Annotated in this window: 41 protein-coding genes and 3 tRNA genes (1 of these 44 only partly in view); 33 read left to right on the top strand and 11 right to left on the bottom strand. The window is 46.0% G+C overall.

Annotation, left to right across the window (positions count from 1 at the left end; genetic code table 11):
• On the bottom strand, positions 1-407 hold a 407-nt coding region (locus HA050_RS12155; RefSeq protein ID WP_205836416.1), incomplete at its 3' end, for an MJ0042-type zinc finger domain-containing protein.
• Between the two features lie 5 nt (positions 408-412).
• Positions 413-1,300 carry a 50S ribosomal protein L11 methyltransferase gene (gene prmA, locus HA050_RS12150; protein ID WP_166826385.1) on the bottom strand — a complete coding sequence of 296 codons (888 nt, stop codon included), beginning with the start codon at positions 1,298-1,300 and terminating at the stop codon, positions 413-415.
• Positions 1,301-1,580: 280 nt separating this feature from the next.
• Between prmA and HA050_RS12145 the strand changes: the two genes are divergently transcribed.
• From HA050_RS12145 to HA050_RS22480, 9 genes are all read left to right on the top strand, one after another.
• Entirely contained in the window at positions 1,581-2,033 is a 453-nt protein-coding gene (locus HA050_RS12145) for a bacteriohemerythrin (protein WP_166826383.1), read from the top strand.
• Positions 2,034-2,306: 273 nt separating this feature from the next.
• A complete protein-coding gene (gene yajC / locus HA050_RS12140; RefSeq protein ID WP_099399838.1) occupies positions 2,307-2,633 on the top strand; it encodes a preprotein translocase subunit YajC in 327 nt (108 codons plus the stop codon).
• A gap of 66 nt (positions 2,634-2,699) precedes the next feature.
• Complete coding sequence (gene secD, locus HA050_RS12135) at positions 2,700-4,511, top strand: protein translocase subunit SecD (RefSeq protein WP_166826380.1); 1,812 nt, start codon at positions 2,700-2,702, stop codon at positions 4,509-4,511.
• A 15-nt stretch (positions 4,512-4,526) separates the two neighbouring features.
• Positions 4,527-5,462 carry a protein translocase subunit SecF gene (gene secF, locus HA050_RS12130; RefSeq protein ID WP_166826432.1) on the top strand — a complete coding sequence of 312 codons (936 nt, stop codon included), beginning with the start codon at positions 4,527-4,529 and terminating at the stop codon, positions 5,460-5,462.
• A 161-nt stretch (positions 5,463-5,623) separates the two neighbouring features.
• Positions 5,624-6,265, top strand: coding sequence for a DedA family protein (locus HA050_RS12125; RefSeq protein ID WP_099399830.1), 642 nt, complete (start codon positions 5,624-5,626; stop codon positions 6,263-6,265).
• Between the two features lie 152 nt (positions 6,266-6,417).
• Entirely contained in the window at positions 6,418-7,314 is an 897-nt protein-coding gene (gene bioC / locus HA050_RS12120; RefSeq protein ID WP_166826378.1) for a malonyl-ACP O-methyltransferase BioC, read from the top strand.
• 8 nt (positions 7,315-7,322) lie between these two features.
• A complete protein-coding gene (bioD, locus tag HA050_RS12115; protein WP_240929046.1) occupies positions 7,323-8,021 on the top strand; it encodes a dethiobiotin synthase in 699 nt (232 codons plus the stop codon).
• A 13-nt stretch (positions 8,022-8,034) separates the two neighbouring features.
• A complete protein-coding gene (locus tag HA050_RS12110; RefSeq protein ID WP_166826372.1) occupies positions 8,035-8,604 on the top strand; it encodes an SCO family protein in 570 nt (189 codons plus the stop codon).
• 20 nt (positions 8,605-8,624) lie between these two features.
• A complete protein-coding gene (locus tag HA050_RS22480; RefSeq protein ID WP_166826369.1) occupies positions 8,625-9,380 on the top strand; it encodes a flagellar brake protein in 756 nt (251 codons plus the stop codon).
• Positions 9,381-9,428: 48 nt separating this feature from the next.
• On the opposite strand, the gene HA050_RS12100 is transcribed toward HA050_RS22480, so the two are convergent.
• Positions 9,429-10,319, bottom strand: a complete 891-nt coding sequence (locus HA050_RS12100) for an NAD-dependent epimerase/dehydratase family protein (RefSeq protein WP_166826366.1) — start codon at positions 10,317-10,319, stop codon at positions 9,429-9,431.
• Positions 10,320-10,330: 11 nt separating this feature from the next.
• Between HA050_RS12100 and HA050_RS12095 the strand changes: the two genes are divergently transcribed.
• The 11 genes from HA050_RS12095 to HA050_RS12045 all read left to right on the top strand — a co-directional run bounded on the left by HA050_RS12095 (position 10,331) and on the right by HA050_RS12045 (position 18,852).
• A complete protein-coding gene (locus tag HA050_RS12095; RefSeq protein WP_166826363.1) occupies positions 10,331-11,353 on the top strand; it encodes a CDP-6-deoxy-delta-3,4-glucoseen reductase in 1,023 nt (340 codons plus the stop codon).
• 52 nt (positions 11,354-11,405) lie between these two features.
• Positions 11,406-11,481 (top strand) — tRNA-Thr (locus HA050_RS12090).
• A gap of 60 nt (positions 11,482-11,541) precedes the next feature.
• Positions 11,542-11,617 (top strand) — tRNA-Thr (locus HA050_RS12085).
• Between the two features lie 48 nt (positions 11,618-11,665).
• Positions 11,666-11,741: transfer RNA gene (locus tag HA050_RS12080), tRNA-Thr, on the top strand.
• A gap of 436 nt (positions 11,742-12,177) precedes the next feature.
• Positions 12,178-13,299 carry a hypothetical protein gene (locus HA050_RS12075; RefSeq protein ID WP_166826360.1) on the top strand — a complete coding sequence of 374 codons (1,122 nt, stop codon included), beginning with the start codon at positions 12,178-12,180 and terminating at the stop codon, positions 13,297-13,299.
• A 12-nt stretch (positions 13,300-13,311) separates the two neighbouring features.
• Positions 13,312-13,611, top strand: coding sequence for a hypothetical protein (locus HA050_RS12070; RefSeq protein ID WP_166826357.1), 300 nt, complete (start codon positions 13,312-13,314; stop codon positions 13,609-13,611).
• Entirely contained in the window at positions 13,604-14,170 is a 567-nt protein-coding gene (locus HA050_RS12065; protein ID WP_166826354.1) for a FlhC family transcriptional regulator, read from the top strand. Before HA050_RS12070 ends, HA050_RS12065 begins: the two co-directional genes overlap by 8 nt.
• A 125-nt stretch (positions 14,171-14,295) precedes the next feature.
• Positions 14,296-15,885 carry a TraI domain-containing protein gene (locus HA050_RS12060; RefSeq protein WP_166826352.1) on the top strand — a complete coding sequence of 530 codons (1,590 nt, stop codon included), beginning with the start codon at positions 14,296-14,298 and terminating at the stop codon, positions 15,883-15,885.
• Positions 15,872-17,707, top strand: coding sequence for a conjugative transfer system coupling protein TraD (gene traD / locus HA050_RS12055; protein ID WP_166826349.1), 1,836 nt, complete (start codon positions 15,872-15,874; stop codon positions 17,705-17,707). The genes HA050_RS12060 and traD overlap by 14 nt, the downstream gene beginning before the upstream one ends.
• Before the next feature lie 12 nt (positions 17,708-17,719).
• The gene (locus HA050_RS12050; RefSeq protein WP_115226378.1) at positions 17,720-18,226 is read left to right on the top strand and encodes a hypothetical protein; all 507 of its coding nucleotides are present in this window, start codon (positions 17,720-17,722) and stop codon (positions 18,224-18,226) included.
• Entirely contained in the window at positions 18,214-18,852 is a 639-nt protein-coding gene (locus HA050_RS12045; RefSeq protein ID WP_166826346.1) for an IncC plasmid conjugative DNA transfer DtrJ family protein, read from the top strand. The genes HA050_RS12050 and HA050_RS12045 overlap by 13 nt, the downstream gene beginning before the upstream one ends.
• Before the next feature lie 32 nt (positions 18,853-18,884).
• Here HA050_RS12045 and HA050_RS12040 read toward each other — a convergent pair whose 3' ends face one another.
• Positions 18,885-19,907 (bottom strand): hypothetical protein, encoded by a 1,023-nt coding sequence (locus tag HA050_RS12040; protein WP_166826343.1) that lies wholly within the window; start codon positions 19,905-19,907, stop codon positions 18,885-18,887.
• Positions 19,908-20,388: 481 nt separating this feature from the next.
• On the opposite strand from HA050_RS12040, the gene HA050_RS12035 reads away from it, so the two are divergent.
• The 6 genes from HA050_RS12035 to HA050_RS12010 all read left to right on the top strand — a co-directional run bounded on the left by HA050_RS12035 (position 20,389) and on the right by HA050_RS12010 (position 29,990).
• Entirely contained in the window at positions 20,389-23,340 is a 2,952-nt protein-coding gene (locus HA050_RS12035) for a type VI secretion system Vgr family protein (protein WP_166826341.1), read from the top strand.
• Positions 23,337-24,998: a hypothetical protein gene (locus HA050_RS12030; protein ID WP_166826338.1), complete on the top strand. Its 1,662-nt coding sequence runs from the start codon at positions 23,337-23,339 to the stop codon at positions 24,996-24,998. The genes HA050_RS12035 and HA050_RS12030 overlap by 4 nt, the downstream gene beginning before the upstream one ends.
• Positions 24,998-26,044: a PoNe immunity protein domain-containing protein gene (locus HA050_RS12025; RefSeq protein ID WP_166826336.1), complete on the top strand. Its 1,047-nt coding sequence runs from the start codon at positions 24,998-25,000 to the stop codon at positions 26,042-26,044. The genes HA050_RS12030 and HA050_RS12025 overlap by 1 nt, the downstream gene beginning before the upstream one ends.
• Before the next feature lie 898 nt (positions 26,045-26,942).
• Positions 26,943-27,902 (top strand): zinc-ribbon domain-containing protein, encoded by a 960-nt coding sequence (locus HA050_RS12020; RefSeq protein ID WP_166826334.1) that lies wholly within the window; start codon positions 26,943-26,945, stop codon positions 27,900-27,902.
• Positions 27,903-28,321: 419 nt separating this feature from the next.
• Complete coding sequence (locus HA050_RS12015; protein WP_166826331.1) at positions 28,322-29,296, top strand: ribonuclease H family protein; 975 nt, start codon at positions 28,322-28,324, stop codon at positions 29,294-29,296.
• A gap of 22 nt (positions 29,297-29,318) precedes the next feature.
• Positions 29,319-29,990, top strand: a complete 672-nt coding sequence (locus HA050_RS12010; RefSeq protein ID WP_166826328.1) for a hypothetical protein — start codon at positions 29,319-29,321, stop codon at positions 29,988-29,990.
• A 142-nt stretch (positions 29,991-30,132) separates the two neighbouring features.
• Here HA050_RS12010 and HA050_RS12005 read toward each other — a convergent pair whose 3' ends face one another.
• The 3 genes from HA050_RS12005 to HA050_RS11995 all read right to left on the bottom strand — a co-directional run bounded on the left by HA050_RS12005 (position 30,133) and on the right by HA050_RS11995 (position 32,773).
• A complete protein-coding gene (locus HA050_RS12005; protein WP_166826325.1) occupies positions 30,133-30,693 on the bottom strand; it encodes a hypothetical protein in 561 nt (186 codons plus the stop codon).
• Positions 30,694-31,072: 379 nt separating this feature from the next.
• Positions 31,073-31,861, bottom strand: coding sequence for a hypothetical protein (locus HA050_RS12000; protein WP_166826322.1), 789 nt, complete (start codon positions 31,859-31,861; stop codon positions 31,073-31,075).
• A 6-nt stretch (positions 31,862-31,867) separates the two neighbouring features.
• A complete protein-coding gene (locus tag HA050_RS11995) occupies positions 31,868-32,773 on the bottom strand; it encodes a WYL domain-containing transcriptional regulator (protein WP_240929045.1) in 906 nt (301 codons plus the stop codon).
• Positions 32,774-32,859: 86 nt separating this feature from the next.
• Between HA050_RS11995 and mblB the strand changes: the two genes are divergently transcribed.
• From mblB to stbB, 7 genes are all read left to right on the top strand, one after another.
• Positions 32,860-34,053, top strand: coding sequence for an anti-phage 6A-MBL system MBL-fold protein (gene mblB / locus HA050_RS11990; RefSeq protein WP_166826316.1), 1,194 nt, complete (start codon positions 32,860-32,862; stop codon positions 34,051-34,053).
• Complete coding sequence (gene cap2-3 / locus HA050_RS11985) at positions 34,050-36,305, top strand: anti-phage 6A-MBL system cap2_3 protein (RefSeq protein WP_166826314.1); 2,256 nt, start codon at positions 34,050-34,052, stop codon at positions 36,303-36,305. The genes mblB and cap2-3 overlap by 4 nt, the downstream gene beginning before the upstream one ends.
• 123 nt (positions 36,306-36,428) lie before the next feature.
• Entirely contained in the window at positions 36,429-36,689 is a 261-nt protein-coding gene (locus tag HA050_RS22120) for a ComEC/Rec2 family competence protein (RefSeq protein WP_240929044.1), read from the top strand.
• A 10-nt stretch (positions 36,690-36,699) separates the two neighbouring features.
• Positions 36,700-36,948 carry a hypothetical protein gene (locus tag HA050_RS22115; RefSeq protein ID WP_240929043.1) on the top strand — a complete coding sequence of 83 codons (249 nt, stop codon included), beginning with the start codon at positions 36,700-36,702 and terminating at the stop codon, positions 36,946-36,948.
• Positions 36,949-37,690: 742 nt separating this feature from the next.
• A complete protein-coding gene (locus tag HA050_RS11975; protein ID WP_166826312.1) occupies positions 37,691-38,263 on the top strand; it encodes a hypothetical protein in 573 nt (190 codons plus the stop codon).
• A 917-nt stretch (positions 38,264-39,180) separates the two neighbouring features.
• Entirely contained in the window at positions 39,181-39,636 is a 456-nt protein-coding gene (locus tag HA050_RS11970; RefSeq protein WP_166826309.1) for a hypothetical protein, read from the top strand.
• Between the two features lie 11 nt (positions 39,637-39,647).
• The gene (gene stbB / locus HA050_RS11965) at positions 39,648-40,367 is read left to right on the top strand and encodes a StbB family protein (RefSeq protein WP_166826307.1); all 720 of its coding nucleotides are present in this window, start codon (positions 39,648-39,650) and stop codon (positions 40,365-40,367) included.
• Between the two features lie 160 nt (positions 40,368-40,527).
• Here stbB and HA050_RS11960 read toward each other — a convergent pair whose 3' ends face one another.
• The 4 genes from HA050_RS11960 to HA050_RS11945 all read right to left on the bottom strand — a co-directional run.
• Positions 40,528-40,719, bottom strand: a complete 192-nt coding sequence (locus HA050_RS11960; RefSeq protein ID WP_132038689.1) for a hypothetical protein — start codon at positions 40,717-40,719, stop codon at positions 40,528-40,530.
• Between the two features lie 226 nt (positions 40,720-40,945).
• On the bottom strand, positions 40,946-42,007 hold the full coding sequence (locus HA050_RS11955) for a DUF7146 domain-containing protein (protein WP_166826305.1): 1,062 nt from the start codon (positions 42,005-42,007) through the stop codon (positions 40,946-40,948).
• Positions 42,008-42,365: 358 nt separating this feature from the next.
• A complete protein-coding gene (locus tag HA050_RS11950; protein ID WP_166826302.1) occupies positions 42,366-42,539 on the bottom strand; it encodes a hypothetical protein in 174 nt (57 codons plus the stop codon).
• A gap of 89 nt (positions 42,540-42,628) precedes the next feature.
• On the bottom strand, positions 42,629-42,753 hold the 3' portion of the coding sequence (locus tag HA050_RS11945; RefSeq protein ID WP_166826297.1) for a hypothetical protein. 166 nt of this gene lie beyond the right edge of the window; only the last 125 of its 291 coding nucleotides appear in the window; its start codon lies off the right edge, out of view; it ends in the stop codon at positions 42,629-42,631.

Genomic DNA, 42,753 nt, shown 5'->3' with positions numbered 1-42,753 from the left:
TGAGGCTGAGGCTGAGGCTGAGGCTGAGGCTGAGGCTGAGGCTGAGGCTGAGGCTGAGGCTGAGGCTGAGGCTGAGGCTGAGGCTGAGGCTGAGGCTGAGGCTGAGGCTGAGGCTGAGGCTGAGGCTGAGGCTCAAGGCTGAGCTGAGGCTTGTCCTGGGCAGTTTTAGGGCCGGCCGGCGTGACGGGAGCCTCAGGCGCTGGCTTAGCAGGAGCGGCAACAGGCGCGGGCGTTGTTGTCGTTTCTGTGGCTAAAGTGGCAGATTCTGTGTCGCTTTCCAGGCACTCAGTGGCATTAAAAACAAAGGCGCAGCGCCCACAGCGAACCTTGCCGCGGTGGGCTTGCAGCTGCGCTTCCGTTACACGAAAAGCGGTTTGGCAGTTTGGGCAACGGGTAATATCGTTCATGCGGTTTATTTGCGAATACCTGATAAGCAGACCCAGCCGTCTTCGGTTTGCGGCGCGTTCATGGCAAACCATTGGCTGTAAATAGCGATCACATCGTCTGCCTGCTCGGCCAGAATGCCGGACAAAGCAATGCGACCATTGATTTTTACTTTAGCAGCCAGCATTGGCGCTAAGGCTTTGAGCGGATTAGTCAGAATATTGGCAATCACCACATCGTAGGTGTCTGCGGGCTCTGCATCCGGCAGGTAAAATGCGACTTCAACTGCATTTTGTTCCGCGTTTTGCCGGGATGCGGTCATGGCTTGCGGGTCAATATCCACACCGGCAGCCGAGGCAGCACCGAGCTTAATCCCTGCAATCGCTAAAATCCCCGATCCACAGCCGTAATCGAGCAATTTCTCTCCGCCAGCCAGATTGCTGTCCAGCCATTTCAGGCAAAGACGAGTCGTTGGGTGGCTGCCCGTACCAAAAGCCAGGCCCGGGTCAAGCTGAATGCTGATCGCACCTGCATCAGGGCATTCATGCCAGGTTGGGGTGATCCAGAGGCGGTCAGAAATAGGGATGGGGTTAAATTGCGATTGGGTCAGCCGCACCCAGTCTTGTTCTTCCACACGCACCACGTCGTAAGGCGGGATGGCCAGTTTCAGCGTATTACTGGCTGCGGTGACAATCAGGCTGGTGTCGATATCTTCATCAAAAAGTGCGAGGACCACGCTGTTTTCCCACATCTGATCGACGGGCTCGCCTGGCTCACCAAAGATGGGTTTTTCTGCATCTGTGCCCGCAGCTGCATCTTCAACACTCACGGACAAAGCGCCCAGATCAAAAAGTGCGTCGGAAAAGCGTTCTGCTTGGGATGATTCAGTGGTGATGCGTAGTTCTTGCCAGGGCATTTTTTCTTACCTAATAGGAGTTCTCTGCCGTATTGTCGCATTCCAGCCTTCTTTTGAGAACGCTTTTGCGGTTTCTGGTGATTTTATCGTTATTTATTTTGCCTGATCAGCCGGTATTTATCCTGGGGATGTCAGTATGTTCTAGCTTGAAACTTAAAAAAATCCGTGTGCAATCTTGTTCAGGCTTTCCCTGGGCTTATGCAAAAATTGATATGGCTCAATATTTGGATGGCATTTTGTCTGCAAGATTCTTCTTAAATAAAATAGGGAGAAACACGAAATGTCCGTCTTTTTTGAATGGAATGATGAGCTGTCAGTAGGCATTCAGGAAATTGATGAGCAGCATAAAGTGCTGATTGATTTGCTGAATGAATTGCATGATGCGATTCGTCTGCATCATGGCAGTGAGGCATCAGGGCATATTCTGGGCCGGCTGGCAGATTACACGCGGACTCATTTTACTGTGGAAGAAAGCCTGATGCGTATTTTGGGGTATCCCGATTACGATGCACATAAGCAACATCATGAAGATTTAATAAAACAAATGAATGACTTGCAAGCACGTTTACTGGGTGGAGAGGCCATCACTTTTGAGCTGATGCATTTCCTCAGAAACTGGCTGACTCATCACATTATTGAAGGCGACAAGCGCTATACCGAGCATTTTTTATCCCGGGGTGCTCAGGCGAGCTGGCATAAAAAAAGTTGGCTGGAGCGCTTCTGGGCAAAGTAAAAAATCGTGGCCTGGCCTGAGCAATGGCAAGGATAAATAGCGCCAGAATCGAGTCAGAACGAGCCCTGGCTCAGGGGGCTTGCGGCGCGATCCTCGCTGGTGATTAAAGTTCCGTATTTTTTTTTCAAAAAAGCTATGCCGCCCCGGGCAGGGAGCAAAGCCAGGCGCATTTAAGTTGCTTTGATGACTCAAGGCAAAAAAGCCGGGTAGATTTTGTGTGGTTCAGCGGCTAGAATGGGCCGCTTTGCTTTATTGACACGGAACCGACCCGATATGTTCATTGCACCCGCGTTTGCTCAAGGTGCCGCACCGGCGCCAGGAATGGACTTTATGTCTTTTCTTCCCATGATCGTGATTTTTGTTTTGTTCTATTTTATGTTGATTCGTCCACAACAAAAACGCGCTAAAGAACAACAAGCCATGCTGGCTGCTCTGGCTAAAGGTGATGAAGTCGTAACCAGCGGTGGTATGGTTGGCCGCATCACCAAGGTGAATGAGCAGTATGTCACTCTTGAATTAGCCGATGGCGTAGAAATCCTGTTCCAACGTTCTGCTGTTGCGGCTCGTTTGGAAAAAGGCACTATTAAAAATAACAAGTAAAGCCAATCAGGCGGCCGTGGTTGTTACAACAACCCCGCCGCCTTTTGTGCATTTCTGGGTCCTGCCATGAATCGCTACCCGATTTGGAAATACCTATTAATTATTCTGACCGTTGCTCTGGCTGCGCTCTATACCCTGCCTAATCTGTTTGGTGAAAGCCCTGCAGTACAAATTGCCAGCGTTCGCGCGACAGTGAAGGTGGATGCTGCGCTACAGCAAAACGCTGAAGCTATTTTAAAGAGTGGCGGTGTCAAAATTGAAGATGCGCTTCTTGATGTCAATTCAGTGAAGTTTCGTTTTAAAGACACTGATGTTCAGCTTAAGGCCAAAGATCTTTTACAAACCAAGCTGGGCGACGATTACAGCGTGGCTTTAAATCTGTTATCAGATACCCCGTCCTGGCTGACCCGCATCGGTGCTAAGCCGATGTCGCTGGGGCTGGATTTGCGCGGTGGTGTGCACTTCTTGCTTGAAGTGGATATGAAGGCAGCCGTAGATAAGGCGCTGGAAAAAACCGCAGGCGATGTGCGTCGTGAATTAAAAGAAAAGAAAATTCGCTATGGCCGGATTGTTGCAACCCGCGACAGCGTTGAAGTTCAGCTGCGTGATGAGGAAACCACACAGGCCGCTGCTAAAGCATTGCGTCAGGTTCTGCAACAGCGCCAGATTGATATTCGCGATAACAAAATTGTGATTTCTTATTCTGTTGCTGCATTGCAGCAGCTGAAAAACGATGCTGTGAAGCAAAACATTACCACCTTGCATAATCGTGTGAACGAGCTGGGTGTGGCTGAGCCGGTGATTCAGCAGCAGGGCGAAGGCCGTATCGTGGTGCAATTGCCTGGCGTGCAGGATACTTCAAAGGCAAAAGATATTCTGGGCCGTACTGCCACGCTGGAAGTGCGCATGGTGGAAGACGATCAGGCTAAAATGTCCGAAGCCCTGAATGGTAATGTGCCTGCTGGCTTTGAGCTGTTGAGCGAGCGCGGTAATGATGGTCAGAATCGTCCTATCCTGCTGAAGAAAGAAGTTGAGCTGACTGGCGATAATATCAATGACGCACAAGCGGGCTTTGATGATCAAAACTCAGCAGCGGTTCACATCAACCTTGATTCTACTGGTGCAGCCATCTTTAAAACGCTGACTAAAGAAAGCATTGGTAAGCGTATGGCCATGGTGCTGGTTGAAAAAGGCAAGGGCGAAGTGGTGACAGCTCCTGTGATCCGTTCTGAAATTGGCGGTGGCCGTGTTCAGATCTCCGGTTCGATGGGGGTTGCAGAAGCTAACGATACTGCGCTGCTGTTACGCGCTGGCTCGTTGGCAGCGCCTATGAATATTGTTGAAGAACGCACCATTGGGCCAAGCCTGGGTAAAGACAATATCAGCAAGGGTTTCCACTCAACGCTTTATGGTTTCCTTGCGATTGCCGTGTTTATGATGGTTTATTACCGCGTATTTGGTGTGGTATCGGCTATTTCTCTGGCGGGCAATTTATTATTCCTGCTGGCGATGTTGTCTTTGCTGGGCGTGACCTTAACGCTGCCGGGTATTGCGGCGATTGCTCTTACCCTGGGTATGGCGATTGACTCGAATGTGTTGATTAATGAGCGGATTCGTGAAGAGCTGCGCCTCGGGATGACGCCTCAGGCCGCCATTAGCAATGGTTACGAACATGCTTTTGCTACGATTTTAGATTCCAACGTCACAACCCTGATTGCGGGTCTGGCCCTGCTGATTTTTGGCTCGGGTGCGGTACGTGGTTTTGCGTGGGTGCATTGCATAGGGATCTTAACGTCGATGTACAGCGCGGTGTTTGTTTCTCGCGGCATCATTAACCTCATTTATGGCGGCCGTCGTGTTTCGACGCTGGCTGTGTAAGGGTGCATCGCAATGATTGAATTTTTTCATGTAAAGCGTGATATTCCGTTTATGAGCTACGGTAAGCTTACAACGGCTATTTCGCTGGCAACCTTTGTTTTGGCGGTAGCGTTTCTGGTAATGAAAGGCCTGAATCTGGGCGTAGAATTTACCGGCGGTACAGTAATGGAGCTGCGCTACGCACAATCGGTAGACTTAAATCAGATTCGCGAAAAAGTGGACGGATTAAAGTATGGCGAAGCGCAGGTTCAGTCTTTGGGTACCACGCGCGATGTGATGGTGCGTCTGCCAAATATCAAAACTAAAACCAGTGCACAGTTGTCAAATGAAGTGCTGAATTTGCTTAAAACAGATCGCGCTGATGTTGAGCTGCGTAAAGTTGAGTTTATCGGTCCTTCTGTAGGCAGCGAGCTGGTTTCTCATGGTGCAACGGCGATTTTGCTGGTTTGCCTTGGCATTATTGCTTACCTGGCTATTCGTTTTGAATGGCGGTTTGCGGTGTCCGCCGTGATCGCGAATATGCACGATGTGATCATTATTTTAGGTTGCTTTGCACTCTTTCAGTGGGAGTTCACCTTAACCGTGCTGGCAGGTATTCTGGCTGTACTGGGTTATTCAGTGAATGAATCTGTGGTGGTGTTTGACCGGATTCGTGAAAACTTCCGCAAGCCTAATCTGCGCGGTAAAACAGTGCCGGAAGTGATTGATAACGCGATTACCGCGACGATCAGCCGTACGATCATTACCCACGGCTCTACCGAATGCATGGTTTTATCCATGCTGATCTTTGGTGGTGCTGCGCTGCATGGTTTTGCAATGGCGCTGACCATTGGTATTGTGTTTGGTATCTATTCATCGGTTCTGGTGGCATCGCCTCTCTTGCTGATGTTGGGGGTCACACGCGAAAACATGGTGAAACCTGTCAGAATTAAAGAAGAAGCGGTGGTTTAAGGTTTTTTCCAGCGCTTAACCCTACGCCGACGAGTATTTCGTCGGCGTTTTTATGTTAAGCCAGCCATAGCAAAATAATCCCCCGCCCGGGTAAATAGCCCCGGCATGCCATTCGGTGATGATTCATATCCCGGGTGTTTTTGCCTCTAAGGAGAGCAGGTATGGAATTCAATCCAGTTGATGTTTTTTTGCATTTAGATGTCTATCTGGCCCAGATTATTGCCCAATATGGCAGCTGGGTTTATGCACTATTATTTGCCGTCATTTTTGTAGAAACCGGTGTGGTGGTGATGCCTTTTCTGCCGGGTGATTCGCTCTTGTTTGTTGCAGGGATGCTGGCCGGTGGCGGGCATATGAATCTGTATGTGCTGATGGGTTTATTATTTACTGCGGCGGTATTAGGGGATGCAGTGAATTACACCATCGGCCGTTATTTTGGGCATAAACTGTTTGCCAATAAAGATTCTAAAATATTTCGCCAGGATTACTTGCAAAAGACCCATGCGTTTTATGAAAAGCATGGCGGTAAAACGATTATCCTCGCGCGTTTTGTGCCGATTGTTCGCACCTTTGCACCCTTCGTGGCCGGTATGGCTGAAATGAGTTATCACCGCTTTTTAATGTTCAATTTTATTGGCGCAGCGGTTTGGGTGGTTTCCCTGCTTTACGCCGGTTATTTCCTGGGCGGTATTCCGTTTATTGCCAAAAATATCGGCTCTATTGCCATTGCCTTGGTTTTAATTCCGGCCATGCCGGTGGTGATTGAATTTTTTAAAATGAAATTTGCTAAAAAAGAAGCATAAGCAGGCCGGATACAGGTGTTTTACACGCCTGTTTCGCTGCTGATGCAGATCAGATTGCAAGCATGTGCTGTTTTGCATCCTGGTTTTAGCCGGATGGCTCTGATGTGATCCGGTGTTATTTGATATCGCTGTAAACGTGTTACAAGGCCTCAATGAGCAAATCCTTTCATACCGAAAAAGCGGCCATGCGGGCCGCTTTTGATAAAGCAGCAACAAGCTATGATGCGGCCGCTGTTTTGCAGCGCGAAGTAGCAGATCGTATGTTTGAACGTTTGGATTACATCAAGGTTAATCCCCTAACTGTATTAGATGCAGGTTGCGGTACGGGCTATTGTGCGCCGCAATTGCAAACCCTTTATAAAGACGCCCGGCTGATAGAGCTGGATTTAGCGCCAGGTATGTTGCAGGTGGCCAGAGCCAAAGAGGGCGGTGGCTTTAAAAAGCTCTGGGCCAGCTTGCGTGGCCAGGGCGCGGCCTATTTGTGTGCCGATATTGAATCGCTGCCGCTGGCAGATGAATCGGTCGATGTGATTTGGTCCAGCCTGACCTTGCAATGGTGTAATGAGCCGGATGCTGCATTTGCAGAATTCACCCGTGTTTTAAAGCCCGGTGGCTTGCTGATGTTTTCCACCCTTGGCCCGGATACGCTTAAAGAGCTGCGTGCATCTTTTGCTGCGGTGGATGATAAAGAGCATGTGAACCGTTTTATCGATATGCATGATCTGGGTGATGCTTTGGTCAAAAATGGCCTGAGCACGCCGGTGATGGATATGGAATACCTCACCATGACTTACGATAGCGCCAAGGCCATCATGCAGGATTTAAAAGATATTGGCGCGCACAATGTGGCAGAAGGGCGCTCAAGGGGCATGTTGGGCAAAGCAGCCTGGCAAAAAATTGTGGCTGAATACGAGACATTCAGGCGTGATGGCTTGCTGCCGTGTACCTACGAAGTGGTTTACGGCCACGCATGGAAGCCGCTTACCCAGCCTGCCAGAAAGAATGCCGATGGCAGCCAGATTATTGAATTCAGGCCACGGCCAGCATGAGCGGGCAAATGTATTTTGTAACCGGCACCGACACCGACGTTGGTAAAACCATTGCCACAGCCCAGCTTTTGCGCGCTTTTGTGGCGGGCGGCCAATCGGCGGTGGGCATGAAGCCGGTGGCGGCAGGCTGCGAGTGGCGTAGTGGTCAGCTTTGGAATAGCGATGTGGCAGCACACGCCGCAGCATCGAATATCTCAGCCCCCGCTCATCTGGCCTGCCCCTATTTATTTGAGGCCCCTGTTTCGCCCCATTTGGCGGCCAAAGATGCAGGTCAGGCTTTAGATTTGGATTTGATGGTAAGCGCCGCAAATGCGCTGCAGGCGCTGGCGGATGTGGTGCTGGTGGAAGGCGCGGGCGGCTGGTTTGCACCTTTGTCAGAAGACGCATCCATGGCCGATTTAGCGACACGTTTACAAGCACCGGTGATTTTGGTGGTCGGCATGCGTTTGGGATGTTTAAATCACGCCATGCTGAGTGCTAAAGCCATTTTAGCAGCAGGTTTGCCATTAGCAGGGTGGATTGCTAATCAGCCTGATTCAGTAATGCCGCGCTATGCCGAGAATGTGCAATATCTGCAAACGCATTTGCCTGCCCCTTTGCTGGCTGAAATCGCTTATAGCCCGCTGGCCCAGGATCAGGCTTTACCTGCTCAATCAATAGCGGCAATTGCTTGTAGAGCGGGTGCAAAGCGCACTATAAATAACTGAAAGGATCATGCTGATGTTTAAGGCTCTGTGGTGTGTTTTATGTCTGGTTTTTTTGACTTCTTGTTCCAAGCCTCAGTTTCAGGGCAGTGATATTAGTGGCAGTAATTTAGGCGGCGAGTTTACTTTAAGTGATCATTCAGGTAAAACGCGCTCTTTAGCCGATTTTAAAGATAAAATCGTTGTGGTGTTTTTTGGATATACTCATTGCCCTGATGTTTGCCCGACCACAATGATTGAATTAAAAAATGCGATGCAGCAATTGGGTAAAAAAGCAGATCAGGTTCAGGTTTTGTTTGTTTCTGTTGATCCGGAGAGAGACACAAAAGAAGTATTAAGTCAGTATGTACCCGCTTTTGATTCAAGGTTTTTAGGTTTATACGGCACGCCGGCGCAATTATCAGAGATCGCTGGCCGTTATAAAATCATTTATCAAAAGCAAGTAAGCGGCAGTGGCGATTACACAGTGGATCATAGTGCAGGCAGTTATTTGCTGGATAAAAACGGCAAGCCGCGTGTAATGGTAAGCTATGGTGCGGGTGCAAGTGTATTTGTGCATGATTTAACACTTTTGCTTAATGAATAATTAATGAAGGCGAGAAATCCGTGGGTGAAAGCGAGCAAGTAAGTCCGATTCCGGATGGTGAAGATATTGAGGCTTATCGGATCACGGCCCCGATGGAGATTGGCGCAGTGCTGCGCACGCTGGCGCAGCGTGGAACATTTATTACCATCTATGTGAATGAAGGCCGGGAGTTGATTTTATCCCGTATTCTTGAAGTGGATATTAAAGGTAAAACCTTTATTTTTGATGTGGGCGGTCATGCCGAAACCAATCAGATTTTACTTAATTCTGCCCGCTCCCTGGTGCTGGCCATCCCCGATGGCGTAAAAATACAATTTGCTGTGGGCATTGTACGCAATTGCAAATATGAAGGCGGCCCCGCATTAACTGCTGCTTTTCCTGCAGATTTAATTAAGCTGCAACGCCGCGAATATTACCGGCTGCCCACGCCTGTTGCACGGCCTTATCGCTGCCAGATGACTTTTGCAAATGGTGCGCGTGAGTGGGTTAATTTGCATGATGTTTCTTTAGGCGGTATTGGTGCATGGGTGCCTGATGAGCTGAAGCCCTTAATTGAAAGGGGGAATGTTTATAATGAAGTTCCTTTTGATTTTGGTCCTGCCGGAATTCTGAAGCTTAATTTTGAAGTACGCTCATTACGCCAGCTGGAGCAAAGGCCAGGGCAATTTGCATGGATGATGGGCTGTCAGTTTGTTAATTTGCCAAGGCAAACCGAAGCGAATATCCAGCGTTTAATGGCGCAGCTGGAAGCCGAAAGGAAAGCTTTAACCGGATAATGTCCGGGTTTTAAATAACAAAAGGGGCGAAATACATCGCCCCTTTTTTTATTGTTGTTTTAGAAATTGCTCAGTCGTGGGCCATTTTAATTGCAGCCTGAGTTCTTTCTTTAAACGGATATTTTTCAGCCGTCTTGATTCATTTAAAAACGACATTAAGCCGGCAGATAATACTGCCGGGGCTTCCTCGCGCTTAATGCGCGGCGGATGGGGCTGGCCAATAAAATCGGCAACCTGATCGAAATAATCACCCATTTTATGCGGCTGATCATCCGCCACATGAATGGCGCGTAATGGCTTGCCGCGAAACAAGGCAATGCTCACTGCGCGGGCTAAATCATCGGCGTGGATATGATTAGACCAGCTGTCTTCCTCTTCGATCAGTGCCGGCGTGGCTTGCATAATGCGCTGTACAGGCAAGCGCTCTTTGGCGTAAATGCCAGGGGCACGTAAGATCGCCAGCTTGATCTTTTGTGATCTGGCCCATGCTTTTAAGCAGCTTTCAGCCGCTACCCGGCGAATCGCTCTGGCTGATTGTGCAGAGAGGGGGCGGGTTTCTGCCACCCATTCACCCTTGCAATCTCCATAAACGCCACTGGTGCTGATGTAGGCAAGGTGACGAGGTGTTAGAATCGCTGACTTATCGAAACCTGTGTAGCGCTCCATTTTGGCAATAAAGCGCTTGCAGCGCATATCTTCCGCACCATCGCCTGCTGGCGGCGCACTGTAAACCACCCAGCGGGCCAGGCCGGATAAGCGCTTTAGGCTCGCTGCATGGTCTAAGTCGCACAGCACAGGAATGACCCCAAGCTCACGCAGCCTGGCTGCCGCTTCAGCGCTTCGCGCAGTGGCATACACTTTAAAACGTTGAGTTAACCAAGGCAGGGCGCGGATCAGTACATCGCCGCACCCTATAATAAGTAATCGATTTTTTCGCATAGCGGATCGCAATGAGCAAGCAACTTACTATTCTACCAAGTGGCCAGCAAATCGCCATGAATGATAATGAAACTATTTTAGACGCGGCCATGCGCGGCGGCTTTAATATGGCTTACGGCTGCAAAAATGGCGCATGTGGCTCGTGTAAAGGCAAAGTGATTACCGGCGAAGTGACTCACGGCGATCATGCTGAAAGCGCTTTATCCGCAATGGAACGTGAAAACGGCTATGCGCTGTTTTGCTGCGCCAGCACTGATGCAGATATCACGATTGAATGCAAAGAAGTGGCTGCCAGCAAAGATATTCAGATTAAAACCCTGCCATGCCGTGTGCAGACCATAAATAAAGTTTCACACGATGTGGCCGTGCTGTCGCTTAAATTGCCAAGCAGCGAAAAGCTGGCCTTTTTAGCCGGGCAATATATTGATATCCACACCAAAAATGGTAAGAAACGCTCGTTCTCGATTGCCAATGCGCCGCACGATGCTGAATACCTGCAACTGCATATTCGCCACGTAGCAGGTGGTGAGTTTTCTGATTATGTATGGAACACCATGAAAGAGCGCGAAATCATGCGCTTTACCGGCCCTTTGGGCTCGTTCTTCTTGCGTGAAGACAGCGATAAGCCGATTTTACTGATTGCGACCGGTACAGGCTTTGCGCCGATCAAGGGTATTTTGGAGCACGCTTTTAATAATGGCATTCAGCGCGAAATCGTTCTGTACTGGGGGGCACGCACTCTGGCCGATATTTATATGCCTGAGCTGCCATCCGAATGGCAGCAAACGCATTCAAATTTTACTTTTATTCCTGTTTTGTCTGAGCCTGCCGACGCAGATGCATGGAATGGCCGTACCGGGCTGGTGCATGAAGCCGTGATGAATGACTTTGCTAACCTCGAAGGCTACCAGGTGTATGCCTGTGGTGCTCCGGTGATGGTAGAGGCGGCGTACACGCATTGTGTTTCACGCGGTTTGCCAAATGATGAATTTTTCTCTGATGCCTTCTTTACTTCCAAGGACTTAGCGAAATAGTTAAGATTAAGGCTTGCCTTAATAAGCGTGATGAATTATTCTGCGTGCCGTTGCCGATGTAGCTCAGTTGGTAGAGCACCTGACTTGTAATCAGGGGGTCGCGAGTTCGATTCCTGCCGTCGGCACCAGAAAATATTTAAGGGTAAGCTTGGCTTATCTGGCAGCACAATTTAGTTGTAAAGTTTTACGCCGATGTAGCTCAGTTGGTAGAGCACCTGACTTGTAATCAGGGGGTCGCGAGTTCGATTCCTGCCGTCGGCACCAGTTTTACAGTAGTAAAACCTAAGATAATTAGGCGTTGTAAAAGTTTATGCCGATGTAGCTCAGTTGGTAGAGCACCTGACTTGTAATCAGGGGGTCGCGAGTTCGATTCCTGCCGTCGGCACCAATTTTTGACCTGGAACGTGTTGCACGTTCCAGGTTAAATATCTAGTTAGCCTCATGATTTTTCCTCAGCAGTAAATCCCAAAAAACACGACCTGTTAAGCATGTGCCCTAGAAGCTAAGGCCATGCTTTTTCGCTTGCGTAGCATTCTAATGAGAATTTTATCTTTAGGGTGATTTCTTCGCGATACGCAAAGTACAGACGAAAAAAAACCTCACGGCAAATGAGGTTTTTTTTCAAAACAGGGTGCGCCTAATTTCTTACCGGAGATTGCGCACCGGTACTCCCAACAACTGCGGAAATTGTACATCGGCGATGCAATTTCCGCAAGGTATATTTGCGTGAATAATTCATGTAATCAACGTATTGCGCCGCCGATCGCGCACGATTTTCGCTTGCCGAAAAAGTCGTCCTCTTTTCAAAAAGAGGGGGTGTGTCAATGAGCACTAACCCCTCCATTCGCGACATTAGCGTCGCCCTTTCTACTCATGTCGTTAATCAGGGCTATGCTCGCCCTGGCAACCTAATTCTGCTCATTTTAGAGCTGGAACACTGGTTTGAGGTCATGAGCAAGAAGGGGAAAAAAACGTTCTATAAATTTTTAGAACCATCTCCAAAGCATCGCCTGTACAAAGAGGGTCAGAGCATGTGTGAGGCGCTTCATCTGTCTGCTAAAACTGTCAGGGCTTCATTTGACAGTGTTGGCTCACGTTATGAAAGTGCGACCGCATTTTTTGCTGAAGCTGAACCTTTTAAAGGCAAATTGTATGCCTCGTACTATGACAGAAAGCGTAATCTAATGATCTGGGTGCGTAATTCGGAGTTGATTCAACGCGTAGTAAGTCGTTTCTTTCCCGGCTACAAAGCCAGCAATCAAGCCAAAAAATCCCGTTCTACAACAGCAAAAACTCCCGTTCCCTTATCTGTACAGGATGTTGGTAATTCTAAAACCAAACCACAGGGTGATAACCAGCTTGGTGTGGATAACTCTACCCCTACTGGTGCAGCTTCTCAGGTTGTTAAGCCTATTGATGCTTCGGGCCAAATCGCTGGTGCTTCAAATGAAAATGCATCCAGCCAGGTATTTGAAGCAGATAGCGCCAAAGTTAAAACTAAAAAAATTGGTGCTGAATTTCTAAATTTAATTGCAAAACTGCTCCCTAATAGTCAATGCCGGACTATCGAAATATTGATGAGGCAATGTCAAAAAACATATCAACCTGACGTTGCTCGAATATTTCTTCAAAAATTAAGCATAAAACAAATAGCCAAGCCTATTGCGTACTTCAATGCGCTAGTCAAAAACGCAAATAATGGTAAATTGAATGTGCCAGATTATTTCTGGAAGGATGATGATGCACCATTTGCTTCATTCTCATCTTCAGAGCATCACGTAAACAATGATGCTGGTGTGGGGGAGGATCTAAACTCGCCTCTGCGAATGACTGGCCTTCAGTATGTTACCCAAAATTTACCTGTTCCAACGTTAAATGACGACTTGGTTAATTCATTACCTGCGTATATGAAATTATTGCTTAATAAAAATTTGATAGCTAATTAGGGAGCTATAGAAATGAATGAAATTACATCTGTGAGTTTGAGACACGAAAAAATAAGAAAAAATCTTAATTATCGTATTTTAATGCAAATTCGCGACGAAATGATTCGTGATCCTGCTTTGGCAATGGCGGAGTATGGAATTCATCCCGCAGATGTTGATTTATTGCGCGATGGTGATGTTGAAAATCTAAAGGCTATTGCCGATCGCATGACATCACCCATTTTCAAACTAAAACCTATTTCTGCGTTGCAGCAGGGCTACGGAGTAAATATGGTTGTATTTCATGAGATGAGAGATGCAGAAAATGCCTAAAAACTCCTGGATTGAGGTGATAGATGAAAAGCACAGGCTTGAATATCTGGCCACTTCATTTTCAGCATTAGGAGCTCGTTCTGAAATTCTCGAAGTTATTTTTCCAACAATGCATTTGAAACAGCGTATTCGTTTAGCGCCAAATTATAAAAAAATGGGGCCACGGCCTAAAACGACATCCGGTGAGTATTTTTTTAGATCGGTAAAGCACGTTATTGAATTTTCTTTTTGTTTATCAGAGTACCGCCGATTAGAGTCTGCTGGTTTTGATTTATCAGAATCAATGCATGCAACCATGCGCTTATATTTAGGTATTTGTGATATAGCCGGGATTGAGCCCCGTGTTTGCATAAATACACTTTGGGAGCTAATTACGCACGTCAATACAAATCATGTAATGGAGGTTGTTTGCTCTAAGAAAAATTGCGGACGGCTATATATCCTGCCCTCGTTTGGATTTAGGAGCACCTATGTGTGCCCTATATGCAATGGGTCAATGGCAAGATGGATGGCAAAAAGCAAAAGTCTAACAGGCATCAAAAAAAACAAGAAAAATTAATAGACCAGACTAGGCTACTTCGTCTTTGTTGCTTAATTGTGTCGTTTTTTTGCAGACTTACGCGCTTTTTTTTTCCTGATTTTATGGTTAGATATATGGGATAAATTTTATAAGTCACCCATCTTATGTTTAAGCTGTTTTCACGACAAAAGCCTACGGACAAAGCAAGAAATGAACCTCAGAAAAACACGCTTAATGTAAATCGGTTGACTCAAGATTTTCAGTACGCGGAGATCGAAAGAAAGATTTTATCTCTACTCAGTATGCCAAACAGTGCTGAGTTGGTTTCCTTGCCGATTCGACAGCTTGCCTCCTATATCGGCCAGCAGCCATTAACGAGTAATGCTGAGTTTGCACATCCAGGTGGGATGTTAGAGTTTTGCATGAAAAGTGCTTTTTTCTGTGTGCAGGCCACAGATGGAATAATTTTTTGTGCCGCTGAAACCATGGCTCAAAGACGTAAGCTCGAGCCTGTATGGCGTTATGCAGCATTTTTGGCAGGATTGTATCAAGGTGCTTGCTGGCTCCTTGATGGAAGGGTAGTACGCGCAGCGGGCCTGCATGATTGGAATATCTACAAGGGACCACTTGCAGAGTGGGAGATGGAGCATGGCACGGCTGTTGCCAGTTGGCCGCACAGTGTAATGACATCCTTTGTTCATGCCCGAAAATTATCACCTATCGTTTTTTCACAACTCGTTTCAAAAAATTCTCTTAATTATCTTATTGAAGCGGATGTGCAGATTTTATTTGCATTGAATAATGCGCTCTATGGAAGCAGTGAGCAAACTGTCTTATCTAATCTTCTCAATAAAATCATCACTAAATTAATTGAGCATGACAAATCTCTTTCTCACAATTTCTCAACATCACGGCAGGATATTTATCTTGAACCCAAGATTATTGACAATATTCGATTCCTTATTGAAAGGAATCGATGGAGTGTTGACCTCGGGTTGGGAATTTTAAAGAAAGATAAAAGTTTATTTGTTAATGTTGAATGCATTGATGAATTGATTGAATGTGCATTGATTAATGGGTTTGTGGATATTCCACGTAGCAAAACAACGATTGTTGATACATTGTTGAAGTGCGGTTTTTTTAGTACGTCAACAGGTGAACATTCTCCATATGAAATGGTGGAATTTAATGGTGTATTGATTAAATCTATCAAAGTGAGAGATCCTGCTAGTTTATTACCTTTAGACTCATCCTTTAGTGCTCCAGATCCAGTTTCCACGCCGAGTGTTTCTCGTAAAGGTGGGGCTGCTTTAGTGCCAGAAGCACAAATTGATTTATTTAATGCTAATACCCAAAATGAGGAGCTTGGGGAGGTTAATAATCCTGACGAGTCCTTTGTTGAGATTCCATTTGCGGATCTGGTTAAAAAATTAGATCAAATTGGGCTTTTGGTTCTTGAAAGTATTGTTGATGACTTGCGCCAGTCAAATGAAGATACAAAAAAGCATTTTATTCATACAGACGATGACATTCAAATTACGCTTGATTTGTTAGGCCAGTATGGAATTGATGCTAAGCGTGTTGCTCAATCGTTAGAAGTCGGAGGCTTTTTTAAAACAGAGGCAGGTAAAGCCACGAAGAAGAAAGTGAAGGTCGATGGCAAGTCACTGGATGCTTATACCCTGACGAAGCCAGTGATGCTTTCTATTTTGGGCACATTATCTACTGTTGAGCCTACCAATGGCCCTGAATAACTATAAAACCCCTTGGAGGCCGACTTACGAGGCAACAGCGGCACTTGCTTGGTCAACAACAGGGATTGGTACGCTCATTGCTGCAAATGCAGCAGGACTGCCTCTTGGTACGGCTTCTATTTATGCTGCTTTTGCACTTTCTTTTAGTGGCTTAAGGCTAAAGCAATCATGGGATAGCTGGGAAAAAAAATATACTTTGCAGATTAAAGAGTTGCCCACTGTTAAGTCAGAGCAGCTGCAAGAATGGTGCTTGAAGGTCCCTGATGCAATATGGTTGGGCTATGGGTTTGAATGGCATACAGAGCATTCCCAGCGCTTATATGACTTGATGCGTAGTAAGCCCGAGTACCTGGAAGTCCCTGGCTGGTATAAAAAACTTAGAAAGTCTAATGGCATTATCGATAGTAATCCAATTGGTGCACCATGGATTCATGGCGTTGAAACTGAAGAAGTATCGGTTAGGTTTTCAATTGTTGCCCAAGCCGGGCACACGCTAGTTGTTGGCACAACGGGATCGGGCAAGACTCGGCTTTATGAAACGGTAACAACTCAGGCCATCCATCGTGACGATGTAGTGATTTGCATGGATCCTAAGGGTGATCAAGATTGGGCTGAACGCTTAAGGAAAGAATGCTTAAGAAAGGGGAAGCCGTTTGTATATATCCATTTGGCGCACCCTGAACTATCCGCCAGGATGGACCCGCTAAAAAACTGGAACAGTAAATCTGAGATTGCTAGTCGTTTGACATCTGTGATTGAAACGATAGGCAGTGGTTCGTCGTTCAGTACTAAATATGGCTGGCAGGTCATGAACGATATTGTGAATGGCCTACTGTTGTTAGGTGAGCGCCCCACAATTAAGAAAATTGCAAAAAATGCCTTGCAACCGCCTATTGAGCTGGTTGCTCGCGTGTTAGAAAAGCTACTGAAAGAACATCTGGGCATTTCTGTCTTTGAGCAGGCCTTAGCGGGGAAGAAAACAAAAAACATCCATCGTGGTGAAAAGCTGATCGAGCTGTTTTCAGAGCACATGTCTGATTATGAAGATCCAGATTTAGAGTCCTTGATCGCGTCAGCTGGGCATGATCAGAAGCACTACTCTAAGATCATGATTGAAGTTATTCCAATTTTGAAAATGCTGACCTCAGGGGAGGTCGGGGATCTCTTTTCACCTGATGCTGCTGATATTCATGACACGCGAGAAATTTGGGATTGGAACCGGGTAATTAAGCAAAAAGCATGTGTTTACGTGGGCTTGGACATGCTGAGTAATGATGTGATCGGAACCGTTATCGGCACATCGCTCATCGAGGACCTAAAGGCGGCTGCGGGTGTAAGGTATAACTATGATTCCGACCCAATTAAAATTAGTGTATTTGTTGATGAAGCCTCTGAAACTGTCAATAAAGGGTACGTCCAGATTTTAAATAAAACGCGTGGCGCAGGTTTTAATAACACGTTTGCGACACAAACCGTTGCTGATTTTACCGCTAAAATGGGCACGCAAGCGGAGGCCACTCAGTTGTTGGGTAATGCCAACAACTTAATTGTACTAAGAACCGTTGACACAGATACATGGGACTTTGTTACCCGCAAATTTGGGATATGTCCCATCGAAATTGAAAACGAAACACAAAATGTTTCTACATCCTCAGAAAAAAACCTAGCTCATTTTGGTGGGGGGATGTCCAAATCAAGAGGTTTTCAAGATATGGATAGAATCCCATCTGAATGCTTAGGGGCTCTTCCGAATCTTCAATATTTTGCAGTTATTGCGGGTGGCACGATAGTTAAAGGTCGTTTGCCGATTATCACTAATTAAGAAATAAAGACAATGAAAAGACCTCAAAATTATCACAATGTAATTCGTAAAGTTAGAACACTTTGGCCAGCTGCAGATCATGCAATTAATAGGCTGCAGTTTGAATTGGGTGATTTTCCTGGTTGTAAATTTAATGACGAACCATTATTTATTCGCTGTCTGGCCAATGCAGCAGATAAATACACTGCTGCAAATCAACCGCAAACAATCGAGGGTATGCGAATCTTTTTACTGGGTTTAGTAGAGCTCACGTCTGAGGTTGTTCATTGTAAAGCGGCATTTCACATTGGGAATAAGTCATTAAACTGGAGGCCGTTTGTTGAGCCCTATACGGAGTTCCGATCTTTAGTGAAGCAATCTCCTGATTTTATTTTAGAAGATTTTTTGGAAGATCATACCCCTCAGTTTGATGAAATTGTAGTCCATATGATGTGTAGCCGAATTCTTGATATCCCAGGTATGGCTACGTTGTATCGTGACTCTGTAATAAAAAAGGCATTGTTAAAATGTCTTTCTTAATTCACTTTCGCATCTGGCTACTTATAATCATTGGTGTGATTTTTTATGGGGCTTTTACCCAAAGCCCTGTTGGCGCTATACGTGGAATTCAGTATGAAATTTCTGAATTAAAATCTCACGTCGGTAGCGGCTCTAGTGAATGGATTTCTACAAAAGTCGATTCTACATATAAAATTGTGATGACTTCTGAATATGTTCGCGCTGCAATGCGAGATTATATCGTTTCTGATGCTGAAGTAGACCATACGAGAGAAACCGTCGGCGAGGGCATTTCAAAAAGTAATAACGTAATGTCGAAAGTGGTCGCTACATCCGTAATTTTAGGGTATCGGTTTATCTTGCGCTCGCTGGTTTTTTGCTTATGGGCAATACCATTTTCAGTATTTTTTGTCGGTGTTTTTTTTGATTCAAGGGCGAATAAGCTAATTAGGAAATTTAATTTTAAATTATCAAACCCTATTGTGTTTAATTTAGGTGAACATGGGGTCATTGCATTAGTTGGCTTGCTGGTAGTTTACTTGTGTATCCCTGTATATATTTCAACATCAATGGTCCCTTTGTGGTTTGGTTTTATTTCTGTTTCATTGTTTATGATTTTGTCTAACTTGCAATTAAATAATGATTAATAATTTTTGTTTTTAAATTATTTTTTAAATGTTTAACGCCCTGATTTATAACCTTGGATTGCTCCACGCACTAGCCCTGATGCAGCGCCTATTAACCGATTGAATAGTTTTGGTTCAAATCCATATCCATAATATTTGTAGTCATTCCGCAAATGTGTCAAATTTCTTAATACTATTGGTGAGTATTGCTCACGATGAGAATCTATCCAATTCTTTTTTTTACTTAGTACATCAAAAAAATCTTTATTATTTACATGTACTTGATTGATCGGAAGTTCCACGATCCCATCTATCGCCTTATTTATAACCACCCACTCGCCAGGTTCAATAGCGTGTGAGTGTGAATAAGTTTCACTATTTTTCCTATTTTTCCTATTTTTAATAAAATTAGCGCAATAAAAAATATCTTCAGCAGGCAGCTGGAACTCCAATGTAACTGGGTAATTAGAATACCCACCATCATCACCAAATGAATTGAGTGTATCCATTTCGAATTTTATAGTTGTTTCGTTATAAAATTCTGCTGCCAGCTTCATTCTGCTAATTAATGTTGCATAGTTACTTTCTTGAGTATCTCTCCTTGTGTTATCGCAATCATAAACTCTTCGAGTCAGTATAACTTCTTTAAGATTAGCTTTAGCTAGACACTTTTGCGTGTGCTCATAAATTTTTAATGTTTCTTTTGTAATCTCATCTACAGTATTTCTATCAAGGCTAGATAGTATTTTTTTTAAAGTATTGCTTTTTTCACCAAAATACATTCCTGTAGTGAGTAATCGGTCAGGTAAAAAAGGCAGGCGATAAATATCAAGAGCTCGGCCGACAAAAAAAGATAAAAGTGCTGTTGAAACGCCTTTGCTTTTTGTGAATCCGGGTAGAAATTTATCGTCTTTTGGTAAAAGGTCTCCATAGGTTATAAGGCTATACAACAAATCATTTTTTATTTCAAAAAGTTGGTTTTGTAGGTGAACAGAAAAATCATTGATGGAACCACGATCTCTGAAGTATGCATAATTAACTGGAAATAAGAAATTTTGATTTGTTGTATTCAACATAATTAGCCAATAGTGGTTGTAAATTATTTAATTAAATATCTCAGTAAGTTGTGCTAACGTAACTATCGTCGATTTAAGATTTATACCAAAAAAATTCTTAAGTTAATTATCAACTATTACTTTCCTAAGAGGGAAATAAATGTAAAGACAATGATGCATTGTATTTCGAAGTCTCATTCTTTGCATATATCCATATATAACTAAGCCTTATTATGCCTCTTTCTCCTGAATCCTTCATGTTAGCTGCATAGGGCACAGCGACGTTGGATGGTAACCTTATCTCTCAAATAACCTACTTTGGCAAGGCCATTCCTGTGTGGGAGTTAGTTAGAGCAAAATCATTCTCAGGATAATGTACTAAGTACAAATACTTACCTGCTTAGTATGTAAAATATGTAATTATTCAAGGGGTTTGTAATTTTTTTGGCAGGTAAGCATAACATCGGGTAATCTAAGCGATTATTAAAATCGTGGAATGCCCATGCGCCTCGACCAGCTCCTTGCTTCTTTTGCGGCTGCCTTTAATCAGGATCAACGCCTTATCAGCCTGCAACTTGGCGACGGGGCGGCATGGGGTGAGCAGCTGTTGCCGCAGCAGGTCAGCGGCAGCGAGGGGATGAATCAGGCTTACCGCTATCAGATTGATTGCTTATCACCCGATGGCAGCTTAGAGCTTAAATCCTTACAGGGCCTGCCCATTGTTTTATCGGTGGCCGATGCCAATGGCAGCGAGATTGAGCGCTGTGGTGTGATATCCCAAGCGCAGTTGCTGGGATCTGATGGGGGCTTTGCAAAGTATGCGCTGACGGTAGAGCCACCGTTTGCTTTACTCCGCTACCGCCGCACTTCCCGCGTGTTCCAGGATTTATCCGTGCCGGATATCGTGAAGCAGGTACTGGCCGAGCATCAGGCTAAAAACCCTGTGTTTGCATCGGTGCAAACGCTGGATTTCAAATTATCCGGCACGCACGGCCCGCGCTCTTATTGCCTGCAATACCGCGAATCTGATTACGACTTTTTAGTGAGGCTGATGCAAGAGGAAGGCTTAGCGTGGCGCTTTGCTCATCTGCCGGCGACCGAGCGAGGTAGCGCAGCGTCGCGAGGAAGCAATCCCCAGGTGCAATTGGTGATCTTTGACGATGCCTTTGCTGTACCCGAGGCACAAGACAGCCAGGTGCGTTTTCACCGCGCGGATGCCACCGAAGAAAGCGATGCCCTTACCGAGTGGAACAGCCAGCGTCAGGTAGGCAGCAGCTCGGTATCGCTCGCCAGCTTTAATTACAAAGCCGCCAACACCAGCCACACCGCCGATCATAGCGCGGTGGATCAGGGCGATGGCGGGCAGCAAATTCAATCCAGCTTTGAAGATTACGACGCCCAGACGCACTATTACGCCAGCGATGCCGAAGGGCTAAGCCACTACGCCAATTTGCGTCAACAGGCCTTGGATGGGCAAAAGAAATCGTTTACTGGCTCTGGCACTTTGCGCAGCCTGCAAGCCGGGCAATGGTTCAGATTAGAAGACCATCCCGCCCACGAATGGGATGCGGCCGAGCAGCGCGAATTCGCCATTACCGAGCTTAAATTCACTGCGCAGAATAATCTGCCGGCGGATCTTACCCAGCAATTGCTGCAAGTTTCCCCCAGCCTGCTGGCCGCAGGCGCGGCGGATGCCAAGCCCTACCAGGCCGATTTCACCGCCCAAAGACGCGGCCAGCCGATTACCCCCGCCTTTGCCCATGAGCCACTGAGTAAACCCAAAAGCTTTGGCGTACAAACCGCCACCGTAGTTGGCCCACAAGGCAGCGCTGCCGACTCAAGCCAACGATCGGAGGTGCATACCGACGAGCAAGGCCGGATTAAGGTGCAGTTCCACTGGCAGCGTGCCGCAGAGCACCCCGAGTTTGGTGCAAACCTGGATGACAAATCATCCTGCTGGATACGTGTCTCTATGCCGAGTGCCGGCGCAGGCTTTGGTCACCAGTTTATTCCGCGCATTGGGCAGGAAGTTTTAGTCGACTTTATCGAAGGCGATATCGACCGCCCCATCGTCACCGCCGTGGTCTATAACGGCAGCCACCCGGTGCCGACATTCAGCGGCGCAGGCGCTTTACCCGCCAACAAAACATTATCCGGCATCAAGACCAAAGAACATGAAGGCGGCCAATACGGTGAGCTGCTGTTTGACGATGCCAAAGGCGAAGTTCGCACCAAATTATCCAGCGAGCATGGTAAAACTCAGCTCAACCTTGGCTACTTAATCCACCCGCGCACGGATGGAAAAGGCGAACCACGCGGCGAAGGCTTTGAGCTGCGCACCGACAAGCAAGGTGCCATTCGCGCCAGCGGCTTACTCATCAGCACCGAAGCCAAAGGCGGCGCATCCGGCAAACAGCTCGACCGCACACCAGCCCAAAGCCAGCTGGAATCCGCCCTGGAAACCGCCAAAAACCTCGGCGAATACGCCACCAAACAACTCGCCGACACCATCGAAACCGGCGACGATGAACAAACCATCAAGCCCGACAACAGCCCCGGCGACAAAGCCAGCCACGGCCATCTTTACCACCACGTGCACGCCAGCAAAAGCTTTGAAGCGGGCAGCAACACGGATAAAGACGGTAAGACAAAATCTAAAGAGCAGGCTGGCCAGCAAAAAATCATCCTGCTGCACAGCGAGGATGGCGTAGCGATCACCACCCCGCAAAGCCAGACCATTAGCGCAGGCAGCAACCTGGATCAGGTCGCCCAGCGCGACACCAACCAAAGCACCGGCCGCCGCTGGATTCATAACGTCGGCCAGCACATCAGCCTGTTTACCGGCGGCATTAAAGACAAAATCACCATGAAGCTGATCGCCGCCAAAGGCCAGCTGCAAATGCAGGCCCAAAGCGACGACATCGAAATCACCGCCGACAAAAACGCCAGGTTCACCGCCATCAAAGGCAAGGGTCTCTTCAACGCCAAACAAGAAATCCTGCTCACCGCCGGCGGCGCTTATATCCGCATCAAAGACGGCAAAATCGAGCTGCATGCACCGGGGAAAGTCAGCATTAAAGGCGGGAGCCATGATTGGAGCGGGCCGAAGAGTTTGAATGTGACGCCACCGTTTTTACCCAAGGGCGAGTGGAAAAATGCGCTGGAGTTGAACTATCACTACGACGATTTGGAACCCGTAAAAGGTGCGCCGTATAAGCTGACCTTTAGCGATGGCACGATTATCGAAGGCAAGCTGGATAAGCAAGGCCATGCACAGATTAAGGGGGCACCCCCGCTTCCCTACACCGTTGAATACGGCGAAGATGAACGGCCATGGCAAGCCCCTCCTCTTGAAAATGATCAGGCATACAAACAAAAACAAAGCGAAGCAGAGCGCATTCTTGAACAAGAACGCTTACAGCAAAATAAACCACGTTTGGATGAATCAGTATGAGTTTGGGCGACGATATTTCAAAATTTTGCAAAGACCTGATCTTGGGGGATTTTGAGCAGCAACCTGGCAATGCCGCGATGGTGATTGGCGGATTGGTCTCTTTAATTCCTGTTGTTGATCAGGTGATGGACGTGCGGGATGTATCCGGCATGATTTATCGAATTAACCGCAAAGGTACAAAGAATTGCAGCAAAGATGATTGGGTTGATTTGGCGTTAGCAGCCTTTGGTTGTATTCCTGAAGTCGGTAGCCTCTTTAAGACCATCATCAAACCACTTTGGAAAAGTAGGAAAGCATTAAAGGGCGCATTACGTGGGCAAGCTTTCCTTGAAAGCATGTTAGGTAAGGGAAAAGGTGCTGCGATAAAGTTTATGAAAACCTTTAACTGGGCAGGAAATACTCAGTTAGCGCTTCAACAAACCATGCTTGCCCTTGATTTATGTGACCAGCTACTTGGGCAACTTGCCACGCCTCACTGGTGGTTACCTGCTGATATTGAAGGCCTTGCACACGACTTACGCCCTGAGCTTAAAAAAATACGCGGTCCCCTTAGAACAGGAGTACAAGAAGGTAGCAAGGCGTTACAAGAATTTGTGACCGAGCTACTTGGTGAAGATGGATATCGTGTAGCACAGCAACTCGCTGGTGTTGCAGTCGGCAGTACTTCTGGGCTAAAAAAACCTGGTGCCAGCAATAAACATAGCTCCTCTCCTGCTCAACAAAAACCGCATAAGCCCGTTGCTGATAAAAACGTGCAGGATGCTAAGAAAAAACCTTCTGGTCATGACAACACAACGCGGAGCACGAAAGCAGTCTGGGCTGAAATTGGGAAGCGTTACAAAGCACTGGTAGGTGAGCACATGGCCCATTACTACCATATGGCTAAAGTAAAAGCAGAGTGGCAACAACATGGTGCCCGTACAGGGAAGTGGTTGAGCGAAGCTAAATTAGTCAGCGAAGCTGGCCATGAAGAAACGCCTACTGAACTCTTTCCAGAGCATTTAGCCCGCGTTAATCAAAATGGCGTCGATGGCCTATGGTCATTGGGCAATGAGGTTTACCATTTTGTTGAAGCCAAAGCTTACGAATCAGCTGGCCGTCTGTTTGGTGCAGGAGCAAAAGAAATACGCGAGCAAAAAGAGAAGATTCCACCGCCTGCAGGCATGGATGAACGACAAATGACATTATGGTTTATGTTGGGGCAGCCGAATAAAGGCTTGCAAATGTCTAAAGACTGGTTAAAAGCAACTGTGAGACAAGTTGAAATGAAATCAGATGCCACAATTAATAATCGTTGGGTCTATGTCTTTTTTGCTATTCCAGGTAATAGCAAGCCTCCCAAAGAATACGTGGGGCTTAGGCCAGGAGCCACGCTTAAGCAAGGTTTAGCCTCAGGCATTCTTGAGCATATTGAAGTCAGTGCGGAGGTGGGGTTTAGAATGCTTAATGGCGGGGATATTTATGAAATGGCTTTACACGATAAGCATAAAGCGAAGCATGAATATTCAGATATTTTTACTGCAGCAGAGATTGACTCAGTAAGTGAATTATTTAAAGAGGCAAAGAAATTAACGCCTCTGAAGAAAGCCAAAGAAACACCTAAGCCTGCAGATAAAAAACCTTCAGGTGGAAAATCAAAAAGAGGGGGTAATGCCTAATGAATGCATCTGAAATAACTAAAAATCGTCGACAACAATTTTTATACCCTGATTTATATAAGAATTGCCTTGATTTCCAGATAAAAAGCATTCAAATGGAATATAAGAATGTCCAGGCAGTGCTTAATGACCCCCAAAGAGGATGTGGGCATTCTGATCATGCTCTATACCAAGCCTATGTTTATCACGAATCCTTCTGGCTATGGATGCTTGACTACACCGCAGGTATTAATCTTGATGAGTTAGCCCTGCGCTTATCAGGAATAGTCGATTTATTTGATGAGTGGTTTAATGTTGAAAAAGCATATAACCAGCGTCTAATTAAAAAGTCTCCCGAAAAAAATATTGATCCAAACGCTGCTGCGCCCGATTTTTATAACCAACTAAATTATGAAGATACACTACAGTTGCTCTCTGTTGCCATTATGCTGCGCGACCAATCTAGTGTGCAGCGCATTATTAAAGCACTTAAGTTCTATCGGCAACGTGATGGCTTATTCGAGCAATTAATTTTTGATTTTGTGGATGATGGCTTAGATACATTCGAGCTATTTCATGACGACCCTTACAAACTTCTGCTGCAGGTCTATTTTGACCCCGAAGGCACGGAAGGGCTAGGCTTGATACAGCAATATCTTAAAGCTTGGTATCCCGCGCAAGAAGGTGCGCGTTGGTACGATGCACATCGTAAAATTATTGATGATAATGCCCCTTATTATGGCTATTGGGCATTTGAGGCGGGTGCAACTGCCTATTTATTAGATCTGGACGACAGCCAAATCGAGCATATGGTTTACCCCAAAGATTTAGTTGCCTATGCAAAAAAACTACGTGATGAGGGCCGCTATACAAGTCGTGAAGGCGATGCGGAGAAGCCGACTCAATATCGTGTTATTGCCAAGCAAAGCTGCACACGTGATGGCTATTGGCACACCCCTGCCAAACAAAATAGCCGTGCCCTGTTTAAACAAGGTGAAGTTATGCCTGATTTCCCAACATCTACTTATGGCGCTACGATTTGGTACTGGGATGCAAATCAAGATTAATTGTTTATAAGCTCTTTAAAAATATATTTTTCAACAAATAGTAGGCTGGGTATATTCGGCCTGTTATCAAAATGGGCCGGATCAGCCAGCAAACGCTAACGGGCAAAACCAATAACCAGCGTAGCTATCCGTACGATCCGTTTGGACAGCTGCTGGGCATTAACGACAGCCGCAGTGGACAGATCAGCTATCAATACGACTCGGTAGAGGACGCCTTATCGCCGCCAATAGCCGCCTCGGTCATGAAAACGTCGTCTTTGATCTCGCCAGTAATTTGGTCGATACAAACAACACGCTGGCAGCAGCTTACCTGCCATGCCCGCCGTACTCGGCAACCTTTTAAAGCAATACACCGGAACGCATTACAAATATGACGCTCGAATCAATCTGATCGAAAAGCAGCAAGGCGAATAAAGCACCCAATACACTTGGGATGGCTTTAACCGCCTGAGAAAAATTAGCAACGCAGCAGGTGAAACCTAATACCTAATTTAAAGGTTGCTAGGAAAGATAAAGGGGAGGCGTAAAATTAAATCCGCTATTTTAGTTCCTAAGGGGATTAATTAAAGTAGAATTTAATAGTGACTTTCTGCATAGGTACGTGAGGAACTTGAACGTATGCTTTTTATTAGCTAGAAAAGTGGAGGTGAAGGTTTTATGTCTTTAAAATAATTTACCTAATTATGTCTATTGCTCCAGAATCTTTGATTTAGCTGCTTACACGGCGCAACTAATTCGAATGGTTAAATGGGGGAACGTTTTTATTCCATGTCCACTTTACTGAAACTGGGTAATGGCTGTGTGGCGACTTGACTGAGTAAGAGACATAATCATGATAATTTAAAATCTATTCCATATCTTTAGTTACAAGGAAAAACTAATTTTATAGTTGCATAATATGGCTAAATATTACCCCTATGAATTAATCGTGGCAATTATTGAGCAAGCTGAAGCTGGAGCCACAAGCAAAGAACTAAGCCTTAAATATAGTATAAATAAACATATGATTAGTGAGTGGCGGATAAAATATAAAGGAATGAATCTTGCCATGATGGAAAATAGGAGAAGGTTGATTCGGGAGAGAATTGCCAATATAAAAAAGAAAAATGCTGAACGGTTGCCTGAGAAAAGAAAAAAGGAAAAATTAGAGAATATACAACTTCACCGCTCCTACAATTTTCTTTCTATTCCCTACGCCGTGCAGGAAGTCATTCAAAACTGGAAGGAACTGAAAAACGATGGCGTGACACGTGCACATATGGCTGTAACTCGACTGAAAATTATTCAGAACCTTGCTAAAGCGTGGGGCGGGGAATGCCTGTCTGCGGAATATAAAACCCATCTAAGTTATATGTCCATGCGTTGCGCAAAAGGGCATAACTTTGAGATCAAGCCACGACGTTTGATATATGGCAGCTTCTGCCCTATTTGTTATAAGGATGAGGATGCAAGTCTAAAATCACTACAAGATTTGGCCGCGGCTCGTGGCTGGCAGAGTCTAGCAACTGAATATAAAAATTGCAAAACTCCCGTAGCATGGCGTTGCGATCAGGGCCACGAATTCAATGCATCATTAGAGTCAATTCAAAATGGTACTGGCTGTATGCAATGCCACAAAGATAGCCATTGGTTCACGCTGGAAAAAATGCAAAGTATTGCAAAACAAAGGGGAGGGCTTTGCCTGTCTGATCAATATACCCCTTATGATCCAATGCTTTGGCAATGCAAACGAGGCCATATATGGAAAGGTATTCCAACCCCGATTGCTCGTGGTTCTTGGTGTCGAGTGTGTGGGTACATAGGCAGGATTACCCGACCAAATAGCAAGGCATGGAGAAAATACCTTGATGCTTTATAAAAGTAAGGCGGGCGATGCAAGGCTATTGTGCTAATGACACAGTAGCTTGATCAATCGCGCAATGGCCTATATGGCCGCCTTAAATCTAGTCAAGTGGTGGAAATGCCTATTAGGCCTTATGCGACAAATACGACGGGATGGGTGATCTGTTGAGGTCGGCTGCTACAAAATGCCATTTTCCTGCAGTGCCATATTTTGCAATTTGCCCTCCATCAAAACAGAATTTTAGGAAATTTTTTGCATTGTATCAATAATTTCAACCTGTCTCTGTTGTTCGAAAATTATAAAAAATCAACCCATGCTTGAATACATTGATGATTAATAAATTATCATAATCCATACTAAATTTGATTTTTGCTATTGTTGTGTTTTTTAACTTAGATATAGTGTTCTTATCTGAGTGGTTAAAGAGAATTAATGTGATTAATCAAGATAAATGTTCTTTAATGACATCAACTAATGATTTATTAGAACAAACTGACACTATTCCTAGTTTTGATGCCGTTACGTTAATGCCAAAATTAAAATCAACCCGCCCATTTAGTCGTCCTTTACATAGGAACCTACTTGGTAAGCTCCGCTCGGTGAAAAATAATGCGGTGGTTGTTGCTGCAAAAGAAAACTCAAACTACCCATTAGTAGAGTCCTTTCATTTGGCATGGTGTGATGGTGGTGCTCCTGATCGGTTACAAATTGGTGGGTATATTTGCTCTTCTAAGAAAAATATATTAGTAATGTATTCTGATCTGGCTGAAGGTAGTAATAGTGTTGATGCTGAAATAAATTCAGTATTGCGTGTTATGGCTCTAGCTGCTGATATGGGAATAAGAAAATTAATCATTCACACTGATGCATTGGCCGTTGTGAAGTTTATGTCAGGTGGGATCCCTTATTATAAAAAGGACGGGGCTGAAAAGACGCTTAGTTTGAGTTTGAATGAAACTGTAGAGAGAAGAAATTACCTATTAGAAAGCTTTGACTATTTATATGTAGTGAAGGTTGAAAGAAGTTTAAATGAATTAGCTGATGCATTATGCAAGCGAATGCAATCAGTCCCCCTTCGGTTGATCTCTATGCGCATTGCTGAGCACGGCACTTATTGGAAATCTGTTAATCAAGGAACAGTGATTTCTAGGTCACCTGCCGCTTTAAATAATCTGGATACATTGATTCCTTTGTGTCATGGCACAGAATTAAATCGACTACGAATGATTTTGGATGGTTGGAGCAATACAAATTTTGCGAAACGAATTGTTAATGCGACTTTGATGGGATTTAACCCTATTTCGAATGCATTAGCTGAATCATCAAAGGCTGAAAGAAGGGTCGTGAACCTTGCTCGGCGATTAGTGCCACCTACACCTGTTTACAAAGCTTTATCGACTGCCGCGTAAGCAAGGGCTGAAGGATCCAGATATGAAATTATCCATTACAACTCAGAAGATTTTAGATCAATTCGGTTTGGTAATTGGCTTAGGTGGGCAAACTGAAATTGTGGATTTTTATCTTGCAGGTGAGTGTTATGTCCATCATTCATCAATGCCTACAGCCTTAGCTGGTTTTACTATGGTTTCACCTGAATTTGCTCTGGGGCGTTTCCCAAAAGTAAGTTTTATCGATTTTATTCAGAAGCGCCCAGCTATGGATGAAAGGGAAATTCTTGCTTTTGCAGCGGTGTGTGGGATTGATGTATCACCACCGTTTTGGAGCAATCCAGAGCCATTTGCAAAGCATCTTTGGGATGTCATTGCACGACACCAGTTGGACGTATTTTTTGAGCGAGTGGAAGGTGATTCTAGACTTGGTGATCACTATTGCATGCGCCCACGGGGGGGTAATTGGACCGACCCTGATCAGCCCGAGCTGCCCAATGTGCTATCCCAATGGCGTGCTGAGTTTCGTTTGTTGTCTCTTACTAAACAATTGATGGTGGCCACGATCTTACAGCTATATAGGCAGGGGCCTGATCATTATTGGATGGTTCGTGTTCCGAAAAAATGGCATGCGTGTGAAGGTATTAATGAGCTCAAAAAAAGTGATGCACTAGGTGATTGGGCTAGATTGTATGCACTTTACCCTGGGTGGTGATTGGCATTAAGAGGGCAAGAAAAAGATAAGCTCTAAATTTATCGCAGTAAAATGTGTATTCCTAGTTTGCAATACCTAGCCGCCTACTTCATTTTTTAACGTCAATAGGTGGCCAGGTTGATCTAGTTAAGTGAGTCTATGCTCAATGTAACGGTGTAGTTTCATCTTCAGTCTCTGCCAATATGACCGCATGACTGTGTAGTAAGGCTATAAAAGCTGTTTTTGTGAGGCCTGCTTCTTTAGCAAAACTCTGAACTCCCGCTAAACCAGCAGTTGTTAGTAGTGTGGGCGAAAGCCCGTTGTCTTGCGCTTGCAATGTTTCGCAAATTAAATCAGCCGTCATGTTCATTTCTTCGTGCCTGCCGTCAATTGGACGGATGCTCGAGAGATCCAGCTTGGCCGTGGATTTTTCTAATCTTAGTGTGCCATCTTCCATTTTTAGCTGAAGCATCTCACCCGGTTCGCTGCCGAGGCTTTCCAGTTGGTCATTCATTGATTCCACTTGCACGTACATTTTTTGCAAAAAAGCATACAAGGCATCTTTGTTGGCGTGCTTATCTTTAAATGTTTTGATCACGTCTGCCAATGCACTAGATGGCATTGGTATCGGTGCGGCTTTGATAAAAGCCTTAGCTACTAAAGTAAAGTACTCCTGCTCGCTGTATTGATCAGGGCTTGGAAGGTTGGATAGTTCAAATTCCATAAAAACTCTGTGATGCTGAAAATAGGCAGGCATTGTAATGTGTAAATCTGGGCAATACGAATGAATAAACTATGTGTGCAGATTTTTCTCAATTTATCCACACGCTCTTTCGCATTTATCCGGTGACTTGGGAGGAAGCTCTCGGCCATTGCCGACACTGGTTCGCCGACAGCATGAGTGACGGGTTTCGAAAATAAAGCTGCCGCTCTGTGAGCTAAGCTCAGCTTCAGCTCCTCGGCCAAAACTGACGTTACGCCTTAGATTTCTCTTGATCCGCAATGTTTCAGAAAACTGTCGTTCGCCCGAAATCGTTCTGAAACGCTGACGGGTTGGAAACTGCCAGCGACAACTTAATTTCGCTTGCCGATTGAAGGGGATCTTAATCCGCAGTCAGCTTTGGTGCTCGCTTCCGTGTGGCTGATGAAGGCAAAAACGGCAAGCACTCAAACAAGCGTTCTGCATAGACGAACCCCATTTGTCTGACCGCGTCCTTATCGAAATACAGCAGCCAGGCGGCAAGCAATGCCAGCGAAATAAGCAGTGTCAAACCTGTGGCAAGCCCCGGATCGGCAAGGTGTACCGGGTCAAAATGGGGGGGTACTACCTGCAGAATCTTTGCAATCAGCAATCCATAGACGATGCCCAGAAGGCACGACACGATGCCGACGGGCTTCATCGCCAGCATATTGCGGTGAAATCCATAGGAGATGTTCTCTTTCAGCAAGAGCTGCTTGTTGGAACGCGTGAGTTCGCGAAGCCGCTTTGTGGCGCCAACGTAGATGTCGTCTGCCTTGTCAGGGCTTGCTGATTCTTCTTCTGCCGTTGGCATGGCCATGCCCAGCTTGGCTGTTATCGCCGTGTGGTAGCGCTGCTTGCTGACACTATCGAGAAACTTGTCGCGATGGCGTAACGCGATGGTTGTCGGCATACCACCCCACTTCGCAACCAAAATTTCTTCAAGTTTCTTTCCGCGCCCGCGAGCCACGCTCGCAAGCGCATAAATGGCACCGCAGCCACCAAGTAAGCCAATCACGCCTGTAAGTACCGGGTGCTTTGCGCCGTACACGCACAACAAAGGAACGAGCAGCGGTAACACTACAAGCAGTCCAGGGATCATGCACGCCTTGCGCTCATAGGGGTCTTTGACCAGTTCAAAAATAGTTGTCATGGGCGTTTAGCTTTGGGCCGACAAGGCATCAATATAGGGTTGAATTTCATCGCGGTTCTTCAAAGTGATCTGCTGCGCGAGAGGGTCGGGTGCTTCTTTGGTATGCAAGCCCAAACGTCTCAGCGTGTAGTACAAGAACGCTTGGCGGCATGGAAGTTTGACCTGCCCGTCTTCCATTCCATAGTCTAACTCTAGGACTCGTTTCTTGGCAGCGGGCAAATCGGGGTGCGGCGCAAGCACCAGCGTCAAAACAGTTTGCCAGTGCGAATCTTGGCTGGCGTCCACTTGGCTCGCTTCGAAGCCGTCGATGTGCAGGATTCGGGCGAGGACAAAATCACTGAAACGCTGGCGTTTGTGGCAAAACGCGCGCATGTGCCAGCGGAAACCGTCATTGCCAAGGGCGTGGGGAGACAGCAGACGTACCGATTCGTCCATGGACGTCATGGACTGGTAGCTCACCCAAATGGCTTCATGCTGCCGAATTGCCCGGACCACTGCTTCGACGGTCTGTTCATTAATTGTGCGCCAGGGGGATGGTGCCCAATCTGCCTCAGTTGCTGTGCCGATAAAGCTGGCAGCAGGCTCGATGACTCCCATATTGGTAGCCAGCAGCTCCGCTAGATAGTGTTGCGCCGAGCTTCGTTGGAAAAGCGGGTGAAAATTCGGCCCTGCCGCGTAAGTCTTGGAGCTGCGGTCGTAAGTCAGGTTGTTCGGTGCCAACTCCGTGTACTTGGCAATGTCCAGTGACGCTTGGGGAATAGATATGCCGAAGTGCTCAGTGAGATCCATTCGATTGATACGCCTCTCCCAGCGCAAACGGAAATCGATGAATTGAAGTCTGGCCTCCAATCCCCAGCTTAGCCCTTTGGGCTCAGCAGGATCAGCGGCAGTAATAGCGGGCTCTTGCATCATTTGCGCCTAAAAAGTAGACGGATATAAAAAATAGTCGTACATTAACTATACGCGATCGCCCTTCGGTCGTCTACCCGGAGCCCCTAATGCCTACAACTATCACGTTTTTTCCCGTCGAGAACGGGGACATGACCCTCATCAAGTTCGGCGACCTCGACGCAACCACCTTGCTAATCGACGTAAACATCCGGCAAGACGCCGACAACCCTGGGAAGGACATGCGTGACGTCGCCAAGGATCTGCGTGAACGACTAAAAAAAGATGAGGACGGCAGACCGTATGTCGATGCTTTCCTGTTGAGCCACCCGGACCAGGATCATTGTCGTGGCCTGACGCGGCATTTCTATCTGGGGCCGCTGGACAAGTATCCGGATGACAAGAAGGACGACAAGGACAAGAAAATCGTTATCCGTGAGATGTGGTCATCCCCAATTGTGTTTCGACGCGCCAGCAAGACGCACACACTGTGCGACGACGCCAAAGAGTTCAATGCCGAGGCTCGTAGGCGTGTGCAACTGAACCGTGATAAAAATTTCGCGGTAGAAAATGGTGACCGTATTCAGATTATGGGAGAGGACATCGACGGTAAAACCGATGATCTCACCTCGATTGTGCGGAAGGTCGACTCGCGCTTCTCGACGATTAATGGTAAGAGTTCCGCATTCTTCTCCGCTTTTCTGTTGGCGCCTTTGAATGCTCAGGATGACGAAGAATTGGAAGAGCGCCTAACCAAAAATGAGTCCAGTGTGATCATGAACATTACACTGGCCGCAGACGTGCGAACGTTGGATGGTGCGAAATTTCTTACCGGGGGAGATGCTGAAGTATTGATATGGAATCGCCTGTGGCAACGCCATAATGCCGAAGCTGATGTGCTTGAATACGACATCATGCAGGCTCCGCATCACTGTTCCTGGCATTCGCTATCCGAAGACAGCTGGTCCGACTATGGCGGAAAGGCCAAACTCGATGCCGATGCCCGCAAGGCGCTTTCGAAAACCCGTGATGGCGCCATCATCGTCGCTAGTTGCAAGCCAATTGCAGACGACAACAACGATCCACCCTGCATCCGTGCAAAGCGTGAATACATAGAGATCGTGGATGAAGTAAAAGGCGAGTTCTACTGCACGGGCGAGTATCCAAGCGAAAAATCCGTGGAACCCCTCGTTTTCACCATCACCGCTCAGGGCGTGCAGCCTCCCTCAAAGAAGGAGTCCGGCTCAAAAGCTGCTGCCGTGGTGACTTCTGCGCGCACTCCTATGCCGCATGGGGCATCATGACGGACTTCACTGCAGACGCACTGTATCAACTTCAGCGGCATCGAGGAATTGCCCGCGTTGGCGAGCCCAGGATAAGTGGTGAATCGACGCTGATTGAAGTCGATGTTGACGTTGAACTACCGAGCAGATCTCGGCGTAATGGCGTATCCGAGACTGGTGTGCGCTCTGTCGAGACATGCGTTCTGGTATTTGGCAGGGACTGGCCCCTGTCAGCGCCCAATCCACTCTTGCGTGCGGACTTCCCGCTCAACTTGCCACACATCAATCCCCATCGCGAAGGTGAATTCGTCTCGCCTTGCCTGTTTGAGGGGTCGTTGGACGAGCTGTTGCATCGGTTTGGTCTGGACGCTATTGTCGATCAACTGATTGTTTGGCTGCACAAGGCTGCAGCCGGGACGTTGCTGGATCTGGAACAGGGCTGGGAGCCGACGCGTCGAGACAGTTGTCCTTCGAATGTTGTGTTTAGTGCCGAAAAGGTCATAGCCGCAGCACCCGCTGATGGCACCATCTTGGTAGTTTCCGCAGACTATGTGACGATCAACGGTGGGCTGTATGCCATCATCAATCCCGAACTGACCGCACAAGTCGATCCCGTGTTCTACCAGGATATTCACGACGACAAGTTGGGTAAATGGGGAAATGGCTATACCGCTGCCTTCATTGCACGGGCTCCCATGACTGAAGGCCACCCGCATGTGGTCGGACACTATCAACCCGAGACGGTTGTCGATCTCGCGACGCTGCTTGATCGAGCCGCGGAGCTTGGTATCGATCGTGATGCTTTGGCTAAAGGGTTGGACGGCTACTACGGACGTTCGATTCTGGATAGGCAGCAAGACTCACATGACTGGACGCATGGCTTGTATGCGATTGTGATTCTGACTGTTCAAAGACCAGTTTCGCTTGTGGGCTCACCAGGGAGAAGTATCGAGGTATTACCCTATGTGGTGCGCTATGAACTTAACGCGCAATCGCTCCTAGAGCGAAACGCCACGGTTCACCCAGCTTTTCACTCACATGCGTTGTCTCCCGAACTGCTGGCAAGAACATCCGGAATTCCCTCAGCAGCCACATCGCAGTCTCTGGTTATACTCGGCTGCGGAAGTTTGGGATCGAAAATCGCGATGCAACTGGGGCGAGCGGGCTTCGGCTCAATGATTTTCGTCGATAACGAGTCCATGTCGCCTCACAACGCGGCCCGGCATGCGCTCATTGATCGGGCATCGGCGCTGGTCCCACCTCGGAAGGCTGCGATGATGAAGACGGCCTTTGAGTCGCTGTCGCATTTTCAATCGCGAGCGGTTGACACCAACGCTGTGACTCTCTTGGTCGATCCAGCGCAGTTTGCTGCAACCGTTCCGCAGGATGCGCCCCTCATCGTAGATGCGACGGCCTCACTTCAGGTATTGGCCGCAGAAACACAATCAACGGCCTTGAACCAATCCATTTCACGGCTGGTACGGATCGTGATGTATGGACAGGGGCGCTGTGTCGCGGTTTTGCTCGAAGGGCCTGGTCGCGTCGGTCGGGTGGACGACCTTACGGCATTTTTGTTCGAATGCTGTCGGTCTGTGCCGGAACTGCGGGCGTCAATTGCTGGTGACACATCGGAGCCGACTCGTATTTTTGTGGGCGACAACTGCCGTTCACTAACGATGCCAATGTCCGATGCCGTTGTTTCGCGTTCTGCGGCTTTGGCTGGCCTGCAACTGGAGCGCTGGCTCGTTGGCGGACTTCCGAAGGAGGCAATGCTTTGCGCCGGGATCTCGGATGCCGAAGGCCTCGGCATGGCATGGACCCGCGCCGGCCTTGGCCCAACCACTGTGCTCGAAGTGGCAGATGATGGTGGCTGGAACATTCGGATTCTGCACCCGGTCGTGCAAACAATCCATGCCGATGCGTTGCGCTGGGGTGCTCTGGAAACAGGCGGAGCCTTGGTCGGCCGCATCTCGTTTGAAAATCGAACCATCACTATTGCGGGCATCGTGGACGCGCCGCCTGACAGCATTCGAGAGGCCGCCCGCTTCGTCCTCGGAACGGATGGACTTGTTCAGAATTTGCGCACGGCAAACGGAGCCTCTTTGGGGTATCTCGCCTTCATCGGAACTTGGCACAGCCACCCGAAAGGCGGCCCACACTCGGGCATAGACCGAAATACATTGCGCAACATTGCCGAGGATGCAGGTGGCCTTCCCGCTGTGTCGTTGGTATGGACTCCGACAGGGCTCACGTGTGCGGTGGATCGCTGGTAGGGGCAAAGCCACCAGCACTTTATTGGCATAAAACGAGAGGGATGTATCGCTGACTACTTCGAGATCGATTTTCTTGGCGTCAAAACAGCGAAAAGCGGTGATGCGATCACGCTGCGCTATTCAGTGAATGGTACTGAAGGCGTGCACGTCATTGACGGTGGATATCTAGATACAGGAGATCAGATTGTCGAGCATCTGAAGACCTATTACGGAACAACTGTTATCGACGATGTGGTCCTCACGCACCCTGATCGCGATCATGCAAATGGCTTGCGAAAAGTTCTGGAGCAGTGCACGGTCAAAAATCTTTGGATTAATAGGCAGTGGATCTATGCAGATCAGTTGATTGATCGATTCGAAACTTATAAATCAGTAAGCTGTTGAAGAAAGTGCTTTGGATAGCGCGCTGAGTAGCATATTCCGGGCGATGAAGCCCGCGACCGATTACATCAAATCCCTGTGGGGCGAGGAATATTTTCCGCCTGAGCCTACCAGTCGTGAAAATGAAATGAGTGTAGCCCAGTCGGCGGTCCTGAACGCTTATCGTGTCATGCTTACTGGCGATGCCGGGCGTGAAGCGCTGCAAGAGGTTATTTACGCGCCTTTTGCCGGGCTTGCGTTGCTAGGTATTCGGTGTTTCTAGGTGCCTCATCATGGTGGGCGGCACAATGTTTCGACTGAAATCCTGGATCAACTGGTCGGTCTACGATTGGACAACATGCCAGACAAACATACTTGGAATGCCATAGGCAGCCCCGCCAAGGAAGATGAGGATCATCCTCGGAAGTCGGTGATTCGCGCTGTACCACACCGTGGTGGCCACTGGGCGGCAACCGAAAGCAAGAACCTCCGCATCGGGGCGCGGGCATTATCCGCGATGGCTGGGTATCAATTCCTCAAGCAGAGTACCCCGAAGAGCAAGATAGTTGAGCAGGTGCCGTGCCATTCAACCTACGAACGACAGGTAATTGTCTCGTTCCTGACTACGATGGTTCGGTAATCGAATGGCTGGAATGGCCGAACAGTCCCAGCGGAATGCAAAAATAATGATGGCCGCAACCGGATGGACTGCGGCCATTCTTTTTTCTGACCCCACCATCGACTCATCGGCCTTAGTAGCCACTCAAGCTAGCTGTAGTTTGTGAAGATTCTACGTCTAATAGCGATTAATTTCCAGGGGAATTACCCTTCGCACATAACATTAAGCAAGTGTGGCACCGCAGTCACATCTTGCTGTGCACTTTCATGTATATCCACCTCTATAAGGCTTAGATGTAAAGGATCGTAAGTGTAGTATTCTGTGTTCTACACACAAAGAATAGAAATATACACACGTTCCCGAGTGTATATTGCACGTTATGCATATTAAATAGGCTTGCGTAAATATGAATACAATAAGTGCCCAAAAACTTCTTAACGGTCGATTTGATGAGCAATTTATAATTGAAAAAGCATGTCGAGAGTTAGAACGAGCCAAAAAGTGCTCAGATATATTTGAAATGTATGATCACATTATAAATTTTTCGATTAGTGTGTCCATGATCGCTGATTGGATTTTTCATTTGAAGTTGGCATATAAAGATATTTGGAAAAACAAAAATGAAACTTTTTTCACCAACTGGATTCGCTTACAAAACCCAGAAGTTGCTGCATTAATCGATATATCTAACGAATGCAAACACGCACATAGGAAACATCCGAGCTTTTTTGTTGAAAATTTAAATATAAAAATAATTTTTGATGTTTCAAAAACTCTGCAATCTGAATATGAGTTGTTAATAAATAAAGGATTTTCAAAAACAACAGATACAGGTAATGTTATGTTATTTTTCCCCACAATTACGTATGCAAGGAATGAGGTGTTTTTTTTTGATTTAGCAGATCAGGCCATGGCTTGGTGGAAAGACCTTAATTTAGATTCAGCTTTTCCTGTAAATAACAAATTAATTTCTTGCTAGTAGTAAACAAGGAATGTGCATATGCATAACAAATAATTGGTGTGGGATAGCTATGCTTCCCCACAATGAGAGGTTAGGCATGCGCAACCTTTGTTTTATTTTTCAGTCAGCGCGCTGTAGCGGTAGTTTGTATTGCGGTGTATTGATATTTTTATTCTGTCCTGTAGCTTTCTGTTTACTCTGTCTATTAATACGCCTTTAATTCGTTCGCTCCATTTTAGTGGCTTCTTTATTTAGCTTTGTGGTTTACTACGAAAAACGGGGGGGGGATTTATTGTGCAGTGGCAATACGCCTAACATGTCATTCAAGCAGACAGGCCGGAACGTGCGGCTCTTTATCCAATTGCAGCGTAGGCCAGCTGCTTAATTTTGACGTTAGTGTCTGCAATTATGAATATCGCTGACGTCCATACGAGAGCAATCATCACGTCGTAGAGACGGCTCTTGGCCAACTGCGGCCTCTCGCATAGTCTAACTCAGCCGTTTCTACTAAGCACTGACCTATGTTTGATGGTGACTAAATTGGTAAGTTTACTGGCTGTGGCCAATGAGTTTGGGTGGATAAATCGAAAAAGATTTCGCAATGTGTGGTTATTCAAATCTTTTTGCTTTGACCGCTTTGGCTAATGCTAAGAGCCCATGCTGTGATCTCTTGTTCCGGGCGGACCAGTTTGGTCATGCTCTGATTTGCCAGTGGCCACAGCGCCCTCAGTAAAGCAGCAATGAGCTTGGGTTGTAATGCCCCCTTTCTAAATCATAAAGGCATAACTTCTGCATCTGTTGATTGGCCTCATTGATTATTCTAAATATATATACGTAGTAAATACGTAGTATTTTTTGGAAACTTGCGCCAGAAAAAAATACGTGTAGTATGATTCTACGTATCAAATACGTAGTAATAGAAATGGAGTGATTGTGTGAAATCCACAAATTTTGGGGTTGGCAAATCGGGAATGGAGGATCAGTACTCTAAGTTCAAGAGTATGTACCCTGTGATTGAAAAGCGACTGCTGGCGGGGGAGTCATCAAAAGTAGTACTTGAGTTTATCCGTGAAGAAATACCTCTTTTTTCGGCAAGAACATTTACAACTTATCTCTCTCGGTGTCGGCATTTAAAGCGTGCGCCGGTAGCCATTGCAGAGGCTGCTCGAGCATGGCATGAGAGTAGGGGGGTGACAGTTCTCCCAAGCATGGCGCATGTGGCTGAGACAGTTGTATCTAATGCGTCAGCTCAACCCAGTGTTGAGATTAAGCAAGAGGAGGTGGTTGCTCCTGGCAATGGCAATGTAGTCATGCCTTATGAATTTGCACCAGAACCAATTAATCACGACGAAATGATTAAACAATTTCGTCAAAGTAAAAAAACTAAATAAAGGAATTATTTATGAAAAAAGATATCAAGTTATGCATTTTAAATTACAGTGGCAATGTAGGTAAATCAACACTTGCACAGCACATGTTTATGCCTCGTATGCCTAATGCTCAATATTTTTCAGTTGAAAGCATTAATTCATCTGATCAAATTGACAGTATTGAAGTTGAGCAGTTACGGGGCAGACAATTTAACGTTTTGCATGAAGAGCTATTAGGGCTTGATTCTGCTGTTGTTGATGTGGGCTCTTCTAATGTAGAGCTTTTCTTGCAGTTAATGGCTCAGAACGTTGATTCTCATAGTGAGTTTGATCTTTTTATTCTGCCAACCGTTTCAGAAGATAAACAGCAAAAAGATACTATCGAAACAATCCGGTTGTTGAGTAAACTGGGTGTTCCTGCTAAAAAAATTCGCGTCTTATTTAATCGTGTGGAAATAGATAGCGATACGGATGCTGAGTTTGAAACAATATTAAGTTATAAATTTGTTACTAAATCATTTCAGACGCCTTCTCGTGGTATTGTTTATGAAAACCCAGCATTCCAACGCGTTGGATCAACTGGAAAAACATTAAATGAGATTGTAAATGATACGACAGATTATCGCGCAAAGTTACGAGCCAGTACCGATGAAAATGAAAAAGATTTTTGTAAAAAGATGATTACAATTCGTGGGATGGCTATTAGCGCAAATGCAAATATGAATGAAGCATTTGAAGCAATTACTTCATAAAAGTATCTTTTATATCATAAAAAACCCTCGATCAGCTTTGTGCTGTCGAGGGTTTTTATTGTCTTAGGTGTTGTGTTGACTTCTTGATGGAAGTGGGCATATTCACCAACAGGCAAATATGCCCTGTTGGGAAGATGAAATATTAATTAGTCAAAAATGATTATGGTGTAATTTTCATATCCACTGAAACTATTTCAGGATACTCAATTTTTGCAATTTCATTTTTAGTGAGTGGGCGAGAAAAATCCCAACCAGAAACAGATCCAATTCTAATTTCGCCAAATCCGTCCTTTATTCCCTCAACAGGGAATAAAGGACGTGATGAAAGATAAATTGTTATTGCTTGAGTCATTAATCTGCTCTTAACGTTTATCCGGGCGTTTACTGTAAATTTTGTGTAGCTCTCGCTGACGCTCTTCCTCGAGATAACTCATTAAGCTCATATGATCATGACTTTTCTGTGGGCTCTGTTGGCGTTGTGAGAGACTTTGGTTGGGCTGATTGTTCATTTATTACCTCTATGTAAGAGCATATTGAGTTGAGAATAAAGGAGGTGTGAAATCAATTCTTGGCAATAGTTACGCAGCAATTTTGTTTTGCTGGCTATATTGCCCTGTTTGCCAAACATCATCGAAATCTAAACCTGGTGTTTGCGGTAAAAATAAACGAACTTTTTTACCTTGGTCACGATAAGTTTGAGCAGCTTTTATGGCCGCATCTTTTCCTGGGTTATTACTATTTGTGCAGGGGAAGTCGCTATCACCAAATACCCATACTTCGGTGGTATGACTTGGGAGGATGACGGATCCCAGCATTGCGTCAGACATGGTTGCCCATGCTGGCCGCTGTGTTAATGCTGCTGCACCTAGCGATGTTTCAATGCCCGTCGCAAGAACTAAGGGACCACTATCGGGTTTAAAAAGCTGTATTGAGCAGCCTTTCATTGAACCACCGATCGGAGGCATTGATTTTTTTTGGCATGGGACTGGGGCTTTTTTTCCTTCGGGTGTGAGCCATAATCTATGGAGACTTATGATTTCGCCTTGGGTGTTGACTACTTTGGCGATCATTGCTGGATAGGTGCCCAACTTAACAAACTGGGAGCCTTGCTTTTCCCAATAAGCCAAAGAAGGATGGAAAAGAAAGTCGCACTTATCTGCAACCCCTTCATAGCCTCGCGCTTTTAAGTACCGGCCTACTGGATCATTTTTCTCAAACGGAAATGAGGACTTTAGAATCTTCTGGATCTTTTCAGCTGCATCTTGTTTCTCTTTTAATTGAGTTGAATGAGAAATGGATCTTTTCAATTCAGTGCGGTAACTATTGCATTGAATTGTTTTTTCGACTTCAACCAGTGCTTCATGAAAGCTCCAGCCATATGATTCCATGAGTAAATTAAAGCCGTTACCACTTTGACTGTGGCCGCCTGCTTTACGACAAAACCAATCCCCATTCTCATTTCTATCATGAAATTGAAAACGATCTGTTCCTTTGCATACAGGGCAAGCTGTATTAGAACCAGACAAATATTTTTTATCAATGCCCAAGCGATCAAGGATAAATAACCAATGCCCGTTGGCTAGGGATATGGTATTTTTTATCCGTTCTTTATACATTTCTATTGAACTATCGTTACCCATTTGCTTCTCCTGATATTTAATAAAAAATTAAAAGGTCAATAAGAAAGACCAAAATTGGATAAGATGTTTATAAAAACGGGAGGGAAATAAATAGAAATCACGATGTTTCCTCTTGAATAGTTAAGAGAGAACATCAGCCCGAAACGGGAGGATGTTCCCGTTGGGATTGAAGTGATGAAGGTAATTGTAAAACTGGATATGACTGAGCAAAAAAGCTCCTACTGCGTTTCTTCCGACGTTCAGGTCGCGTCCCCAATTGGGCAAAGGAAGAATTAATTTTCCTAAATAAAGTTTATTGTCTTACTTAGGAAAATCCAGTGTTGTTTCATTATTGTTAGGGAACAACACTGGATCGTTTTTAATGAGTACTTTTTAGCCAGTTCAAGCAAGTTAGCACATCTACACCTGCATCACGGGCTTGGGTTGCGGCATCAAAAATGCCGAATTTTTTACACCACGCATTAAAGTCTTTGGCATTACTAATTGTTGCCTTTGTCTTCTTTTGTAGTGTTGTTGCCTCGCATGTGTTCATATTGTCTACTCCTGGTTGGTAGGTTGCACTCCTATGTCGTTGGTTAACATAGGGGTGCAACCTACCGAAGTAGGTTGCGAGTTTAATTGCTAAGAATTAACGGTTTTACGTTTTGAATTCCTAGAAATATTTATATTATCATCATAATTGTCACGATGATTTGTACCATTAATTGAGCGTGTTTCTTTATAAAAAAATGCGTAATAAATGCCGA

Source organism: Iodobacter violaceini (assembly GCF_011601265.1).
In the GTDB taxonomy this organism is placed as follows: Bacteria; Pseudomonadota; Gammaproteobacteria; order Burkholderiales; family Chitinibacteraceae; genus Iodobacter; species Iodobacter violaceini.
Note: the sequence above shows the minus strand (reverse complement) of the source record. Positions and strands in the feature narration are given on the sequence as shown.

Excerpts from the sequence above, each read along its gene's own strand:
- bioC (WP_166826378.1), top strand. The coding sequence starts at position 6,418 with ATGAGCAAATCCTTTCATACCGAAAAAGCGGCCATGCGGGCCGCTTTT.
- yajC (WP_099399838.1), top strand. The coding sequence starts at position 2,307 with ATGTTCATTGCACCCGCGTTTGCTCAAGGTGCCGCACCGGCGCCAGGA.
- HA050_RS12110 (WP_166826372.1), top strand. The coding sequence starts at position 8,035 with ATGTTTAAGGCTCTGTGGTGTGTTTTATGTCTGGTTTTTTTGACTTCT.
- HA050_RS12030 (WP_166826338.1), top strand. The coding sequence starts at position 23,337 with ATGAGTTTGGGCGACGATATTTCAAAATTTTGCAAAGACCTGATCTTG.
- HA050_RS12040 (WP_166826343.1), bottom strand. The coding sequence starts at position 19,907 with ATGTTGAATACAACAAATCAAAATTTCTTATTTCCAGTTAATTATGCA.
- HA050_RS12020 (WP_166826334.1), top strand. The coding sequence starts at position 26,943 with ATGGCTAAATATTACCCCTATGAATTAATCGTGGCAATTATTGAGCAA.
- HA050_RS12010 (WP_166826328.1), top strand. The coding sequence starts at position 29,319 with ATGAAATTATCCATTACAACTCAGAAGATTTTAGATCAATTCGGTTTG.
- HA050_RS11960 (WP_132038689.1), bottom strand. The coding sequence starts at position 40,719 with ATGACTCAAGCAATAACAATTTATCTTTCATCACGTCCTTTATTCCCT.
- mblB (WP_166826316.1), top strand. The coding sequence starts at position 32,860 with ATGCCTACAACTATCACGTTTTTTCCCGTCGAGAACGGGGACATGACC.
- stbB (WP_166826307.1), top strand. The coding sequence starts at position 39,648 with ATGAAAAAAGATATCAAGTTATGCATTTTAAATTACAGTGGCAATGTA.
- HA050_RS11995 (WP_240929045.1), bottom strand. The coding sequence starts at position 32,773 with ATGATGCAAGAGCCCGCTATTACTGCCGCTGATCCTGCTGAGCCCAAA.
- bioD (WP_240929046.1), top strand. The coding sequence starts at position 7,323 with ATGTATTTTGTAACCGGCACCGACACCGACGTTGGTAAAACCATTGCC.
- secD (WP_166826380.1), top strand. The coding sequence starts at position 2,700 with ATGAATCGCTACCCGATTTGGAAATACCTATTAATTATTCTGACCGTT.
- HA050_RS12125 (WP_099399830.1), top strand. The coding sequence starts at position 5,624 with ATGGAATTCAATCCAGTTGATGTTTTTTTGCATTTAGATGTCTATCTG.
- HA050_RS12035 (WP_166826341.1), top strand. The coding sequence starts at position 20,389 with ATGCGCCTCGACCAGCTCCTTGCTTCTTTTGCGGCTGCCTTTAATCAG.
- prmA (WP_166826385.1), bottom strand. The coding sequence starts at position 1,300 with ATGCCCTGGCAAGAACTACGCATCACCACTGAATCATCCCAAGCAGAA.
- HA050_RS12060 (WP_166826352.1), top strand. The coding sequence starts at position 14,296 with ATGTTTAAGCTGTTTTCACGACAAAAGCCTACGGACAAAGCAAGAAAT.
- HA050_RS12070 (WP_166826357.1), top strand. The coding sequence starts at position 13,312 with ATGAATGAAATTACATCTGTGAGTTTGAGACACGAAAAAATAAGAAAA.
- HA050_RS12095 (WP_166826363.1), top strand. The coding sequence starts at position 10,331 with ATGAGCAAGCAACTTACTATTCTACCAAGTGGCCAGCAAATCGCCATG.
- HA050_RS12025 (WP_166826336.1), top strand. The coding sequence starts at position 24,998 with ATGAATGCATCTGAAATAACTAAAAATCGTCGACAACAATTTTTATAC.
- HA050_RS12005 (WP_166826325.1), bottom strand. The coding sequence starts at position 30,693 with ATGGAATTTGAACTATCCAACCTTCCAAGCCCTGATCAATACAGCGAG.
- HA050_RS12145 (WP_166826383.1), top strand. The coding sequence starts at position 1,581 with ATGTCCGTCTTTTTTGAATGGAATGATGAGCTGTCAGTAGGCATTCAG.
- traD (WP_166826349.1), top strand. The coding sequence starts at position 15,872 with ATGGCCCTGAATAACTATAAAACCCCTTGGAGGCCGACTTACGAGGCA.
- HA050_RS12075 (WP_166826360.1), top strand. The coding sequence starts at position 12,178 with ATGAGCACTAACCCCTCCATTCGCGACATTAGCGTCGCCCTTTCTACT.
- HA050_RS12000 (WP_166826322.1), bottom strand. The coding sequence starts at position 31,861 with ATGACAACTATTTTTGAACTGGTCAAAGACCCCTATGAGCGCAAGGCG.
- HA050_RS11950 (WP_166826302.1), bottom strand. The coding sequence starts at position 42,539 with ATGAACACATGCGAGGCAACAACACTACAAAAGAAGACAAAGGCAACA.
- HA050_RS12050 (WP_115226378.1), top strand. The coding sequence starts at position 17,720 with ATGAAAAGACCTCAAAATTATCACAATGTAATTCGTAAAGTTAGAACA.
- HA050_RS12065 (WP_166826354.1), top strand. The coding sequence starts at position 13,604 with ATGCCTAAAAACTCCTGGATTGAGGTGATAGATGAAAAGCACAGGCTT.
- HA050_RS11975 (WP_166826312.1), top strand. The coding sequence starts at position 37,691 with ATGAATACAATAAGTGCCCAAAAACTTCTTAACGGTCGATTTGATGAG.
- cap2-3 (WP_166826314.1), top strand. The coding sequence starts at position 34,050 with ATGACGGACTTCACTGCAGACGCACTGTATCAACTTCAGCGGCATCGA.
- HA050_RS11955 (WP_166826305.1), bottom strand. The coding sequence starts at position 42,007 with ATGGGTAACGATAGTTCAATAGAAATGTATAAAGAACGGATAAAAAAT.
- HA050_RS12100 (WP_166826366.1), bottom strand. The coding sequence starts at position 10,319 with ATGCGAAAAAATCGATTACTTATTATAGGGTGCGGCGATGTACTGATC.
- HA050_RS12045 (WP_166826346.1), top strand. The coding sequence starts at position 18,214 with ATGTCTTTCTTAATTCACTTTCGCATCTGGCTACTTATAATCATTGGT.